This is a genomic window from Polynucleobacter sp., assembly GCF_040400325.1.
Taxonomy (GTDB): Bacteria; Pseudomonadota; Gammaproteobacteria; order Burkholderiales; family Burkholderiaceae; genus Polynucleobacter.
The window spans coordinates 74,773-131,924 of the sequence record NZ_JBBAQK010000003.1 but is presented as its reverse complement, the minus strand read 5'-3'; the positions used below and the strand labels follow the sequence as shown (position 1 = coordinate 131,924).

The 57,152-nt window shown below is 42.6% G+C and carries 61 protein-coding genes (1 of these 61 running past the window's edge); 50 read left to right on the top strand and 11 right to left on the bottom strand.

Features of this window, described 5'->3' with window-relative positions; translation table 11 throughout:
- The 11 genes from ABWP14_RS04390 to ABWP14_RS04340 form a co-directional block, all read left to right on the top strand.
- A protein-coding gene (locus ABWP14_RS04390; protein ID WP_353201771.1) for a 3-hydroxyacyl-CoA dehydrogenase NAD-binding domain-containing protein crosses the window boundary here: on the top strand, window positions 1-3 show its 3' end. Its footprint begins 2,043 nt before the window's first position; 3 of the gene's 2,046 nt are visible here — the last part of the coding sequence; the start codon falls outside the window, past its left edge; its stop codon occupies window positions 1-3.
- Window positions 4-15: 12 nt separating this feature from the next.
- Window positions 16-966: a D-2-hydroxyacid dehydrogenase family protein gene (locus tag ABWP14_RS04385; RefSeq protein WP_353201770.1), complete on the top strand. Its 951-nt coding sequence runs from the start codon at window positions 16-18 to the stop codon at window positions 964-966.
- Between the two features lie 45 nt (window positions 967-1,011).
- Window positions 1,012-2,157: an acyl-CoA dehydrogenase family protein gene (locus ABWP14_RS04380; protein WP_353201769.1), complete on the top strand. Its 1,146-nt coding sequence runs from the start codon at window positions 1,012-1,014 to the stop codon at window positions 2,155-2,157.
- Window positions 2,158-2,204: 47 nt separating this feature from the next.
- On the top strand, window positions 2,205-3,179 hold the full coding sequence (locus ABWP14_RS04375) for a Bug family tripartite tricarboxylate transporter substrate binding protein (RefSeq protein WP_353201768.1): 975 nt from the start codon (window positions 2,205-2,207) through the stop codon (window positions 3,177-3,179).
- A 3-nt stretch (window positions 3,180-3,182) separates the two neighbouring features.
- On the top strand, window positions 3,183-4,541 hold the full coding sequence (locus ABWP14_RS04370) for an MmgE/PrpD family protein (protein ID WP_353201767.1): 1,359 nt from the start codon (window positions 3,183-3,185) through the stop codon (window positions 4,539-4,541).
- A gap of 47 nt (window positions 4,542-4,588) precedes the next feature.
- Entirely contained in the window at window positions 4,589-5,374 is a 786-nt protein-coding gene (locus ABWP14_RS04365; protein ID WP_353201766.1) for a class II aldolase/adducin family protein, read from the top strand.
- Between the two features lie 250 nt (window positions 5,375-5,624).
- Window positions 5,625-6,638, top strand: a complete 1,014-nt coding sequence (locus ABWP14_RS04360; protein WP_353201765.1) for a D-2-hydroxyacid dehydrogenase — start codon at window positions 5,625-5,627, stop codon at window positions 6,636-6,638.
- Between the two features lie 42 nt (window positions 6,639-6,680).
- Window positions 6,681-7,871 carry a CaiB/BaiF CoA transferase family protein gene (locus ABWP14_RS04355; protein ID WP_353201764.1) on the top strand — a complete coding sequence of 397 codons (1,191 nt, stop codon included), beginning with the start codon at window positions 6,681-6,683 and terminating at the stop codon, window positions 7,869-7,871.
- Window positions 7,871-8,686 (top strand): enoyl-CoA hydratase, encoded by an 816-nt coding sequence (locus ABWP14_RS04350; RefSeq protein ID WP_353201763.1) that lies wholly within the window; start codon window positions 7,871-7,873, stop codon window positions 8,684-8,686. The genes ABWP14_RS04355 and ABWP14_RS04350 overlap by 1 nt, the downstream gene beginning before the upstream one ends.
- A gap of 19 nt (window positions 8,687-8,705) precedes the next feature.
- Complete coding sequence (locus ABWP14_RS04345; RefSeq protein ID WP_353201762.1) at window positions 8,706-9,692, top strand: zinc-binding dehydrogenase; 987 nt, start codon at window positions 8,706-8,708, stop codon at window positions 9,690-9,692.
- Entirely contained in the window at window positions 9,692-10,657 is a 966-nt protein-coding gene (locus ABWP14_RS04340) for a Bug family tripartite tricarboxylate transporter substrate binding protein (RefSeq protein WP_353201761.1), read from the top strand. Before ABWP14_RS04345 ends, ABWP14_RS04340 begins: the two co-directional genes overlap by 1 nt.
- A 45-nt stretch (window positions 10,658-10,702) precedes the next feature.
- Here ABWP14_RS04340 and ABWP14_RS04335 read toward each other — a convergent pair whose 3' ends face one another.
- On the bottom strand, window positions 10,703-11,050 hold the full coding sequence (locus tag ABWP14_RS04335) for an HNH endonuclease (protein ID WP_353201760.1): 348 nt from the start codon (window positions 11,048-11,050) through the stop codon (window positions 10,703-10,705).
- A 93-nt stretch (window positions 11,051-11,143) separates the two neighbouring features.
- On the opposite strand from ABWP14_RS04335, the gene ABWP14_RS04330 reads away from it, so the two are divergent.
- From ABWP14_RS04330 to ABWP14_RS04315, 4 genes are all read left to right on the top strand, one after another.
- Entirely contained in the window at window positions 11,144-11,542 is a 399-nt protein-coding gene (locus ABWP14_RS04330; RefSeq protein ID WP_353201759.1) for a thiol-disulfide oxidoreductase DCC family protein, read from the top strand.
- A 54-nt stretch (window positions 11,543-11,596) separates the two neighbouring features.
- Window positions 11,597-12,028 (top strand): DUF2452 domain-containing protein, encoded by a 432-nt coding sequence (locus tag ABWP14_RS04325; protein ID WP_353201758.1) that lies wholly within the window; start codon window positions 11,597-11,599, stop codon window positions 12,026-12,028.
- On the top strand, window positions 12,025-12,531 hold the full coding sequence (locus ABWP14_RS04320) for an HPP family protein (protein WP_353201757.1): 507 nt from the start codon (window positions 12,025-12,027) through the stop codon (window positions 12,529-12,531). The genes ABWP14_RS04325 and ABWP14_RS04320 overlap by 4 nt, the downstream gene beginning before the upstream one ends.
- Window positions 12,532-12,673: 142 nt before the next feature.
- A complete protein-coding gene (locus ABWP14_RS04315) occupies window positions 12,674-13,369 on the top strand; it encodes a nitroreductase (RefSeq protein ID WP_353201756.1) in 696 nt (231 codons plus the stop codon).
- Between the two features lie 16 nt (window positions 13,370-13,385).
- Here ABWP14_RS04315 and ABWP14_RS04310 read toward each other — a convergent pair whose 3' ends face one another.
- From ABWP14_RS04310 to ABWP14_RS04295, 4 genes are read right to left on the bottom strand one after another with little or no spacing between them, the layout of a single operon-like run.
- The gene (locus ABWP14_RS04310) at window positions 13,386-14,624 is read right to left on the bottom strand and encodes a CaiB/BaiF CoA transferase family protein (RefSeq protein ID WP_353201755.1); all 1,239 of its coding nucleotides are present in this window, start codon (window positions 14,622-14,624) and stop codon (window positions 13,386-13,388) included.
- A gap of 2 nt (window positions 14,625-14,626) precedes the next feature.
- Window positions 14,627-15,601, bottom strand: a complete 975-nt coding sequence (locus ABWP14_RS04305; RefSeq protein ID WP_353201754.1) for a Bug family tripartite tricarboxylate transporter substrate binding protein — start codon at window positions 15,599-15,601, stop codon at window positions 14,627-14,629.
- Between the two features lie 17 nt (window positions 15,602-15,618).
- Complete coding sequence (locus tag ABWP14_RS04300) at window positions 15,619-16,062, bottom strand: MaoC family dehydratase (protein WP_353201753.1); 444 nt, start codon at window positions 16,060-16,062, stop codon at window positions 15,619-15,621.
- Window positions 16,063-16,102: 40 nt separating this feature from the next.
- On the bottom strand, window positions 16,103-16,576 hold the full coding sequence (locus tag ABWP14_RS04295; RefSeq protein ID WP_353201752.1) for a MaoC family dehydratase: 474 nt from the start codon (window positions 16,574-16,576) through the stop codon (window positions 16,103-16,105).
- Between the two features lie 188 nt (window positions 16,577-16,764).
- Here ABWP14_RS04295 and ABWP14_RS04290 point away from each other — a divergent pair, with 188 nt between their 5' ends.
- The 15 genes from ABWP14_RS04290 to tcuA all read left to right on the top strand — a co-directional run bounded on the left by ABWP14_RS04290 (window position 16,765) and on the right by tcuA (window position 32,107).
- On the top strand, window positions 16,765-17,655 hold the full coding sequence (locus ABWP14_RS04290; RefSeq protein ID WP_353201751.1) for a TauD/TfdA dioxygenase family protein: 891 nt from the start codon (window positions 16,765-16,767) through the stop codon (window positions 17,653-17,655).
- A 31-nt stretch (window positions 17,656-17,686) separates the two neighbouring features.
- A complete protein-coding gene (locus ABWP14_RS04285; protein WP_353201750.1) occupies window positions 17,687-18,649 on the top strand; it encodes a tripartite tricarboxylate transporter substrate binding protein in 963 nt (320 codons plus the stop codon).
- Between the two features lie 99 nt (window positions 18,650-18,748).
- On the top strand, window positions 18,749-19,627 hold the full coding sequence (locus ABWP14_RS04280) for an NAD(P)-dependent oxidoreductase (RefSeq protein ID WP_353201749.1): 879 nt from the start codon (window positions 18,749-18,751) through the stop codon (window positions 19,625-19,627).
- A gap of 21 nt (window positions 19,628-19,648) precedes the next feature.
- Window positions 19,649-20,533 carry a LysR family transcriptional regulator gene (locus ABWP14_RS04275; RefSeq protein ID WP_353201748.1) on the top strand — a complete coding sequence of 295 codons (885 nt, stop codon included), beginning with the start codon at window positions 19,649-19,651 and terminating at the stop codon, window positions 20,531-20,533.
- Window positions 20,534-20,676: 143 nt separating this feature from the next.
- A complete protein-coding gene (locus ABWP14_RS04270; RefSeq protein ID WP_353201747.1) occupies window positions 20,677-21,564 on the top strand; it encodes an NAD(P)-dependent oxidoreductase in 888 nt (295 codons plus the stop codon).
- 21 nt (window positions 21,565-21,585) lie between these two features.
- Window positions 21,586-22,167: an amino acid synthesis family protein gene (locus ABWP14_RS04265; protein WP_028819061.1), complete on the top strand. Its 582-nt coding sequence runs from the start codon at window positions 21,586-21,588 to the stop codon at window positions 22,165-22,167.
- Window positions 22,168-22,203: 36 nt separating this feature from the next.
- The gene (locus ABWP14_RS04260) at window positions 22,204-23,154 is read left to right on the top strand and encodes a tripartite tricarboxylate transporter substrate binding protein (protein ID WP_353201746.1); all 951 of its coding nucleotides are present in this window, start codon (window positions 22,204-22,206) and stop codon (window positions 23,152-23,154) included.
- 2 nt (window positions 23,155-23,156) lie between these two features.
- Window positions 23,157-24,323 (top strand): lactonase family protein, encoded by a 1,167-nt coding sequence (locus ABWP14_RS04255; protein ID WP_353201745.1) that lies wholly within the window; start codon window positions 23,157-23,159, stop codon window positions 24,321-24,323.
- A 22-nt stretch (window positions 24,324-24,345) separates the two neighbouring features.
- Window positions 24,346-25,305 (top strand): 2-hydroxyacid dehydrogenase, encoded by a 960-nt coding sequence (locus ABWP14_RS04250; protein ID WP_353201744.1) that lies wholly within the window; start codon window positions 24,346-24,348, stop codon window positions 25,303-25,305.
- A gap of 16 nt (window positions 25,306-25,321) precedes the next feature.
- On the top strand, window positions 25,322-25,984 hold the full coding sequence (locus ABWP14_RS04245) for an RraA family protein (protein WP_353201743.1): 663 nt from the start codon (window positions 25,322-25,324) through the stop codon (window positions 25,982-25,984).
- 167 nt (window positions 25,985-26,151) lie between these two features.
- On the top strand, window positions 26,152-27,111 hold the full coding sequence (locus tag ABWP14_RS04240) for a Bug family tripartite tricarboxylate transporter substrate binding protein (RefSeq protein WP_353201742.1): 960 nt from the start codon (window positions 26,152-26,154) through the stop codon (window positions 27,109-27,111).
- A gap of 6 nt (window positions 27,112-27,117) precedes the next feature.
- Window positions 27,118-28,320, top strand: coding sequence for a 2-methylaconitate cis-trans isomerase PrpF family protein (locus ABWP14_RS04235; protein WP_353201741.1), 1,203 nt, complete (start codon window positions 27,118-27,120; stop codon window positions 28,318-28,320).
- A 5-nt stretch (window positions 28,321-28,325) separates the two neighbouring features.
- Entirely contained in the window at window positions 28,326-29,117 is a 792-nt protein-coding gene (locus ABWP14_RS04230; RefSeq protein WP_353201740.1) for a phosphosulfolactate synthase, read from the top strand.
- 62 nt (window positions 29,118-29,179) lie between these two features.
- Window positions 29,180-30,595 (top strand): MmgE/PrpD family protein, encoded by a 1,416-nt coding sequence (locus ABWP14_RS04225; RefSeq protein ID WP_353201739.1) that lies wholly within the window; start codon window positions 29,180-29,182, stop codon window positions 30,593-30,595.
- Between the two features lie 15 nt (window positions 30,596-30,610).
- Window positions 30,611-32,107 (top strand): FAD-dependent tricarballylate dehydrogenase TcuA, encoded by a 1,497-nt coding sequence (gene tcuA / locus ABWP14_RS04220; protein ID WP_353201738.1) that lies wholly within the window; start codon window positions 30,611-30,613, stop codon window positions 32,105-32,107.
- A gap of 6 nt (window positions 32,108-32,113) precedes the next feature.
- Here the strand turns inward: tcuA and ABWP14_RS04215 are convergent, their stop codons facing one another.
- Window positions 32,114-33,004: a TrmB family transcriptional regulator gene (locus tag ABWP14_RS04215; RefSeq protein WP_353201737.1), complete on the bottom strand. Its 891-nt coding sequence runs from the start codon at window positions 33,002-33,004 to the stop codon at window positions 32,114-32,116.
- A 265-nt stretch (window positions 33,005-33,269) separates the two neighbouring features.
- Here ABWP14_RS04215 and ABWP14_RS04210 point away from each other — a divergent pair, with 265 nt between their 5' ends.
- The 7 genes from ABWP14_RS04210 (at window position 33,270) to ABWP14_RS04180 (ending at window position 40,752) form a co-directional block, all read left to right on the top strand.
- Window positions 33,270-34,694, top strand: coding sequence for an amidase (locus ABWP14_RS04210; RefSeq protein WP_353201736.1), 1,425 nt, complete (start codon window positions 33,270-33,272; stop codon window positions 34,692-34,694).
- Window positions 34,695-34,752: 58 nt separating this feature from the next.
- Window positions 34,753-35,721, top strand: coding sequence for a Bug family tripartite tricarboxylate transporter substrate binding protein (locus tag ABWP14_RS04205; protein ID WP_353201735.1), 969 nt, complete (start codon window positions 34,753-34,755; stop codon window positions 35,719-35,721).
- Window positions 35,722-35,744: 23 nt separating this feature from the next.
- Window positions 35,745-36,476, top strand: coding sequence for an SDR family NAD(P)-dependent oxidoreductase (locus ABWP14_RS04200; protein ID WP_353201734.1), 732 nt, complete (start codon window positions 35,745-35,747; stop codon window positions 36,474-36,476).
- A gap of 142 nt (window positions 36,477-36,618) precedes the next feature.
- Window positions 36,619-37,497: an enoyl-CoA hydratase-related protein gene (locus tag ABWP14_RS04195; protein ID WP_353201733.1), complete on the top strand. Its 879-nt coding sequence runs from the start codon at window positions 36,619-36,621 to the stop codon at window positions 37,495-37,497.
- A gap of 11 nt (window positions 37,498-37,508) precedes the next feature.
- Window positions 37,509-38,735 carry a CaiB/BaiF CoA transferase family protein gene (locus tag ABWP14_RS04190; protein ID WP_353201732.1) on the top strand — a complete coding sequence of 409 codons (1,227 nt, stop codon included), beginning with the start codon at window positions 37,509-37,511 and terminating at the stop codon, window positions 38,733-38,735.
- Window positions 38,736-38,765: 30 nt separating this feature from the next.
- Window positions 38,766-39,764: a Bug family tripartite tricarboxylate transporter substrate binding protein gene (locus tag ABWP14_RS04185; protein ID WP_353201731.1), complete on the top strand. Its 999-nt coding sequence runs from the start codon at window positions 38,766-38,768 to the stop codon at window positions 39,762-39,764.
- 1 nt (window position 39,765) lies between these two features.
- Complete coding sequence (locus ABWP14_RS04180; RefSeq protein WP_353201730.1) at window positions 39,766-40,752, top strand: tripartite tricarboxylate transporter substrate binding protein; 987 nt, start codon at window positions 39,766-39,768, stop codon at window positions 40,750-40,752.
- Window positions 40,753-40,831: 79 nt separating this feature from the next.
- Here the strand turns inward: ABWP14_RS04180 and ABWP14_RS04175 are convergent, their stop codons facing one another.
- From ABWP14_RS04175 to ABWP14_RS04165, 3 genes are all read right to left on the bottom strand, one after another.
- Window positions 40,832-41,467, bottom strand: a complete 636-nt coding sequence (locus tag ABWP14_RS04175) for an NAD(P)H-dependent oxidoreductase (RefSeq protein ID WP_353201729.1) — start codon at window positions 41,465-41,467, stop codon at window positions 40,832-40,834.
- 116 nt (window positions 41,468-41,583) lie between these two features.
- Window positions 41,584-42,426, bottom strand: a complete 843-nt coding sequence (locus ABWP14_RS04170; RefSeq protein ID WP_353201728.1) for a DUF6671 family protein — start codon at window positions 42,424-42,426, stop codon at window positions 41,584-41,586.
- 73 nt (window positions 42,427-42,499) lie between these two features.
- A complete protein-coding gene (locus ABWP14_RS04165) occupies window positions 42,500-43,387 on the bottom strand; it encodes a LysR family transcriptional regulator (protein WP_353201727.1) in 888 nt (295 codons plus the stop codon).
- Window positions 43,388-43,525: 138 nt separating this feature from the next.
- Here ABWP14_RS04165 and ABWP14_RS04160 point away from each other — a divergent pair, with 138 nt between their 5' ends.
- Window positions 43,526-44,230: a TerC family protein gene (locus ABWP14_RS04160; protein WP_353201726.1), complete on the top strand. Its 705-nt coding sequence runs from the start codon at window positions 43,526-43,528 to the stop codon at window positions 44,228-44,230.
- Window positions 44,231-44,400: 170 nt separating this feature from the next.
- Here the strand turns inward: ABWP14_RS04160 and ABWP14_RS04155 are convergent, their stop codons facing one another.
- Window positions 44,401-45,087: a histidine phosphatase family protein gene (locus ABWP14_RS04155; RefSeq protein ID WP_353201725.1), complete on the bottom strand. Its 687-nt coding sequence runs from the start codon at window positions 45,085-45,087 to the stop codon at window positions 44,401-44,403.
- A gap of 45 nt (window positions 45,088-45,132) precedes the next feature.
- On the opposite strand from ABWP14_RS04155, the gene ABWP14_RS04150 reads away from it, so the two are divergent.
- The 8 genes from ABWP14_RS04150 (at window position 45,133) to ABWP14_RS04115 (ending at window position 50,610) form a co-directional block, all read left to right on the top strand.
- Entirely contained in the window at window positions 45,133-45,666 is a 534-nt protein-coding gene (locus tag ABWP14_RS04150; RefSeq protein WP_353201724.1) for a superoxide dismutase family protein, read from the top strand.
- Between the two features lie 19 nt (window positions 45,667-45,685).
- Window positions 45,686-45,859: a hypothetical protein gene (locus ABWP14_RS04145; RefSeq protein WP_353201723.1), complete on the top strand. Its 174-nt coding sequence runs from the start codon at window positions 45,686-45,688 to the stop codon at window positions 45,857-45,859.
- A 39-nt stretch (window positions 45,860-45,898) separates the two neighbouring features.
- Entirely contained in the window at window positions 45,899-46,327 is a 429-nt protein-coding gene (locus tag ABWP14_RS04140; RefSeq protein ID WP_353201722.1) for a DUF2244 domain-containing protein, read from the top strand.
- A 45-nt stretch (window positions 46,328-46,372) separates the two neighbouring features.
- Window positions 46,373-46,969: a glutathione S-transferase gene (locus tag ABWP14_RS04135; RefSeq protein WP_353201721.1), complete on the top strand. Its 597-nt coding sequence runs from the start codon at window positions 46,373-46,375 to the stop codon at window positions 46,967-46,969.
- A 151-nt stretch (window positions 46,970-47,120) separates the two neighbouring features.
- Window positions 47,121-48,458: an NAD(P)/FAD-dependent oxidoreductase gene (locus ABWP14_RS04130; protein ID WP_353201720.1), complete on the top strand. Its 1,338-nt coding sequence runs from the start codon at window positions 47,121-47,123 to the stop codon at window positions 48,456-48,458.
- A 63-nt stretch (window positions 48,459-48,521) separates the two neighbouring features.
- Window positions 48,522-49,121, top strand: coding sequence for an alternative oxidase (locus ABWP14_RS04125; RefSeq protein WP_353201719.1), 600 nt, complete (start codon window positions 48,522-48,524; stop codon window positions 49,119-49,121).
- A gap of 536 nt (window positions 49,122-49,657) precedes the next feature.
- Window positions 49,658-50,200, top strand: coding sequence for a TIGR00645 family protein (locus ABWP14_RS04120; RefSeq protein WP_353201718.1), 543 nt, complete (start codon window positions 49,658-49,660; stop codon window positions 50,198-50,200).
- 65 nt (window positions 50,201-50,265) lie between these two features.
- Window positions 50,266-50,610 (top strand): YkgJ family cysteine cluster protein, encoded by a 345-nt coding sequence (locus tag ABWP14_RS04115; protein WP_353201717.1) that lies wholly within the window; start codon window positions 50,266-50,268, stop codon window positions 50,608-50,610.
- Here ABWP14_RS04115 and ABWP14_RS04110 read toward each other — a convergent pair whose 3' ends face one another.
- Window positions 50,611-52,383 carry an ABC transporter transmembrane domain-containing protein gene (locus ABWP14_RS04110; protein WP_353201716.1) on the bottom strand — a complete coding sequence of 591 codons (1,773 nt, stop codon included), beginning with the start codon at window positions 52,381-52,383 and terminating at the stop codon, window positions 50,611-50,613.
- A gap of 373 nt (window positions 52,384-52,756) precedes the next feature.
- Between ABWP14_RS04110 and ABWP14_RS04105 the strand changes: the two genes are divergently transcribed.
- The 4 genes from ABWP14_RS04105 to bchB all read left to right on the top strand — a co-directional run bounded on the left by ABWP14_RS04105 (window position 52,757) and on the right by bchB (window position 57,139).
- Entirely contained in the window at window positions 52,757-53,731 is a 975-nt protein-coding gene (locus tag ABWP14_RS04105; RefSeq protein WP_353201715.1) for an NAD-dependent epimerase/dehydratase family protein, read from the top strand.
- Window positions 53,732-53,857: 126 nt separating this feature from the next.
- Window positions 53,858-54,061, top strand: coding sequence for a hypothetical protein (locus ABWP14_RS04100; protein ID WP_353201714.1), 204 nt, complete (start codon window positions 53,858-53,860; stop codon window positions 54,059-54,061).
- Between the two features lie 229 nt (window positions 54,062-54,290).
- Window positions 54,291-55,574 carry a ferredoxin:protochlorophyllide reductase (ATP-dependent) subunit N gene (locus ABWP14_RS04095; protein WP_353201713.1) on the top strand — a complete coding sequence of 428 codons (1,284 nt, stop codon included), beginning with the start codon at window positions 54,291-54,293 and terminating at the stop codon, window positions 55,572-55,574.
- A complete protein-coding gene (gene bchB / locus ABWP14_RS04090; protein WP_353201712.1) occupies window positions 55,571-57,139 on the top strand; it encodes a ferredoxin:protochlorophyllide reductase (ATP-dependent) subunit B in 1,569 nt (522 codons plus the stop codon). Before ABWP14_RS04095 ends, bchB begins: the two co-directional genes overlap by 4 nt.
- Window positions 57,140-57,152: the final 13 nt, after the last annotated feature.

Here is a 57,152-nt window from a genome sequence, read left to right as displayed (position 1 = left end):
TAAAGAAAGAACATTATGCATATTGTGATTTCTGATGATTATCAAGACTGTATCCGTCAGCTTGCGTGCTTTGAGAAGTTGAAAGGTCACACTGTCAAGATTTATAACGATACTGTTAGCACGACTGAAGCCCTTGTGGAGCGCTATCAAGATGCAGATGCGATCGTACTGATTCGAGAAAGAACCGTGATTACTAAAGAGTTATTGGAACGTCTGCCAAAACTTAAAGTCATTTCACAAACTGGAAAAATGGCCTCTCATGTTGATCTTGAGGCTTGCAAGGCCAGGGGTATTATCGTAATGGATGGTAGAGGTTCGGGGGCAGCGACTGCTGAACTGAATATGCTTTTGATCTTAGCTGCACTTCGAAGATTGGTTGAAGAGGTGACTAGATTAAAGAATGGTCAATGGCAAGGCTATTTGGGCGAGCAGTTATCAGGAAAAGTATTAGGTGTTTATGGATTTGGCAGGATAGGTAAACAAGTTTGTCATTTAGGAAAAGCCTTTGGTGCTAAACCTTTGGTTTGGGGTCGTGAGAGTAGTCTAAAAAAGGCGCAAGAGGATGGCTTTGCGGTTGCAAATTCTAAAGAAGCATTCTTTAGTAATAGCGATATCGTCTGTTTGCAACTCAGGCTGAATGAAGAAACGCGTCATATTGTTACGGCTCAAGATTTAGCCTTAATGAAACCTACTGCATTGCTAGTTAATGCTAGCCGCGCTGAGTTAATTGAGTTTGGAGCTCTAGAGGCAGGTCTTATAAAGGGGCGGCCAGCCTATGCGGCAGTAGATACCTATGAATCTGAACCTGTGCTGGGTGCCGATCATCCTTTACTGCATTTGCCAAACTGCCTATGTACACCGCATATTGGGTTTGTGGAAAGAGATAACTATGAGGCGTATTTTGGAATCGCCTTTGACAACATTAATGCTTATGCTGCTGGTTCACCACAAAATGGTGTCAGCTAATAGATGATTAAGCTGCATACCTCAAGAAATGGAAGAAAGTAAATCATGAATTTTCATTTAAATAGTGAACAAAAGGCATTTGCAGAGGCTGTAGCCAAGTTTGCGGAAAAAGAGTTAGCCCCTGGCGCACTAGAGCGTGCGCACAGCCCAAAATACCCTTGGGCCATTGCTCAAAAAATTAGCTCACAGGGTTTGCTAGGCATTACTTTTCCAGAAAAAGATGGTGGCATGGGTGGAACTTTGATGGATGCTGTTATTGCAATTCAGGAAGTCGCTCTGCATTGCCCAAAATCAGCTGATGTAGTTCAGGCTGGAAACTTTGGAGCCATTCGAACCTTTGTTGAATATGCAAACGAGGCACAAAAAGAACAATATCTACCGGATTTATTAGCGGGTAAGAAGATCCTGGGCTTGGGTATGAGCGAGCCTGGTGCTGGATCTGCGGTGACGGAGTTAGCTACTTCCGCAAAAAAAGTAGATGGTGGTTATTTAATTAATGGTTCAAAAGTGTTTTCAACTCATAGCCCAGAGGCCGGTGTCTTTTTAGTGTATGTCCGTTTTGGTCCAGGACTAGAAGGGATTGGCTCTGTTTTGGTTGATCGAGATGCGCCCGGCTTAACAGTTGGACAACCGAATAGTTTTATGAGCGGTGAAGAGTGGTCACAGTTGTATTTTGAGGATTGCTTTATTTCTGATAGTGGGCTTTTACTTGGGCCAGGCGGATTTAAAAAACAAATTAGTGGGTTTAATGTTGAGCGAATTGGTAATTCATCACGAGCACTTGCCTTGGGCCGCTATGCATTTAATAAGGCTAAGGAATATGCTTCAGTTCGAGAGCAGTTTGGCAAACAAATTTGTGAATTTCAGGGAATTCAATGGAAATTTGCAGATATGGCTGTCAAACTTGATGCAGCACAGTTGATGTTATATCGTGCTGCAGTTAATGCCGAAGCTGGGTTACCATCGTCTTATGAAACCACTGCTGCCAAGCTAGTTTGTAACAATACAGGGTTTGAGGTGGCTAATGAGGCTATGCAAATTATGGGCGCTACTGGATATAGCCAAGAGACCTTGGTCGAGTATTGCGTTAGGCGGACACGTGGCTGGATGATCGCTGGCGGCTCGATTGAAATTTTGAAGAATAGAATTGCTGAAGAGGTATTTGACAGACGCTTTAATCAGCGGTCATAGTGAGTAGCGGTGATTGATTCAATATAAAAAAATAAAGAGGCAGACATATGAGCTATATCAAACAAATAGCAGTACTCTTAGGTTGCGCTTTGGTTTTAGTATCCCAAGCATTTTCTCAGGGAGTGGGAAACTACCCAGATAAGCCCATTAAGATCATCGTGTCATTTACCGCTGGGGGGACTACGGATATCTTGGCGCGGGAAGTTGGTAATCAAATGAGCATTCGCTGGAAGGTGCCTGTGCTTGTGGAAAATAAACCTGGAGCTGCTGGTAATTTAGGTACAGAAATTGTTGGCCGCGCTGCTCCAGATGGTTATACCTTGCTTGCTAGTTCAATTGGACCAATCTCGATAAACCCAACGCTATTCGGAAATTTACCCGTTAATCCTCAGAAAGCTTTGCAACCAGTAGCACTTTTAGGTGATGTTCCCAATATCCTGGTAGTACCAGCAACTAGCGGTATCAAGAATTGGAAAGAATTTACGGCCTATTTAAAGGCAAATCCTAATGCAATTAATTACGGCTCTACTGGAATTGGTACTACTGCCCATTTAATTAGTTATTTGTTTTCTCAAAAATTAAGTGTGGAGGCATTACATATTCCTTATAAGGGTGCTGAAGCAACACGTGATTTAGTAGCCGGTCGTTTACAGTTTATGTTTGCAACTGCACCATCTGTAGTGCCTTTGATTAAGGCAGGCCAGTTGAATGCTATTGCGGTTTCCTCCAAGAAGAGAATTAGCGCTCTTCCTGATTTACCTACCTTAAATGAGCTTGGGTTAGATATTGCTACCGGTGCCTGGTTTGGTTTCTTTGCCCCAGCAGGGACTAATCCAGCCATCGTTAAGAAGTTGAATGAAACAACCTTGAGTATTTTAGAGGAGCCTGCAATTAAGCAGAAGCTGCTTGGATTAGGCGCTGATCCTGTACCAATGAGTGTTCAGGAATTTACCAAGTTTGTACAAAATGACCATGCATTATGGGCGCCGATTGTCAAAGCGTCTGGGGCAAAACCTGAGTAAATCATGACCCTTTTAGAAGAATTTGGGCAGTTCATAGAAGGTAGTTACCAAACTACCTTCTCTCAGGAAACGATTCACAGTGCTCGCCGTGCTTTATTGGATTGGCATGGTGCATTAATTGCTGGTGCAGATACTGATGCGGCTTCACGATTAAGGGATGCTTACAGCGAAGAGTTCGGTGTAGGCAAATGTTCAGTTGCTGGAAGTCAGAAGAAGGTCTTTGCGAGAGCTGCTGCTTTTATGAACGGCACTATCTCGCACATTGCTGAGTTTGATGACATTTTTAGGGATGGTGCGTACCATCCTGCTTGCCCAACGATTTCTGCTGCGTTTGCGCTAGCAGAGTCTCGTAATGATTCTGTAGACAATTTACTGCATGCCATCATTATTGGCTACGAGGTATCTACTCGTATTAGTAAGGTCATACAGCCAAGTCATTATCGATACTTTCATACAACAGGAACTGTTGGGGTATTTGGTGCAGCCGCTGCCTGCGCCTATCTTTTAAGGCTGAATGCTTCCCAAGCTTGCAATGCATTAGCTACTGCAGGTACTTTTGCTAGCGGACTGCAGCAGGCATTTCGTTCTGATTCGATGACTAAGCCGATGCATCCAGGGCATGCTGCAGAGCTTGGTTTAAATGCCGCACTGACTGCATATGCTGGCATGACAGGCACTCCTGATTTATTAGAGGGGGATGCGGGATTTGGCGCGGCCCTTTGTGAAAATCCTCGATGGAATGAGTTATTCCTTGGTTTGGGCTCAAGTTGGAATATCGAGCACATAACATTTAAGAATCATGGTTGCTGCGGACATAACTTCCCAGCAATTGATGCAGTATCTTATTTGCTCAATGAGCACGCCATTGATCCAGAGCAAATTAAAAAAATTCGTGTTGGTGGCTATAAGGCAACTGCAGAGGTATGCCACTATATACATCCTCAGACGCCGTTTGAAGCAAAGTTCAGTTTGACTTATACGGTGTCTGCCAGAATTATCCTGGGGCGAGTGCGAGAGCGAGCATTTCTGGAGAAAGCCTTGGCCAACCATCAGATTTACTCCATGGAAGAAAAGATTGAGTTAGTGATTGATCCAGAATGTGCTGCTAAATTTCCATTGCATAGATCAGCAAAGGTAGAGATAGAGATGAATGACGGCACAATTTATCAGCAGCATCAACTAACTCGTCATGGCGATCCAGATGAGCCATTAAGTGATCAAGAATTGGTCGATAAATTTCATGAGTTGGCAGAACCAAGGGTTGGTCTTCAGATCGCTCAGACCCTCTCAGGTGGGGTATTAGGGGCCCAAGGTTTAGCAGTTCGAGATTTGGCTAAATTATGGTCAAAAATGAGTTATTAAGTCTTTCAATCATTAAAATACCATTAGTACATCATTAGGTAGAAATCATGAATTTAGGTCGTTTGCAACTACCCTCTCTAAAGAATCAAGTCACTCCAGAAGAGTGGAAGGCTCGCGTCGATTTAGCGGCATGCTATCGCTTGATAGCCCATTATGGAATGTCAGACATGATGGCAAATCACATTACGATTCGCGTCCCAGGTGAAGAGGACGCATTCCTAACGAATCCCTACGGAATGATGTATGAAGAAATGACAGCTTCTTGCTTTCTCAAAATTAGTCATGATGGCGAAGTTTTGTTCAAGCCGGATTTTGGGGACTTGAATTATGGCTTCAATAAGCCGGGATACATACTGCATAGCGCTGTTCATAAAGCGCGTCCTGAAGTGGATTGTGTTATTCATACGCATACACCGGCTGGTATGGCGATTTCATCCCTGAAGTGTGGTTTGCTGCCGATTAATCAAACTTCAATGCGCTTTTTAAAGATTAGCTACCACGACTATATGGGGGTAGTGCTCGATATGACAGAGCAAGAAGTGTTATTACGTGATTTAGGAAATGCTGAAGCAATGATTTTACGAAATCACGGCTTACTAACTGTTGGTAGAACTGTGGGTGAAGCATTTAATTGGATGCATCGCCTTGAAATATCTTGTCGAGCTCAACTAGCAGCGATGGCTTGTAATACCCCCCTGCAAGAAGTGCCAGCCGCCGTATTGGAAGAAACCTATATGAACTATCAGCCTCAAACTCGTCGTCCGTATGGTTTGATGGAGTGGCCGGGCTTGTTAAGGTTTGTAGAGCGGATGGATCCGAGCTTTAAAGACTAACTTGAGAATTATGAATTTGAGGTAGCATGGTTTGTTGAGGGCTAAGGATTTAGCCCATGGTAGATAGCAGTCAGTAAGTAAAAAATAAAAATACAAAATCATTATCGCTAAACATTGGAGACATCAATGCGGAATATCTTTTTTCAGAGAGGAGTCTTTGCGCTTCTCTTACTCTCTTGCTCATTATGGGTAAGGGTATAAACTTATCCAAGCAAGACTATTACCTTGATTTCAAATCCTGCGCGACTGTATGACTTCCCGAAACTTTAAAACACCTCTGCGGGTTCTACTTAGCCCAAAATCATTCATTGATTTGCAAAATCTCATCAATAGGGAATCTGATTTAGCTATTGAGTTGCTCAATAGCGAAGAGCAAAAACCAGGCGTTCAATTTGATGCTGCTTTGATATCAAGAGATGTAACTGCTACCTCTACAAAGCAAAAAATCATCCCATCAACCCAGTTTTTTTATGATTTACTCTTAAATGCTTCGGATTTGAAGTGGGTGCAGTTACATTCTGCAGGAGCTGATCGTCAAATCTATCTTGATCTGATGAAACAAGGTGTGACCATCTCGGGTTCATCGGGCGTTAATGCTCCGATTGTGATGCAAACTGCGATTACCGGCATTCTTATGTTGGCACGACATTTCCCAAAAATGTTACAAGCCCAAGCTGAACGTCGTTGGGCTTCCTTAATTAATTACCCATTACCGCCAGATTTAAGTGGTCAGACAGCTGTCATCGTGGGTAGGGGTCCAATAGGGAGTGGTATTGCTAAAGTATTAGAGGTGTTTGGTGTAAAAACGATCTTGCTTGGTTTTAATGATGCTCTCAAACAACAAAAACATTCTGCTTCTAATGTGATTCACATTTCACAAATGAAACAGGTTCTGCCGCAGGCGCAGTGGCTCATTCTGGCTTGCCCTTTAAGTAAGGAAACCCGAAATCTAATTGATCAATCCGTTATTGATTTATTGCCAGATGGTGCTCGTATAGTGAATATTGCTCGTGGAGAAATTATTTGCGAGCCTGAATTAATTACCGCATTACAAAGTAAGAAATTAGCTGGCGCATATTTAGACGTATTTGCTTCCGAGCCTTTAGATGCTAACTCTCCGTTGTGGAGCATCGAAAATGTCATCGTTACTCCTCATTCAGCTGGGCACTCAGCAGGAAACGAGGCAAGAGTTTTAGAATTGTTTGTTGAAAATCTCCGTTTGTTTGCCAGCGGACAAGTCTTAAAGAATCAAATAGCAGCTTAATGTCATTCCCCATCAATTTTCTTTCATAATCGAGTAATTTTTATGCCTCACATGCCAGCTTCTTCTGCTTTATCCCGTTTTCGCGTGATTGATTTGACCCAGGTACGCGCTGGTCCTACAGCTTGTCGTCAATTAGCAGATTGGGGCGCCGATGTTATTCAAGTGCAAATGCCAGAACATATGCGGGGTGATGACACACTAGGTGGTCAAGATGGTTCCGATTACCAGTACACCCACCGTAATAAACGTTCTATTACGCTCAATCTGAAAGAGCCTGAAGGCATTGCTATTTTGAAGCGCTTAATTGCTAGTGCTGATGTAGTGGTAGAAAACTTTCGTCCAGATGTGAAGTCGCGTTTAGGCATTGATTACGATACGCTTAGCAAGGATCATCCAGGTTTGGTATATGCCAGTATTTCAGGTTTTGGTCAAAGTGGTCCACTAGCACAGCGACCTGGCTTTGATCAAATTGCACAGGGCATGAGCGGCTTGATGTCAGTCACTGGTAAGACGGGCGATGGCCCGATGCGAGTAGGTATTCCAATTGCGGATTTATGTGCAGGCGTCTTTGCTGCACAGGGTGTTTTAGTTGCTTTATTAGAGCGCGAGACATCTGGCAAGGGACAGTGGTTACATACCTCATTATTAGAATCCATGGTGTACATGATGGATTTTCAAAACTCTCGCTGGTTAATTGATGGTGATATTCCAACTCAGGCTGGTAACTACCATCCCACTAGCATTCCAACTGGAGTGTATAAAGCCAAAGATGGTTATATGAATATTGCCGTATTTGGTTCAAAGATTTGGGAACGTTTTTGCGATATTCTCGGAGCCCCTGAATGGGTGACTGATGAACGCTATAAAGATAAGCAAGGCAGGTCCATTCATCGCGACTCTATTAATGCTGAAATTAATTGTCGCCTAGCCGCTCAGGATTGTGCGTATTGGGTTGAGCGTTTTAATGAGGGGGGAGTAGCTTGCGGTCTCATTAATGATGTAAAAAGTGTTTTTGAAGAGCCGCAAGTTCAGCATCTGGGAATTGTGAAAGATGTCGTATCGATTCATCATGGTCCGCAAAAGATGGTTGGCCAACCAGTCCAACTCCAGCGTACCCCCAGTACGATAGTCCGGTCTGCCCCTAAGCGGGGTGAGCATAGCGAAGAAATTTTGAAAGAAATTGGCTTAGAAGCTAGCGAGCTCGTCAGCTTGAAATCAAAAGGAGTCTATTAATGAGCGATATTCTTTATAAATCGATTACTGAACGGGTAAAAGTTTGGTTAGACGAGGATGGCAGCACTTTACAAATTCAATTTAATAATCCAGAGCGTCACAATGCGCTCTCAGCAGATATGTGGGAGGCAGTAGTACCTCTATTACATACTGCCGAGGAGGATGATCGTATTCGCTTAGTGGTTTTCACGGGCGCAGGTGAGAAAGCCTTCGTTTCAGGTGCCGATATTACCCAATTTGAAGATATGCGAGCCGCTCAAGAAGCGGTAGCGCGCTATGAGTTGATGGCCGAACAAGCCCTTATGGGAATTTATCACTTCAGCAAGCCCACCTTGGCGTGTATTCGGGGTTATTGCATTGGTGGTGGTGTCAATGTGGCAATGAGTTGTGATATTCGAATTGCGAGTAGCGATTCAGTCTTTGCTATTCCAGCTGCGCGTTTAGGTCTTGGATATCGTTATTCTGCTTTGAAAAATTTAGTCGATTTGGTAGGTACTGCTATGGCAAAAGATCTTTTCTTTACCGCTCGGCGGATCGATGCCCAGGAAGCCCGTGAGATTGGTTTAATTACCCGCGTCTCTGAGCCCGGAGACTTAATGGCTTTACAAGCTGAATATAAACAGGCTTTGGCTGCCAATGCCCCGATTACGGTACGCGCTGGTAAATTAATCATTGCTGAAATTCTGAAGGCTTCACCTGAGGTTGATCATGATCAATGCCGTCAATTAATTCGTGACTGCTTTGATAGCGAAGACTATTCGGAAGGGCGTCGTGCATTTATGGAAAAACGCAAGCCCGTGTTCCGCGGTAAATAACAATATTAGAAAGTAAAAGATGAAGTCATATTGGATGCAAAGTGATGGTGTAAATGCCGATATCAATCTCCGCGAGATTGAGCGACCAGTGCCCGGCTCAGATCAGCTATTAATTCGAGTGAAGGCAGCTGGTTTAAATCGCGGGGAATTTATTCTGAGTCATGGCCTTCATAAGGCGGGGGCTGCTAAGCAAATTGGTATGGAAGCTGCAGGCGAGGTAGTGAGTTGTGGGCCTAGTGTCACTGGGTTTAAGCCAGGTGATCGAGTGATGGGACGCTGTCCAGGAGCATTTGCTGAATACGCTTTAATGTCCGAGCCAGAAACAATGATGATGCCTTCATCCTTAGATTGGAATCAAGCTGCCGGAGTACCGCTAACGTCGTTAGTGGTATTTGATATGCTGGTAGTGCAAGGCCAACTAAAACCTGGCGAATGGGTTTTTATTACCGGAGTCACTTCAGGTGTTGGCGTCTCAGCTTTATCTATGGCAAAAGCATTGGGTGCAAAAGTGATTGGTACTTCTGGATCCCAAGAAAAGTTAGATCAGCTTAACGCTTTAGGTTTAGATCTCGGAATTTGCACAAGAGCACCCAATTTTTATGACGCTGTGATGAAGGCGACTGCTGGCAAGGGAGTAGATTTAGTAGTGAACACCGTTGGTGGTTCAGTTTTTGCCGAATGTATTCGGGCAATGGCTTTTGAGGGTCGCTTAGCTACTGTAGGCTATGTAGATGGCGTATTAAAAACAGAGATGGATATTGAGGTCCTGCACGCTAAACGTTTGAAGTTATTTGGTGTATCGAATAAGTTACGTACAGCAGAGCAACGGTCAGCAGCAATGCCTGATTTTAAAAAGCTGATTCTTCCACTAATTGAATCTGGCAAGATTGTGCCCATGATTTATCGAACACTCTCCTTTGATAAATTACTGGAAGCGAAATTGATGATGGATACAAACCAGCATCTTGGAAAAATTATCTTGGCGGGAACGCAGGAGGAAAGCTAATGTCTCAATTGAAACTATTACTACTTGTCATATTAGGGATAACTTCTTTCAATATTCAAGCGCAAGCCTATCCTAATAAACCGATTAAATTAATTGTGGGTTTTGCACCAGGCGGTGCGGCAGATTATGTTGCTCGTAATATCAGCGTCCCACTGGGTCAGGCCTTAGGTCAATCTATCGTGATTGAAAATAAGCCAGGCGCTGGCTCAAGTATTGCCGCTGAGCAAGTGACTAAGTCTGCTCCCGATGGATACACCATCCTCATTGCCAGCCCGAGTAGTATTTCTGTGAATCCAGCCCTGAATCCCAAGTTGGGCTACAAGCCAAGCGATCTGCAGCCGATCAGTAAAATTACGAGCTCACCAGTGGTGATTGCCGTTAATCCTGCTACTGGAATTAATTCTGTCAAAGAGTTAATTGCTAAGGCGAAGCAAGATCCAGGCGGTCTTAATTACGCTACCTCTGGAAATGGTTCCGCTCCTCACTTAGCCGCTGCATTATTTAGTCAGATTGCGGATATCAAAATGACACACATTCCTTTTCGTGGAGGGTCCTTAGCAATTCAATCGGTTATCGCTGGTGATACGCAATTGACATTTGGCACTCCTCCTTCAGTTTTGCCAATGATTCAAGCGGGGCGTTTAAAGGGGTTAGCGATTTCTGCAAAAGAGCGTTCACCACTTGCCTCAAGTCTTCCTGGGATGAGAGAGGCAGGTCTTCCAGATTACGCAATTGAGTTTTGGTATGGCCTATTTGTGCCGGCAGGTACACCTCCAGCCATTGTGCAAAAGTTGTATGAGGCTACTCAAGAGGCTTTAAAGCAACCCAATGTTAAAGCCTCGCTAGCACGAGAGGGGACTGATGTTTCACTCTCTACTTCACCAGCACAGTTTGCAAAATTTTTGTCTGAAGATGAAAAATTTTGGGTAAAGTTGGTTAAGAGTGCAGATGTCACTGTAGATTAAAAATATTCAATAGAGACATGATTAAGATCAGAAGTACTCTTTCGCTTAAGCACTTTTTAAGCGAGTGCTTTTGCGGGTTTTTTCATAAAAGCTATCAGGCTTAGTTTTTACCCATTGAATAAACTTTTGCATATCAGGATGACCTCTGAGAATGGCGGCATGATTGAATTGATTTGCCAATTCTGTTTCCGTAAATAATGCATGAATTTGCTTATGGCAAATGCGATGTAAGTACTCAGTAGCTTTGCCTCCTTTGGACTTTGGTACTAAGTGATGCGCATCTTTTTGTGAGCTAGGAATAGCTCTCTCACATATCGGGCATAGCAAAACAGGATCCTGCTTTGTTAAAACAGGCTCAAGAGAGATCAATTTTTGCCTAATTTTGCCGATCATTTAAAGATTTCCAGTATTAATTCCTTGCGATATCCATATTCTTAGATATATAGGACCTCAGCTAGTTTATTGAATAAGTCTTAAAATTACTTAATGGACCAGAATCTTCAAAAATTAACCCTTTTTTATGATGGCGCCTGCCCTTTATGTCAGGCAGAGATTCTGTTTTTGTCAGGTCGTAATCAGGCAGACTTATTAGGTTTTGTGGATATCAATTCCACAGCTTACGATCCGCTGAAAGTTGGGGTGTCCTGCGAAGAAGCTTTAGCAGCAATGTATGGGCAATACGCAGATGGCACCCTGATTAATGGTGTAACAGTTTTCCCTGAGGCGTATCGTAGGGCGGATCTACCAACATTGGCTTGGATCTTTTCTAGAAAATCAATGCAGCCTATTTTAAAGATGGGCTACCGGTTTTTTGCAAACAATCGGCATGCAATTTCTAGAGTATTTGGACCAGGAGCTTTATGGCTGGTTAAGACTAAGGTTTAATAGCTTCAGGCTTAGAAAAAGATTACGTTATTTATTGAGGAATTTGGAGTCAAGATGAGAATAGAAGATACTGATCCAGCAAGACATGCCGGTATTGAATACCCGATGGAGGTTGGTGCGCCAGTTTTTGCTCCTATTAAGGTAGTTGAAGAAAAAGATAAGGCAGTCAATGTCGCTAGACAGAATGCCAAACTAGAATACGACCGCATCATGGAGCAAGCTGAAGTTCTCATGAAGCAAGCAAGAGCTTTACAAGCTCGATTAGATGCTACTGAAATGGTTCATTGCGCTAAATTTGGTTTTAACCCTATTCATGGAAAAATTTATCACCTCTATTACGATGAGCGTAATCAGACAAATCTACTGATTCAAAATGGCCCCAAAGATTGGAGTTGCGGTATTCCAGATGGATGGAATTATTTAATGGCCGTCAAAAAATTAGGCGATAGTACTTGGGCAATCATAGATGAAGATCAGGTCGTTTGAAAATTCTAATTCTGCGTTTGTTATGGGTTTTACTGGGATCTTCAGTAGCCATTAGTTTGGCTTTATGGGCAACGAACGTTTTATCTCCACTGATGTTGGCATCCTTAGGTGGAACTGCTCTATTTTTATTTGTGATGACTACGGCACCAGCTGCACAACCAAGAGCAGTCTTTGGTGCCCACTTAATTAGTGCCCTTATTGGAATCATTGCCTACCAATTATTCGGAGATGCTTTTTGGGTTTATGTGCTTGCGGTAGTGGTGACGATTGCTGTCTTATTAATAGTGCGATGTGTCCATCCCCCTGCTGGAGCAAACCCGCTGATCATGATCCATGGACATGCTGACTTTATCCATTTGGGAATATCGGTCTTATCTGGCGTCACCATTATTTTTGTCGTTGCTTATATTTGGAGTCGACTAGGAGTGGGCTCTGTAAAATATCCCGTCTCTTGGACTCAACCTTCACCCCCATCCTTTGATGGGAGTATTTGGGAAAAATAAATAAATAAGGTGCGGGGGGGGTGGATGGTTTTTTGCTACCCTTGGACATTGTCTTAAGGGCAACTTTTTTAACATATCTCTATATATCTACAGTAGAGTATTCTCTTTTGGAAGCTCGGTATTTGACTATAAGGTTTTGATGATGAGTAATACAAAAGTAGATGAAGTAATTAACGCGCGAATGTCTATAAGGGCGTTCACCCAGGAATTGCCCTCACGCGAATTAATTGATCATATCCTTCAGGTGGCCAGTAGAGCGCCATCCGGAACCAATACCCAGCCTTGGAAGGTGTATGCCCTAGAGGGAAAAATTCGAGATGAACTTTGCGAAAGAGTATGTCAAGCCTATGAAGCTGTTTCAAATAATCCAGCTTTAGCAGATGAATATAAAGAGACCTACAGTTATTACCCAGAAAAATGGTTTAGTCCCTATATCGAGCGTCGTCGTGAAAATGGCTGGAGTCTTTACGGCTTATTGGGTATAGAGAAGGGCGAAAAAGACAAGATGTTTTTGCAGCATCAACGTAATTTTCGATTTTTTGATGCGCCAGTAGGACTCTTTTTTACTATTCATAAAGACTTGGGTACCGGATCAATTCTCGACTATGGGATGTTCCTGCAAAGCGTCATGATCTCGGCGCAAAGTCATGGCTTAGCAACTTGCCCCCAGGCTGCATGGAATAAATTTAGCAAGATCATTACCCCAGTCATTGGAGCTGGTGAGGATGAGATGCTGGTCTGCGGTATGGCTATTGGTTATGCAGACAAATCCCACAAAGTAAACACCTTCCAGACCCCCCGTGCACCAGTTGAGGAATTTACGACCTGGGTGAAATAGTCTTGGGATTATCCACCTAGACTATTTTTTCTTTCTTCAGTTGCTCTATTGACTCTACTGAATAACCTAAAAGTTGATTCAGAATTTCAAAGTTTGAGTCTCCCAGTTTTGGGGGAGGGCGCTTATATTCTGGTGGAGTGCTCTGGAGCCTAAGAGGGCTTGCAATGGTGGAAATGATCGAACCATCATCATAAGGAGTATCTACCTTGACCCCTCTGTGAATGACATGTGGATCTTCAAATACTTGCTGATAATTATTAATGGGTCCGCAAGGAACATCATATTGTTCCAGTATGGTGATCCACTCATTCATGCCTTTTTCAAGCATCGTTTTGGCAAGTTGTGGGATCAACTCTGAGCGCCCAGTAATTCGTCCTGTTACCTTTTCCCACTTTGGATCTTTTGCTAAGTCGGGGCGATTGATAGCTTCGCAATATCGTTGCCACTGAGTGTCGTTGCCAACAGCAATCACGATCTCCCCATCTTTAACGGCAAACACTTGATAGGGAACAAGGCTTGCGTGTGCATTACCATAACGAAAAGGTACTTTGCCATCAGCAAAGAAACCTGTGATTTGATTGCCGCCTAGAGCAATGATGCCATCTAGTAATGCCATATCAATATACTGGCCAAGCCCCGTTTTATCGCGACTATTGAGGGCGGCAAGAATGGCAATGGTGCTATACATACCAGTAATGACGTCGGCAATTGCTATACCCACTTTTTGCGGCCCACCACTAGGCTCGGCATCGGCCTCACCAGTAATACTCATCATTCCACCAATTGCTTGGAATACAAAGTCGTATCCAGGCTTATGAGCGTTAGGACCATCTTGACCATAACCGGTAATAGAGCAATAGACTAATTTAGGATTGATTACTTTTAGACTTTCATAGTCTAGGCCATAACGTTTTAGATCGCCGAGTTTATAGTTTTCAATAACAACATCACTAATCTTGACCAACTCTTTAATAATTTTTTTTCCTTGAGGGGATGAGATGTTAAGGGTGAGCGATTTTTTCCCACGATTTGCAGCGGCAAAATAACTTGATATCTTTCCTTCCATATTGATCCATGGAGGCCCCCAGGCTCTCGTATCATCTCCGTTCCCAGGACGCTCTACTTTAATTACTTCAGCACCTAAGTCAGCTAGATTTTGTGTGCACCACGGACCCGCTAAGATTCTAGAAAGATCTAGAACTCTAATGTGGGATAAAGCCCCCGAATTTTTACTGCTTGATTTCTGAAGGGTCACGATTAATCAATTTTAATATTTGCATCTGAGATCACCTTAGCCCATTTGCTTATTTCAGTATCGACATATTTAGCATACTCAGCTTGAGACATATTGCCAGCATCAGCGCCCTGTTCAGAAAATTGATTTTTGACTTGAGGGCTCTGTAGAGTTGCTAGAACATCACCAGAAATTTTCTTCAATAATTCTGGGGACATTTGGGGTGGAGCATACATTCCAAACCAGGCGAGAGCTTCAAATCCTTTAAGTCCTGATTCGCTAATGGTGGGAACATGAGGTAATGCTGAACTTCGAGTTAAAGAAGTTACTCCAAGAGCGCGAAGCTTTCCAGCTTTGATATGACTCAGAACCCCAGGAATAGAGTCAAACATGACTGAGATTTGATTGCCTAAAAGATCATTTAGGGCAGGGGCGGCACCCTTATATGGCACATGCACCATGTCTATTTTTGCCATTGATTTGAATAACTCCCCTGATAGATGATTTGCACCCCCGGTACCAGATGAACCAAACATCACCTTACCGGGATTGGCTTTGGCAAAAGTTATTAACTCTTGGATACTATTTACTGGAAAAGCTGGGTTAACCACTAATACATTAGGCACGCCTGCAACCAGACTAATAGGGGTAAAGTCTGTACGAGTGTTGTACTTTAAGTTTTTATAGAGACTTGGGTTGATGACATGATGTGTGGCTGTAACCATTAGGGTGTAACCATCAGGCGGCATATTTGTTAACTGCTCTGAAAAAATCGTGCCACTAGCTCCTGGTTTATTGTCCACTACAACCGACTGCCCCCATTTTTTTGTGAGTTCATTGGCTAGCACGCGGGCAAGAATATCGGTAGTGCCTCCTGGCGGAAATGGAACCACAATCTTCACTGGGCCGATGGGATAATTCTGTGCATATGCTCCGCTTGTGAAAAGTATCAATAGAACAACAAGCATTTTTTGTAGAAAGTAAGAAAATATTTTCATTGATTACCCCTTAGTTTTCACTGAACCATCATTGGAAACTCAACAAGAGCTTCACCTACAGCAACTACTTCATTTCTTTGATTATTAACACTAACCTCCAATGAGACCCAATGACCTTTTTGGGTTGACTTTAAAGAGGTGATGATGGCGCTTGGGGTAATCGTATCCCCAGGTTTTACTGGTGACGCCCAGCGAGTTTCCAGTCTTCTGTGAATCCCTCCAAGAGGGTATAGCCAATCGGTCAGCATTTTGGAAATGACTCCAAAATTATTCATACCATGCATGATGATTCCTCCAAACTGGGTTTTTCCAAAACTGTTTTTCATATATTCATCATCAAGATGAAGGGGATTAAAGTCTAGAGAGGCTTCACAGAACTCTCGGATAGACTCTCGAGTTGGATGAAAGGATGTCCCAGTAATTTTTTGCCCAATACTAAATTGTTCAAATGCAGTGCTCATGATATTAGTCTCTAATTTAATTTATAAGGTGAATGAGTAGTTAGGCAGGGCGTATAGTCCAGCCTCGACCAGAGCAAATAACTTCATTATTTTGGTTAAAGAAAACGTTGTCATGAATGACGAACAGGCGATCTTTTTTAATAAATTTATCTAGTGCCCTTGCCTCTAGTCTAATGACATCACCAGGCCTTGCAGGAAGGTTATAACTCCAAGACTGTCTCGCATTAATTGTTCCAGGGCTACGCATCCAGTCATCTACTGGAGTGCACGAAAACATGAGCAGAATATGAATTGCTGGCGGAGCGATGATTTCCTTATAAGGAGTTGTCTTGGCATAGTCCTCGTCAAAATAGATAGGGTGCATATCGCCCAATACTTTACAAAGTTTTTGAATTGCTTCAAGCGTTAATGTATAAGGAATTGTTTTTCTGGGTTGACCTGGAATAATGTCATCCCAGATTTTCCTTACCTCAGCATGTTTCCAAAAATCAGTCTCAAAATCAGTAGTAGTCATGAGTTAATTAACCAATAGTTTCTTTAAAAAAATCTAGGATAACCCAAGCGCTTATCACCATAAATTTTGGAGAGGTAAATGATGTTCTTGTTTAAATTGAGGGTATATTTTAAGGGTTACTACTGATATGGCAGCCACTAAAAATAGTTATGCTGAACAATGTCTAAATTAGGAAGTTGGAGACATCTATGAGTTTAGTAATTGCACCCGAGAATCCCTCAAGACCCTCATTTGTGGGTGTGGTCAGCGGAATATCTTTAAATAAGCCTTTAGAGCAGGGGGCTATTGAGGCAATTGATCGCGGAATGGACCAATTTGCTGTATTGGTTTTTAGGGACCAACCTTTAAGTCAGGATGAGCAAATCAATCTTTCACTTCAATTTGGTCCACTTGATTCTGGGTTGCGAAAGGCGACTGGTGCACCCACGCGTTTCAAGCATGATCAACTAATAGATATAGGTAATGTAGCTTTAGATGGGTCGATAGCAAATAAAGATAATAAAAAATTAATTGGTGTATTAGCTAATCAGTTATGGCATAGCGATAGCACTTTTCAGCATCTCCCAGTTAAATATTCCATGTTGTCGGCTGTTGTGGTGCCGGAGGAGGGTGGACAAACGCAGTGGACAGATTTAAGGGCCGCCTGGGATGCCCTACCTGAATCTACCAAGCATTATGTAGAGGATAAAACAGGCTGGCATTCCGCATTTCACTCAAGGATGATGTTGGGTGACAATGATTATTCTCAGGAACAGCTAGAAAAATTTCCTCAAGTAGAGCGTCCTTTGGTACATATTCATCCAGGCTCTGGTAGAAAAGTAATTTTTCCAAGTGTCCACATCACTCAAGTCAGTGATTTAACGGTTCCTGAGGGTAGATTACTAGTTGCCGAATTATTGGAGCATGCAACTCAAGCTCAATTTATATATTCTCATATTTGGCGTCCTGGAGATTACGTAATGTGGGATAACCGCTCGACTTTGCATCGCGGAACTCGTTACGACCTTTCTCAAAGAAGAGACTTACGTAGAACAACTACATTAGAGCGTGACTTTGAGTTAGTTGAAATTGCCGTCTAATTTTTCACCAAATCTTTCTAAGGGTTATCAGATGCATAAGTTACTTGGTAAAGTATTGATTACTATTTCATTGCTGTACACGGGTGTAGCAATGTCTCAGGCTTACCCTACAAGGCCAGTAAAGCTAATTGTTCCTTTTGCAGCTGGTTCTGCATCCGATACCATCGCTCGATCAGTTGCAGATAAATTAACGCTCTCAATGGGACAGCCATTTATTGTTGAAAATAGAGCTGGTGCTGGGGGCACTATTGCGAACGATTTTGTTGCTAAAGCTCCACCAGATGGTTACACCTTATTAATATCAACAGCTGCTTTACCGGTTGGAGCTACCGCCTACTCAAATCTACGCTACGACACTGGTGCGTTTTCATCAGTAACGGTATTTACTCAATCACCCCTCGCATTAGCTGTCAATCCTAGTTTCCCTGCAAAAAATGTTAGCGAATTTATTGAGTACGCAAAGATGAATCCTGAAAAGGTTAACTTTGGTTCTTTAGGGATTGGAACTTCACATCATGTGACTGCAGAGAAATTAAAATTGGATGCAGGAATCAATATGGTTCACGTTCCCTATAAAGGCTCAGGCCCAGCTCATCTTGATCTCATGGGAGGTCAAATTCAAGTGATGTTTGATAACTTAGTTGCGTTGATGCCCCATTTTAAGAGTGGTAAATTGCGTCCTGTGGCCGTCACTACTATGAAGCGCCATCCTCAGTTACCTGATGTACCCACCTTATCAGAAACTGGTGTGAAAGGATTTGAGGCGGTAGCTTGGTTTGGGATGGTAGCTCCTCCAGGAACTCCAAAAGAAATCATTAACAAATTAAATGCTGAAGTCGTTAAAGCCCTCAACACGCCAGAACTTTATCAGCGCCTAACGGATGGTGGCTCAGAGGTGATTGGCAACTCCCCCGAGGAGGCTGACAGATTTTTGAAGGCTGAAATTATTAAATGGGGCAAGGTTGTAAAAGCAGCCAAGATTACCGCAGAGTAATCTTTAAATATCACTCCCTGTTGTAATTGTTGATATCAGGAGCTTATTGAGTTCAGTTACTATAGCTAATTATCATTGGTATTGAATAAGGAAAACAACTTGGACTCAAATCAGAAACCTTCCATCGGATTTATTGGACTTGGAATTATGGGGGCGAGCATGGCAGGACATTTGCTTACTGCGGGTTATCCTGTCAATGTATACAACAGCTCTAAAGAGAAAACCAATGCTTTAGTAGAGAAGGGTGCAAAGTGGTGTGACACAGTAGGTGATCTAGCTGCGAGCTCTCATGTCATTATTACGATGGTGGGATATCCGTCTGATGTGGAAGAGATTTATTTTGGCGCAGGCAAGATCTTAGATAAAGCAAAAAATGCTTATTTAATAGATATGACAACTTCAAGCCCTTCACTTGCAGTACGCATTGCGCAAGAGGCTGAAAAAAGAGGCTGTCATTCATTGGATGCTCCAGTATCTGGTGGAGATATTGGCGCTCGTAACGCTAAGCTTTCAATCATGGTTGGCGGTAAACAGGCTGATTTTGATGCAGTGGTACCCATTCTGAAAATGATGGGAACTAATATCGTCTTGCAGGGTGGACCAGGTGCTGGTCAACATACCAAAATGTGTAACCAGATTGTGGTTGCAGGCACCATTATGGGTGTGAGTGAAGGATTGGCTTATGCCAAGCAAGCAGGTCTTGACGCAAGCAAAGTGATGGAGTCTATTGGTGGTGGTGCAGCATCAGGTTTTCAGTTGCTTAATTCAGGGGCAAAAATGATTGCTGATGATTTTGCCCCCGGCTTTTATGTTGAACATTTCCTAAAGGACTTGGGTATCGCTTTGGATGAAGCAGATAAGAATAAATTAGATATGCCCGCATTATCCCTGGCCAAACGTTTGTATAGTGAATTGGTTGCCAAAGGATACGGACGTAATGGCACTCAAGTGCTCTACACCAAATATATTCATCAATAAGGATATGCCGATAAGGCTGCTATGAAGTTTCGTTTGCGTCAGATGGAAGTTTTTAGGTCAGTCATGCTGACTGGAACCATTAGTGGAGCTGCGAAAATGCTATTTATTTCTCAGCCAGCAGTTAGTCGATTCATTTCCCAGACAGAAGAGTCTCTAGGCTATAAATTATTTAATCGCGTTAAGGGAAAGTTGGTTCCGACCCCCGAGGGCGAGGCTTTATATAACGAGGTTGAGGACTTTTATCAACACGCACAGCGCGTAGATGATTTTGCATCTGATCTTTTACATGGTCCTGCCGGTGTTCTCAATATTTCCTCTAGCCCCTGTTTGAGTTATTCGGTGATGCCAGAAGCAATAACCCGTTTTACAAGACGCTATCCCGGAATTCAGGTGAACTATCACACCACTATGCTCAATAGCATGGCTCAAGAAATTTTAAGTAACAAAGTTGATTTGGCTGTTTCAGTACTTCCTTTGGAGCATATTAATTTAGAGGTACAAGCATTTCGGACTGGCAGAATGGTTTGCGTGATTCCAGATCTACATCCGCTTGCACCCAAACAAAAAATTTCATTGGAAGATTTATCCCAATACGAACTCATTTCTCACCATCCATCGATCCAGTTTGGAAAATTAGTACGTACAGCATTCGAGTCTGCAGGCTTAGTCTTTAATTCACGTATCCATATTCACCAAACTGAGGTGGCTTGTTCCCTGGTTCGGGCAGGCATGGGGGTGGCGATCGTTGATGAGTTTACGGTTTCCAACGGCGCCTGGGTTGGCTTGCAAGTTAGGCCACTAGAGCAAGATATTTTGCTTAAACCCTCTATTGCGCGTTCGGTTTTTGATCGTCAGGGAACCCATGCTGAAAAATTCATTGAGATACTACTTTCCCCAATCCCATAACTTAAAGTTATGGGTTGCTAAATAAAAAGCATACCAAACTGCTAATTTAAGCTAAATTCATTAACACTAATGGTATGTACGGGTTAGCTTTCCAACTCGCTTCAAGTATTGTTTTCAAAAATATAAGAATGGTTGGAGGAGACATGAAGATTGGCCTGATTGGCGTTGGCAATATTGGATTTCATTTTGCTAATCGCCTGATTGCAGCAGGATACGAGCTCTACATCTATGACAAGAGTCAGAAGGCATTAGAGCGGCTTTCTCAATCAGGTGCAAAGATTTGTGCCTCTGCTAAGGATTTAGCATCTAAGGTGGAAACAGTATTGCTTTGCCTGCCAATGCCTCAAATAGTTGCGGATGTCGCTGCAGATGTCGCTCAGGGGAGTCAGGTAAAAATCGTGGTGGATTTATCAACCACTGGCCCATCCGTTACAAAGCAAGTGGCTGCTATGTTGGAGCAGAAGAATATCCCAATGATTGGCTCGCCGGTGAGTGGTGGCATTGTCGCTGCAGAAAAAGGCACCTTAGCCGTGATGGCTTCCGGTCCAAAAGATATCTTTGAAAAGATCAAGCCGATCCTATTAGCTCTAGGAAAGAATATTTTCTATCTTGGTGCTGATCCGACATTAGGTCAGACAGTAAAAATTATTAACAACACCTTATATGCCACTAGCATGATTGCAAGTTGTGAGGCTTTGGTTTATGGAGTGAAGGCTGGTTTAGATGCAAAGACAATGCTTGATGTCATCAATGTGTCTAGCGGTCGTTCCTTCGCAACGCTGGAGCGAATTCCACAGTGCGTCTTAGATCGCAGTTTCCCAGTACGCTTTACTACAGAGCTATTACATAAAGATGTGAAGATGTGTATCGATGAGGCAGAAAAGTTAGGTGTGCCGATGCAAGTCAATCCTGCAGCCCGTCAATTCTTGGCATTTGCTTTATCACAGGGTGATGGAGATAAAGACAATGTATTTCCAATCCACCATATTGAAGAATGGGCCGGAGTTCAGTTTGGTGAGAAGCTAATTTAATTTCATTTATAGGAGACAAAGATGTCATTAATTCAGATTAGAAAAAAATTACTTTCGATTGAAACCGTATATCACGAGAGAGGTCCTGTAGCTAAGGTGCCCTTAAAGATTGGTGTGATTGCTTGCGTGATTAAAAATCCTTATGCAGGTCGTTATGTTGAAGATCTCTCGGGCTTAGTAAAAGATGCTCGCGAAATGGCAAATGAAATGGTTATCGAGTTGATTGATGCCTTGGGCGGTAAAGACAAGATTGAAACTTATGGAAAAGGGGCAATCGTTGGTCTTGATGGAGAATTAGAGCATGGTGCTATTTGGCATGAGGCTGGTGGTTGGGCAATGCGAGCAGTATTAACCAATGCGAAGTCGATTGTTCCTGCTTCAAAAGTAGTTGCAGCCGCAGGATATCGTTTGCAAATTCCACTCCACCATATTGAGGCCTGCTATATACGTAGTCACTTTAATACGATTGACGTTGGCATGGTGGACTCACCACGTCCAGACGAATTAGTCTATACCTTAGCAATGTCTACTGGTTCAAGGGTGCACGAGCGTTTAGGTGGTCTACGCGTCGAGCAAATTTCTGTTGGTGATGGTCAGCGCTAATTTAGCGTTATGTCAGAAAAGAGAAGGAGTCATTTCATGAATAAATTAATCGCGATTTTCGTTTCAAGTCTTTGGATTGGTGGTGCCTTTGCCCAAAGTGATTGGCCACAAAAACCAATTACTTTAGTAGTACCCCTATCGCCAGGTGGAAGTACTGATATTACGGCACGTTTGATTGCACAAAAACTCAAGGCGCAATTAGGTCAAAATGTGGTGGTGGATAATAAGCCTGGTGCTGGAGGTAATATAGGAGCTCAGTTTGTTGTTAATGCACCCTCAGATGGGTATACCTTGTTGATGGCGACCAGTACCTTAGCAACCAATATGTCTTTATTTAAAAATCTTACTTTTAGTTTGCAAAAAGATTTAGTTCCTGTCTCACAAATTGCATTAATACCTAATGTTTTGATGGTCAGTCCGGAGATGCCAGCCAAAGATTTAAATGAATTTATTAAATTAGCACAACAAAAAGAGCTGTTTTATGGTTCTGCAGGAAATGGTACCTCACAGCATCTTTCTGGCGCATTGTTTAATAGCATGATCAAAGGGAAGATGACCCACGTACCTTATAAGGGCGGGGCACCAGCCAATGCAGATTTGTTAGCTGGTCAGATTCAGTTGGTGTTCTCCCCCCTAGTCGAAGTATTGCCCTTTATCGATAGTGATAAGTTACGTCCATTGGGTGTTACAACTAAGACCAGGTCGTCACGCATTCCCAACGTTCCTGCGATTGATGAGGTGCTGCCTGGTTATGAGGTGGTTCTCTGGAATGGTATTTTGGCTCCAGCAAAAACCCCTGAGGTAATTATTAATAAGCTAGCGGCAGCCATCAAGAAAGTTATAAATGATCCCGAAGTTCAAAAAACATTTGCCGAGCAAGGTTCAAAAGGTGTTGGTAGTACTCCGGCTGAATTTAGAGATCTCATTGCAGTAGAGATTCCAAAGTGGGCTCGTTTGGTGCAGATTTCTGGTGCAAAGGTTGAATAATCATGAAAATTAAATACGTAGTCGCGCCGCTGTCTCTCATTTCCGTCTTAACTTTATCGGCTTGTGCCGGAATTGGAGGTTCTGATTCTTCTAAATTTCTTTCCATTCAGGATGGCAGGGCGTTATTAGTGGATGGAGTTGGTAAGGTTGGCAAGGTTCCAGATACTCTTGCCTTAGTAGAGTTAAAGGATGATAAATTAAGACTTCACTTTGATTTGGTGATGCCTACTTCTTTGGTGGGCCCACCAGCTTCGATTGCGATATTGCCTGATAAAAAATACGCTTTAGTCACGGCTGCAACAAAGTTAGATCCAAACGATCCTAATAAAGTAATTCCATCAGATATCATTTCTCTAGTGGCATTAGGCAGTGGCAAGGATCCATTAAAAGTAGTGGACACGATTTCTTTGGGTGCAGGGCCTTCGGGTCTAGCAGTGAATCGAGCTGGTGATCTTGCATTGGTTCCAAATCGCGCAGGTGGCACAGTATCTATTGTAGAAATCAAAGGCCAAAAGCTCACTGAGAAACAAAAAATTACTATTGGTGATAAAACTGGACCAAGTCAGATTGTGATTACGCCTGACGGTCGTCGTGCCTTGTTAACGCGTGATGGAGATAACCAAATTTCTATTCTCGATATTAACGGCAGCAATATCACACTCAATAAGAAAACGATCTTTGCTGGACTGAAGCCCTATAGTATTGATATCGACTCTAGCGGAAAGTATGCAGTAGTAGGCAATCTTGGCGGAGGCCAAGGCGATGCTGACACCATGAGCTTGATCGATTTAAGTATGGATCCTCCAAGGGTGGTAGATACAGTGACGGTAGGTCAAACTCCTGAGGGTGTTTCCTTCTCTCCGAATGGCAAGCTGATTGGCGTAACCGTCATTAATGGTAGTAACAAACCTAGAGCCTCCTCTTATTATGGTGAGGCTGTTTATAAGCTATTTGCTATAGACAATGGAAAGTTAGAGTATCTGTCAGAGGTGAAGGGCGGTCATTGGTTGCAGGGTCAAGCATTTACCCCCGATGGTCGCAATGTATTAGTGCAAGATGCCCATAACCAGGAGATTCGTCTTTACAGGATTGATGGTAAAAAAGTCAGCGATACTGGTGAAAGACTGAAGATGAAAGCGGCTCCTGCTACGATTAGATACTGGAACTAGAGATTGACTTAGCGGAGAAGGAATGAAGCCTTTAGCATTAGCGTTGGTGTACATCACAGAAGAGCATCGTGAGTTGGTATCTCAGCATTTTGAATTGATTTACGCTCCAAATGAAGATTTAGGCAAAGATCGTAGAAATGGTGCAGCCCAAATTGCATCTCGAGGCAAAGATATCCGTGTCGTATTAACGAATGGCACGAATGGTCTGCTTGAGAGCGAGATTGATGCTATGCCTAACTTGGAAATTATTTGTACTTTGGGCGTAGGTCATGAAAATGTCCCTATTGAGCATGCTAAATCCAAAGGGATACGAGTAGCTAATGCAGCAGGGACTAATGATGACTGCGTAGCGGATCATGCTATAGGAATTTTGTTAGCAGCTATTCGTAAAATTCCGATGATGAATGCTGGCGTTAGGCAGGGTATGTGGCGAGATGATATTCCAAGGCCACCCCATGTTTCTTATAAAAAACTTGGTCTAGTTGGCATGGGTGCGATAGCTAAAAAGATCGCCAAGCGGGCCAAGGCATTCGAGATGGAAATTGGCTATTTCAGTCGAACTCGTCGCGATGAAACAGGTTATCAATATTTTGACAGCCTGAAGAGTTTGGCGCAGTGGTGTGATTTTTTAGTAGTGGCTGCACCTGGTGGTAAAGAAACCTTTCATATGATTAATGATGAGATACTTGCAGCCCTAGGACCTAAGGGTGTAGTAGTCAATATTTCGCGTGGCAGTTTGGTCGATACTCAAGCCCTAGCAAGAGCATTAGCAGGAAATGTGATTGGTGCAGCAGCGCTCGATGTATATGAGAGTGAACCAAAACCACCTAAAGAACTCCTGGAGTTTGAAAATGCAATCTTGACACCTCACATTGCTGGAATTTCACCTGAAGCAATTCATGCCTCGGTGCAGCGCTTTATCGATAATGTCAATTTACACTTAGCTGGTAAACCACTGCTTACTCCAGTGGATGGAATTTAATTTTTAAGGAATCGATATGTGGAATGGAATTGAAATCAATGATCGCGTAGCTCCTTCAGTTGAGGGTATCAAAGCACTGGCAGAGTTTCCAACATCGATTGTGGGTGATGTGACTGGTCGACTGAACGGCACCAATGGGCTTTATCCAGTCAATAAGTCCCCAGTCACCGCTTGTGGCAATGCAGTTACCGTCAAAGTGCGCTCTGGAGACAATCTGATGATTCATCTTGCGCTCAGAATGCTTAAGCCTGGAGATGTCTTGGTAGTTGATGGCGAAGGTGATCTGACGCGCGCACTCTTTGGTGAAATTATGATGAGTGTTGCAAAGTCAAGGGGTGCAGTCGCTGCCGTAATCGATGGCGCCATACGCGATGTCAATGCCTTTGAAAAAGCCCAGTTTCCTTGTTGGGCACGAGGAATCAATTTACGAGGTCCCTATAAAGATGGCCCAGGAGCTGTAAACGTGCCAGTTTCAATTGGCGGATTGATTATTAATCCAGGTGATATTGTTTTGGGTGACTCAGATGGTGTTGTAGCTTTCTCACCAAAAGTGGCGCTAGAGGTAGCGCAACTCGGCAAAGAAAAGGTGGCGCAAGAGGTAGCGACCTTAAAGTCAATCAAAGATGGTTCTTATAACGATTCATGGATTGATACAGTTCTCAAAGCTAAGGGCTGCTGATCCCCCTTTTTTTGTTGATTTGCAGCTCCAGGGCTAAGGTCGTGCTTTTTTCTTGATTGGGATAAACACTAGGAAATTTGGTCTTTTGTTGACAAGTTTCCATTTAGGAGTAAAACTAGCTACTACTAAATTTTAGTGACCCATTTTTTAGGAAAAAGGTACGCCGCATGAAATTCCTGACTCGATTACTGGTAATTGCTTTTGCATTCGGTGCAAACGGCGTATATGCGCAAGCATGGCCTGCCAAACAAATCACCATTGTTGTGCCTTTTGCTCCGGGCGGTAATATTGATATTGTAGGCAGGACCATAGGCAAGGAGCTTGCTCTAATACTGAAGCAACCTATTATTATTGAAAATAAGCCTGGTGCAGGTGGCATGGTAGGGGCAACTTACGTTGCAAAAAGTAAGCCTGATGGATATACCTTCTTGGTAAGTAGTAATGGTTTAGTCACCACTACCTTAGTTCGTAATGACCAACAACATAAAGATGAGGATTTAGTTCCAGTTAGTCTGCTAACGATTGCCCCATCAGTCATTATTGCCAATAACAATAATCCCGCTTCAAACTTAAAAGAATTTATTACTAATCTAAAGGCAAGCAAAGACAATCGCGTAGTATTTGCTACACCTGGGGTTGGAACAACACCGCACTTTGTCTCAGGATTACTGAAGATAGCTGCTGATGTTGATATTGAGCCCATTCCATATAAGAGTGGTAATGACACTGTGACTGCTTTAATAGGAGGGCAGGTGCAGCTTGCTTCTGAGTCTACTCAGGTAGTTAGCTCTAAAATTAAGGCGGGAATGGTGAAGGCATTAGCCGTGACTTATGATCAACGTTCTTCAAGTCTGCCAGATGTGCCCACTACTAAAGAATTAGGTTACCCCAGTATTTTCATTACCCATTTTGTGGGAATGATGGCGCCCGCAGGTACGCCAACGGATATTCTCGAAAAAATGAATCAAGCCAATCAAAAAGCTTTGCAGTCCCCTGAAGTCAAAACTATATTTAATAATGCAGGAACTCTTGTAGTTGGCGGTTCTAGGGCTAGTTTTGCTGAGTATATGCAAAAAGAACGAGAGCGCCTAAGGGTAGTTGCGCTAGATGCCAAGATGATTCAATAGTATGTCATGACAGATTCATTTTTGGCAGTAACGGCGGTAGATTCTCCGGAGCTCATTCCTGTGAGAGCAACCTTAATGCGTGGCGGCTCAAGTAAAGGACTTTATTTCTTGGGTTCAGATCTGCCTGCTGAAAAGTCTATGCGCGATGCCGTTCTTTTAGCAAGCTATGGGTCTCCTGATGCACGGCAGGTAGATGGGCTTGGAGGTGCAGACCCTCTAACCAGTAAAGCTGCAATTGTTGACGTATCCGAGCGTGACGATGCCGATGTTGAATATACTTTTTGTCAGGTGGGCATTGAAGATGCTGCCGTCTCTACTGGCGGAAATTGCGGCAATATGCTTTCTGGAGTTGGGGCGTTTGCGATTTTGCGTAGTTTAGTAAAAGGGGTCGACCCAATAACCACAGTTCGGATTTTTACTACGAATACTCAACAAGTTGTTATCGCATCCATACCCACTCAAAAGGGTATGCCCATCTGGGATGGTGATTGTTCCATTGCTGGGGTCCCGGATACGGGCGCTACCATCCGTTTAGATTTTGGTGACTGTAGTGGAGCAGTTTCTGGAAAGTTGCTACCAACAGGAAGGTCGATTGATATGGTGCAAATCAATCATAAAGAGATTCCACTGTCATTAATCGATGCAGCTACCCCTTTTGTGTTTGTTCGGGCTAGCGATATTGGCGTTACCGGATATGAGACGCCAGATCAAATGCGCAACAATTCTTCTCTCATGGCTACTTTGGAGCAAGTGAGATCATGGGCAGCCGTTCAGCTGGGAATAGTTAGCAATCCAGAGGAGGCTTTAGCAAAATCCCCTAATGTTCCTCGTGTCATGATGATTGCACCTGCGGCCGATTATGAAACACCCCGAGGAAAGCTTGTTTCAAAAGCGGATGCAGATGTTTGTGTACGACAATTGAGTATGCAAAAACCTCATAAAGCCTTGGCAGTAACGGGTGCTGCTTGCGCGGCTGTAGCAAGTGCTGTACCTGGGTCACTTCTTCAGCAACTAGTTGGGGGTGTGAAGGATGTGGTGAGACTTGGTCACCCTAGTGGCGTATTAAGAGTTGCCGCTCAGTCTAAATTAGTGGATGGGCAATTGACGATTCAAAGTGCTCAAATAGAGCGTACCTGCCGTTTATTGATGGATGGATTTGTGTATGTGCGTAAAAGCAAAATCCAAACTCTTTTACAGGGATTGAAATAACAATCATGACTACAGCTCCAAGTTCACTGGCTCTGCCTTTACAAAGTAAACCCCGAAAAACAGGCCGCACATCGATTATCGATTATGGTCCCGACAATATGGGATGGACTGGTGAAAACGGAGTTGCTGACTTATTAGCTTGTGCGGGAAATTACATTGATTTCGCAAAAATTTATGCGTTCAATAGCTTACTCATCCCCTCTGCGACATTAAAAAGAATCATTTCCCTATATAACAATGCAGATATTGTTTGTTATTCAGGTGGAATTCTTTTTGAATATGCTCATCTCAAGCATGATGTAGCCGGAATGTTAAAGTTTTTGACCGATTTGGGGTTTAAAGCGATGGAAATATCAGAAAACTATATTTCCTTAACGGCTGATGAGCGTAACCGATATTTTGATGAGTGCCAAAAAGCAGGCATTGCAGTTATTTATGAATTTGGTCGAAAAAATCCTGAAACCGAAATTAGCCTAGAAGAGTTGGAAGTTTTAATAAAGACAGTTTTAAATCAAGGAATTGAACACATCATCCTTGAGGAGTCTGAAATTACGATGACCGCTAAGAAGAATCCAAATGTCTTAAAAGAGCTTGCTAAAAAGGAGTGGTTCAAAGAAATTTTTGTTGAGGCTGATCCTTTTAGATTCCCTCAGAATCATTTGGGCCTATTTCAAGACTTTGGTTCTCAGGTGAACCTAGCCAATATTGCCCCAGGTCAAGCGCTTCGCTTAGAGGGTTATCGGCAGGGGATTGGCAGGGCTGTTGACTACTCCATTTTTAAACAATTTGGTATCTAAGTCAGCGATGGTTTATAGTAGTAGCAGTTACAACAACCTATATTGATTTCTTGGAGCATGTCATGACAATGAACACAGATACAGCCGCCGCTTTGGAGGGTTTAACTTTAAGATTCGCCGAGTTAGTCCATGCCCTGAAATATGAGGCCATCCCTGAAGAGGTGACTAAGAAAGCAAAATTCATCATTCGTGATGGCTTAGGTAATCAGATTGCTGCTTCAGCGATTAGTGAGCCAGCTCGTAAAGTGATTGAAATAGTCAAGGAGTGGGGCGGTAAGCCTGAAAGCACTGTAGTCGGATACGGCTTTAAAGTTCCCGCGCCTATGGCGGCGATGTGTAATGCCATGATGGGTCACGGAGTGGAGCTAGACGATGCTCATGGATCCGGTTTGATCAAGGCTGGCTCAGTGATGGTTCCCTCACTAATGGCTTTAGCAGAGGCGAATAATAAAAGTGGTAAAGAGGTTGTCACTGCATTAATTGCTGGATACGAAGTGGCGATACGAATTGCAAAAGCAATTAATCCTGGACATAGACAGCGTGGCTTTCATACCACTGGAACGGTCTCTGCTATTGGTGTTGCAGCAGCCGGTGCGAAGCTTTTAGGATGTGATGTCAATGCTATTGCTTCTGCAATTGGCTTAGCAGCAATGCAGTCAGCCGGTATTCAATCTTACTTGGATGATCCCTGCATGGCTAAACCGTTTAGCCCAGGCAAGTCGGCATTGAACGGCACTATGGCTGCGGTCATGGTTAGCCGTGGATTTACAGGACCCAAAAAGGCGCTAGAGGGCCGTGAAGGATTTTTTAATGCGTATTGCGATGATATTCGTGTAAGTGATTTACTTGATGGTCTTGGTCAAAAATTTGCCATTATGGAAGTGGGCTTTAAACCACATGCAGCTTGTAGATATGCACATGGACCAATTGATTTGGCGCAACAATTTTTTCATGAAGATAATATTCGTCTTCAAGACGTTGATTCCATCAGAGTCAATATGTGTGAGCTTTCTATTCGCCAGGCTTCTAAACCAAAACCACCAAATTTGAATGCTGCTATGGGTAGCACTCAGTTTAGCGTTGCCTTAGCCTTAGAGATTGGACGAAATGGATTGCGCGAGTATTGGGATGGATTTAACAATCAAAAAATTCATGATGCTTCTTCTACGCAAACTACCCTAATCTGTGAGCCAGCATATGGTGTTACGGGAAGACAGGCAGCAGTTGAGTTGACTCTTAAAAATGGAAAAGTTTTACGGCGTGAACAACCCGAACCAAAAGGTGAGCCAGCCAATCCACTAACAGAACAAGAGCTTTCTGATAAATTTACTGGCTTGGTAAAGATGGTGAAGGGTGCGCAAAATTTAGGCCCCGCGCTCTCTGAAAAATTAATGAATTTAGAAAATCAAGCTTCAGTTAGCGAAATTATTACGAGCCTAAAAGCGCAAGATGAGACGCCTGTATTGGCAGAGGCTTGATCGAGAGCTATGACCATGGAAAGTCAATTTGGTAATCCTGATGTGATTGTTGTAGGGGCTGGTAATGCAGCTGCTTGTGCTGCTTTGGCTGCGCGTGAGCATGGGGCTTCAGTCATCATGCTAGAAGCTGCTCCTGTGGAGGAAGCTGGTGGCAATAGTCGTTATACAGCTGGTGCAATGCGAGTCGTTTTTAATGGCCCTGAAGATTTAAAGCAAATCATTCCTGATTTAACGGAAGCAGAAATTGCAAGTGCAGATTTTGGGTCCTATACCGTAGATCAGTTTTACGATGATATGGGGCGATTAACTGAGTACAAGACTGATCCAGATTTAGCTGAAATTCTGATTACAAAAAGTTTAGAGACTCTGATTTGGATGCGGAAAAAAGGCGTTAAGTTTCAGGCAAGTTTTGGTAGGCAAGCCCACAAGATAGATGGAAAGTTTAAATTTTTTGGTGGGTTAGCTTGCGAAACTTGGGGTGGAGGAGAAGGCATAGTAGAGCTAGAACATAAAGCCGCAATCAGAGACGGCATCAAAATATTTTATGAAACACCAGTCATTGAATTGCTTGAAGGTGATGATGGGATTATTGGTGTTAAGGTTCGCATTGGAAATAAGAAGGTTGATATTCATAGTAAGGCAGTGATCTTAGCTTCGGGTGGATTTGAGAGCAATGCTGAAATGCGGGCGAGATATTTAGGTCCTAACTGGGATTTAGCAAAAGTAAGAGGAACTCGTTTTAACACTGGTGGCGGCCTTAATATGGCCCTCAAAGTGGGTGCGATGGCGTATGGACAATGGTCTGGATGCCACTCTGTCTCTTGGGATATGAACGCACCCCCATTTGGTGATCTCGTTGTTGGTGATAGTTACCAAAAACATAGTTATCCATATGGAATCATGATTAATGCACGAGGTGAGCGCTTTGTTGATGAAGGTGCTGATATTCGAAACTATACGTATGCAAAATACGGTAAGGTAGTTTTAGAGCAGCCAAGTATGTTTGCATGGCAGGTATTTGACGCAAAAATTAGCCCTAAGCTTCGAGATGAATACAGGATTCGTCAGGTTACTAAAGTTCAAGCGAATACTATCGAAGAGTTGGCAGAGAAGTTAGAAGGTGTTGACCCTAAAGCATTTGTAGAGACTGTTAAAGAATTTAATGATTCAGTCATGACTGATGTACCGTTAAATTTAGCAGTTAAAGATGGTCGTGGCACCAAAGGTCTCGAGATCCCAAAATCAAACTGGGCAAATACGCTTGATACACCACCGTACGAAGCCTATGGTGTAACTTGTGGCGTCACTTTTACATTTGGTGGCGTGAAGATTAGTAATCATGGCCAAGTCGAGAATGAGGCAGGAAAGCCCATTCCCGGTTTATATGCAGCTGGAGAGATGGTAGGAGGATTGTTCTATTACAACTATCCAGGTGGTACGGGACTTACTTCCGGCGCCGTTTTTGGAAAGCTAGCAGGAGATTCTGCTGGGAAAGCTGTTACTCAGAAATAAACTGGGTTACTTTGACTTCGTTTTGACTGGTACTTTTTTTGCCTGAATCCGTTCTTTGAGTTCGGTTACTTGTTCTTTTGGCAGGTATTTTTTACGAAGTTCAAATAAGCCAGGATTGAATTTTTCTTCTAGCAGAGCGCTAAAGTGCTTAAAAATTTCTGCCAAGTAAATCTCATGGCGAATTAAGCTATCAGCCAGATTGACTATAGGCTGACTTTGTGTGAACGCACCGGTGCTTTCTTTCATATTCACGATTAAAGCTTCTTTGAAATCAATCGATAGAGTAATCAGATATCTTCCAAGCCCTACAACAGTGCCATCTCCTTCATGGGGAAATACACTGCAATTTTTTGAAAAGTTGAATTGCTTAATTTGATTTGAGTCACCAAACAAAATGAACAGCAGTGATACACCCCGCTTTGAGGCAAGCTTTAATTCTTCAAGATGAGGAAGCAGTTCTTCAAAGTGTGCTTTTATCCAAATATGCGATTTGGCTTCAAGAATAAGTTGGCTTATTTTTAAGCGAGCCTCATCAGAGTTATCAATGTTCCAAACATAATGAGTTTTTTCTTCGGGTTGGAGCTTTTCGAGCCCAACTTCAAGGGCTAGGCAGCGATCCTGTACGGCTTTAGAAATTCTACTAAAAAGGGTGGCCGGGCTCACAGGAACAAAGCGAACAGGATCTAGGCTCACCCTTTGCACGGCCTGTTTCTTTTCAAGACTATCTAGAGCGCTGTATACGTTTGGGCGGGGAAGAGCATTATTTTTACTAATCTCATAAGCAGTTACTGGGGAGCTCTGTAATAGGGAAATATAGATCTTGGCCTCGTAATCTGTGAAACCAAGTTCTTGAAGCTCTTTAGAATATTTTGTAACTGTTTTGGTAGATAAGTGCATCCCATAATTTTATATCGGAAGTTCTGTTTTCGTAATGGCTTTTATAGAAAAGGACCGCCTTTAGTAAGATATTTTGGGTCACCTTCCAATGTATTTTATTTCTGAATAATGGGTTAAACCCCAATCCATTTATTGGATGTGAGATAGCGGTCTTAGCCCATCAGCTGTCAGTTAAAGATATATGTTGTATTGCACCATTACTTAGCTAAAGTTCTCACCTATACTAGAAATACTACTAAAAAATATACAAGAGACAGATTCAAAAATGCTAAACGAAGATTTATGCTTTTTATCAGCAACCGAGCAGTCAAAACTGATTCGCTCAAAAAAAATTTCAGTGCAAGAGCTGATTCGTGCGCATCTAGATCAAATCGAGCGTTACAACCCAGTCTTAAATGCAATTGTGACTTTAACTGCAGACTCTGCCATGGCTGAGGCATATGTTGCAGATCAACAGCTCGAGAAAAATGCCGAAGTAGGAATACTGCATGGACTACCCGTTGCGCACAAAGACTTGTTTTTAACGAAGGGCGTTCGAACCACTTTCGGATCTCTGGCATTTGAAGATTTTGTTCCAGATGTTGATTCCTTGCCAGTTGAGCGCTTAAAGAAGGCTGGAGGTATCAGCCTAGGGAAGACCAATACCCCAGAATTTGGTGCTGGTAGTCAAACCTTTAATGCAGTCTTTGGCTCGACGCCTAATCCCTATGATCTCACTAAGACTTGTGGAGGATCCTCTGGTGGAGGTGCGGTTGCTTTAGCTAGCGGCATGATCTCCATTGCTGATGGAACAGATTTAGGGGGATCTTTACGTAACCCTGCTAGTTTTTGTAATCTAGTTGGCATACGACCTTCAGCGGGCAGGGTGCCATCATGGCCAGAGTCATTGGGTTGGTACACCATGAGTGTCCCTGGTCCTATGGCGCGTACTGTGCAAGATGTTGCTTTAGCAATGGCTGCAATGTCAGGTCCAGATGATCGCTCGCCGATCTCTTTGGAATCGCCTGGCGAGATATTTTTAAATCCCTTAATAAGATCATTTAAAGGCTGCAAGATTGCCTTTAGTGCAAATTTAGGTGGTTTACCTGTAGAGCCAGAAGTGGCCGCAGTAGTTGAATCTACCAGGGCTGTGTTTCAAGATTTGGGTTGTGAGGTGATTAATGATGAGCCGAATATTTCTGAGGCCGATGAAATCTTCATGCTGTGGCGTGCTTGGCGAACTGAGTTACGCATAACGCCACTATTAAAGGAACATCGTACTCAATTTAAAGATACAGTGATCTGGAATGCCGAGCAAGGCCTTCCTATTACGGGACCTCAATTGGCTAGGGCTGAAGCCAAGCGAACTGAGCTCTATCACCGTGTACGTGAGTTCTTTAAGAAATATGAGTTTTTAGTATTGCCCGTATCTCAGGTGGCTCCATTTTCAATAGATCTGGAGTTTCCACAAGAGATTAATGGAGTCAAAATGGATACCTATATTGATTGGCAAAAATCGGCCTATCACATTAGTGCACTAGGCAATCCTGCAATCTCGGTGCCAGCAGGTTTTACCAGTAACAACTTACCAGTAGGTATTCAGATTGTTGGACGTCACCGAGATGATTTTGGTATTTTACAACTGGCACACGCTTTTGAGCAAAAAACGCTATTTGCACAGAGGAAACCCCCTATATGCAAGCCCTTATAAGTCCATTCAAAATAGTCCCTAAGTACATTAGTTCGCCATCAATTAAAGGAGAGTAAACATGCGCCATATTTCAACATACGCTGCACTATTGTTAGGCTGTCTAACGTTTTTTTCTGGTATTGCTACCGCAGCACCATATCCCGAAAAGCCCATTCGCTTAGTTGTTCCATACCCTCCAGGCGGAACTACTGATGTACTGGCCAGAATTATTGTTCAGGGCTTAACGGAAAAATTAGGCGTTCCTGTCGTTGTTGAAAATAAGCCAGGCGGCGGAAATAATATTGGCACTGAGTTTGTGATTAAATCACCGGCCGATGGCTACACCATGCACTTAACTAATCCAGCTAATGGCATTAACGCTACCCTGTATAAAAACTTAACATATAACTTTATCAACGATACAACCCCGGTAGCGGGTATTGTTCGCACACCCAATGTGATGGTGGTTACGAATGGTATGCCAGTGAAGACGGTTGCAGAATTTATTGAGTATTGCAAGACTAATCCCTCCAAGGTGAATATGGCATCCTCTGGTAGTGGAACCTCAGTCCATTTATCGGGCGAGCTATTTAAATCGATGACGGGCTGCAAGATGACCCATATTCCTTATAAGGGTGCAGGTCCTGCCTTAACTGATCTGATGGGTGGACAGGTGCAAGTCCTGTTTGATAATTTACCTTCATCCGCTGGATTTATTAAAGACGGCAGAATTCGGGCGCTGGCAGTAACGTCAGTTGCGGCTGAACCTTCATTCCCCAATTTGCCAACGGTGGGAGAGACTGTGCCTGGTTACGAGGCAACTGCTTGGTTTGGCCTTTCAATGCCAAAAGGGTCCCCACGCGAGGCTATTGTTAAAGTCAATACTGCGATGAATCAACTCTTAGCAGACCCGAAGGTATTGAAACGTTTAGCAGATTTGGGTGGCGTCCCGATTCCCGGAACACCAGAAGATTTTGGAAAAGTCATCGCCAATGAAACTCAAAAATGGGAAAAAGTGGTGAAGGCTTCTGGCGCTACAGTAGATTAATGGTATTGATAAAAGGCTAGCTGATGGATATCCAAAAGAAGGTATTGATTACTGGCGCGAGTCGTGGAATCGGTAGGGCTATTGCTACACGATTAACTCACGATGGTTATCAAGTCATTAATTTGGATAAGCTAGCCCCACCGAGCTTGTTGAAAGATGAAGCATTTCACTGTATTGATATTACGGATAGTGATGCTGTAAAAAAGTTAATTCAAGAAATCGCAAGTCGTACCGAGATAGTAAGACTAGTAAACAATGCAGGAATTATTAAACCAGACACCCTGGAGGATGTTAATGATCAAGATTTTGATGCGGTATGCGCATTAAATCTCAAGGCGCCAATGGTGCTAACGCAATGCTTATTGCCATATATGCGTAAAGCTCATTTTGGAAGAATTGTTAATATTGCCAGTCGAGCAGCTTTAGGGAAGGAAGAGCGGACTGCATATTCTGCGACTAAAGCAGGACTGCAGGGCATGACAAGAACCTGGGCTCTTGAACTAGCGCAATTTGGGATAACCGTTAATGCAATTGGACCAGGGCCTATTGCAACAGAATTATTTACTTCTGGTAATCCTCCAGGCGCGCCCAAGACTATCAAGATTGTTGAAAGTATCCCTGTTAAGAGAATGGGGCAGCCTGAGGACATCGCTCATGCGGCAGCGTATTTGATGGATGAACGTGCCAGCTTTGTAACAGGACAAACACTGTATGTATGCGGTGGCATGACAGTTGGCTTAAGTAATGCCAGCTAGCTCATCTGAGGGATCTTCAGATCTAACTTGTCCGTATATTTAATTTGTTTAATACATGTTTTTTTTTGGGTATTATTTACTCAGTGAATAAATATCTTTATATTTATCTAAGAAAACAAATCACAAATTTAACGGAGATAAGATGAGCATCAAACCAGAAAAACCGTATAAGGACATTCTTTTTGAAGTCAAGGATCAAGTTGCTTGGATTACGATTAATCGTCCACGAGTATTGAATGCTTTTAGAGAGCAAACACTGGATGAAATGATTGATGCAGTAAAACTGACAAGAGAAGACCCTTCTATTGCTTGCGTTGTCTTTACTGGTGCTGGAGATAAAGCTTTCTCTGCTGGCGGTGACTTCTATGCAATGAAACGCCTTACTTTTACAAATGCTTCCATGTGGAATGATCGGATGTTAGGTTTGGCTATGGCCATTCGTGGTATTCCGATTCCAGCAATTGCAATGGTGAATGGTTGGTGTGTTGGCGGAGGTCATGAGCTCGCTTTGTGGTGTGATTTGGTGATTGGTTCAGAAAAATCTGTCTTTGGCCAAACGGGTGCAAAAGTAGGGGCTTGCCCAACAGTGGGCGCGACTCAATATTTGCCACGCATTGTTGGCGAGCGGATTGCACGCGAGATGATTTTCTTGGCAAAGCGGTTTGATGCAAAAGACGCTGAAAGAATTGGCCTGATTAATAAGTGTGTACCAGAGGCAGACTTATTAAAAGAAACATTAGCTTGGTGCGAAAACATCAAGAGTAATAGTTCACAAACGATTCGCATGACCAAGAAGAGTTTGAACTTTGAATCTGATCAGCTATACGCATCATGGCAGCATGGCATGGAGCTACTTGCGTACGTTTGGGGCTCTGAGGAGAGTTTGGAAGGAATGAATGCCTTCCTTGAAGGCCGCAAACCAGACTTCCAGCAATTTAGATTAAAGAACAAAGCAGCCCTGGATGATTACTTAGATGGATTTCATAAGAATCTGAACGCACCGCCTGATATGCGAGATTAGTGATCGGTCTTATGAGTTTAGATAATCAAGCTGAGTCTGCAATTCAAGAGGGCGCTCTGGCGGGACTAAAGGTGCTTGATCTGAGTCGTGTCTTGGCGGGCCCTTGGTGTGGCCAACTGTTAGGTGATTTGGGCGCTGAAGTGATTAAGGTCGAATCACCTTCTGGCGGGGATGACACTCGTGCCTGGGGTCCACCGTTCTTGGAGGGTGAGTCTGCTTACTTTTTGGGATGCAATCGAAATAAACAAGGTGTGGCGATTGATTTTTCTGGCTCAGAGGGTAAAGCCTTGCTGGCGAAATTAATTCCTCAGTTTGATGTTTTGATTGAAAACTTTAAAAGTGGAACTCTAGATAAGTGGGGATTTAATGCTGCTTGGTTTGAGAAACATGCGCCCACTTTAGTTCGTTGCTCTATCACGGGCTATGGAAGTGCTGGCACACAATCAGGGTTGCCAGGGTACGATTTTATTTTGCAAGCCGAATCTGGCTTAATGAGTATTGCGGGGCCTAGTAATGGTGAGCCTACAAAATATGGAGTTGCGATTGTTGATTTAGCTACCGGCATGATGGCGGCTAATGCGATACAAGCTGCCTTATTGGCGCGTTACAGAACAGGAAAAGGTCAGGCAGTTGAGGTTTCCTTATTTGATACCTCTATTGCTTTATTGGCAAACGTTGGCAATAGTCATTTGGCTACTGGAAAAGATTCAGGACGTTATGGCAATGGTCATCCCACCATTGCCCCTTACACTACTTATCACTGCCATGATGGCATGGTGGCCCTGGCTGTAGGTAACGATAAACAATTTGCGAAATTAGCTCAATTACTGGGGCACAGTGAGTGGATAGACGATGATCGTCTGAAAACAAATTCAGCACGCGTACAAAATAGAGATTTGATTGATGGATTACTGACAGAAAAACTCAAAAAATATTCTAGCGACGAGTTAATTGATCTTTGTAGGGCTAACGGGATTCCTATTGGTAGAGTCAATACCGTAAAACAGGCCCTTGCTTTAGAGCAGACTATTGCAAAAAATATGGTGCTTGAGATGAAACATTCTAAAGCGGGTATATTTAGATCATTAGCTTCACCCCTCACAATGCATGGCACAGTCAACACTAAAAATAATGCTCCTCCGATACTGGGCGAGCATACTGATTCTGTACTGAGGCAATATCTTGGATTAAGCGATAGTGATTTAAGTGATTTAAAAAATAAAAAAGTGATTCATTAAGTCCCAAACACTGGGATCGGAGGAAATAATATGAAATCTGTTATTAGTAGAAGATTGGCATCTTTGTTTTTAGGCCTAGCCTCACTGGGAATTTTTCAGACGGCAGCAATGGCGCAAGCAGATGCTTACCCCAATAAACCAATTAAACTGATTATTACTTGGCCAGTGGGTGGTTTTGCAGATACGCTTGGACGAACAGTAGCAAATCAGCTTGGCCCAATCCTAGGTCAACAAATTGTGGTGGAGAACCGAGGCGGCGCTAATGGAATGATTGGTGCGGATGCGGTTGCTAAGGCTGCTCCTGATGGATACACCTTAATGTTTCAGTCGGTAACATCGCATGCTATTAATCCCACGATGTATAGCAAAACACCTTACTCAACTGAGAAAGATATTGTTCCTCTAGCTGTTATTGCTCAAGTACCAATGCTATTAGTTGCTAATCCTAATTTAGCGGCTAAAAATATTGCTGAACTCATTGCATTAGCTAAAAAAGAGCCCGATACCCTTGCTTATGCAAGCTTTGGAAATGGTAGCGCTAGCCATTTGGCGGGTGCACTGTTGACCAACCAAGCCGGTATCAAAATGATGCACATTCCTTATAAGGGTGGCGGTCCAGCAATTACAGATACCTTGGGTGGTCAAGTTCCCATGAGTTTTTCTGCCTTTGGTGTGGCTTTGCCTCATGTTAAAAGCGGTAAGCTTATTGCATTGGGCACTACAGGGCCAACTAGAGCAAAACTGTTACCCGATGTGCCTACGATTGAAGAATCTGGTAACTTAAAGGGATATGAAATGTCGATCGTCTATGCGGTATGGGCGCCGGCAGGCATGCCAGCACCGATTGTTAGTAAATTAACTAAGGCCCTTGAGCAAGTAGTAGCTTCCAGTGCTTTTAAAGAGAAGGTAACTAATGATGGTGGCGAAGTGATGAATTTATCTACACCAGCTGAAAGCAATGCCTATTTTCAAAAAGAGATGCAGCGTTTAAGTAAGATTGTTAAAGATGGCAATATAAAGGCAGACTAATATGAATAATCTATTTCAAAAAGTAGTGGTTGCTGGTTTAATCCAATTTTGTGCGATCGGTTTAGTCAATGCACAAAATAAAGAAATCGCTTCTTATCCCAATAAGCCAATTCGGATTATTAATCCTTTGGCAACAGGGGGTGCCGTTGATACGATGGCACGTATGCTGGCACCTAGCCTACAAGAAATTTTGGGTCAACCGATTGTGATCGAGAGCAAGCCGGGGGCTGGGGGCACGATTGGCAGTAATTTTGTAGCCAAGTCAGCACCTGATGGATACACCATTTTGATGGTGTATGACACCTTTGCTGTTAACCCGCACGTCTATAAAAACTTACCATTTGATTCATTTAAAGACTTGGCGCCAGTAACCGAATTAGTCAAAATTCCTTTGGTAGTAGTTGCAGGCAATAAATTACCAGCTAATAATTTGCGCGAGCTGACTGACTTATCAAAATCTAAGACTAATGGGATTAATTTCTCTAGTGGAGGCGCTGGAAGTTCTGGGCATCTTGCTGCTGAACTGCTCAAAACTAATCTAGGCATAGATATGACGCATGTGCCATATAAAGGGGGTGGTCCAGCAATGACTGCAACTATTGGTGGTGAGACGGATATTACGATTTTAGGGGCAGTTATTACCGTTCCTCAAATTAAGGGTGGAAATCTGAAAGCTTTAGCAGTGCTTGGAAAAAAACGGACTCCTGCTTTGCCACAAGTTGCTACAGCAAGTGAGCAGGGCCTCACCAATTTTGATGTGAGTTCATGGGTTGGGGTTTTGGTTCCAGCCGGAACACCTGCACCGATTGTTGACAAGATTAATAACGCCTTTGCGCAAGCCCTTAAAAATCCTGCCGTACAGTCGCGGATGGCAGAGCAGGGCAACGAAATTGTTGCCAGTTCTCCGGCTCAATTTGGGGTATTTTTAAATCAAGAGTCTGCTAAGTGGGCTAGGGTCATTAAAGAGAATAATATCCAGCTAGAGTGAGCAGTAAAGTGGCTCGATGATGAAAGTTTTATATTCAATAGTCGAGCTGCATTGCTGAGTCCTTCTAGTCAGGAATGACTTACTCAATCCTGATCACAAACTGATCTTTAGGCCTTCTGACTTTTTTCAAATTAACAAGCCAGTCCTCATCAGTCTTTCTGTAGCCTATTGGCATGATGACAACACTACGTAGACCTCTTTTTTTGAGATTCAGAATGTCATCAAGTGCAGCCGGATCAAATCCCTCCATTGGAGTGGAGTCGACTTGTTCGTAAGCGGCAGCAATGAGAGCGGTTCCTAAGCCGATATAGGCCTGTTTTGCTGCATGTGTGAAATTGACCTCAGGGTCTCTTGTGGGGTAATTCTTGAGTAAGTTTTGGCGATAGGCAGTTCCAGACTCACTCTTAAGGTTCCGAATTTCTTCAGTCATATCAAATGCAGCATTAATACGCTCTGCAGTATAGGTATCCCAAACAGCAAAAACCAACAAATAAGAACAATCTGTAATTTGAGATTGATTTGAGGCAATAGTACAGATTTTTTCCCGTACGGCTTTATTACTTACCACTATTACTTCATAAGGTTGTAGTCCGCTTGAGCTTGCCGATAATCGAATCGCATCTAAGATCTGTTCAAGCTTTTCTTTTGGGACCACCTTGCTGGCATCCATCTTTTTTGTAGCATAACGCCACTGTAATTTCTCAATGAGACTCATTCATCATCCTTTGGTAGTTAATTGCTGTAGTGATGCCCCTAATTTTAGATGAAACTGAAATCAAGAGCTGATTAGGGCAGTGTTAAATCTAAGTCGCCTACGAACTTTTATTGACATCAAGGATTACAGTGATGGCATTTTGAGGGATCTGCAAATTTCAGGACCTTCATGCCCTCGGTCTCTTTATGGGTACATTTCAAACAAGCCCAAATTTTGGCAATCTCTTCATTAGTGGGTAATCCACAGGCATTACAGGGAAGCCCACGCTTGATATCATTAACCCAAAATCCAGGTGCGTGGCATTGAGGACATAAAGAAGCCATCTTATTGGCTAGATTGATCGTAGCCTTATGAATATTTTCCATTCTGGTCGGATTTGCAAATGCACGCAAGTCGTTTTCCACATAAACGATACCTTTTGCAGACAGTGATTTCGCCCACTTAAAAGCATCCCTTAGATTAGCAAGATCTTGAATGCCTTTTCTAGATTGTGGGTGGTATTCATCTGTTGGTTTAAGAACTAAATAATGGGAGGGAAATAGCGCAGAGTCAGCAAACTTTTGAAGTTCCTCCCAATGACTGAGATAGGCGTTATTATTTTGTGCTGGTGCTCCAGAAAAACCAGTGATTTCTACTTGATGTTGGTGATCAATGAGGACAAGCAACTCATTATTCCAAGGCATGATCCCAGCGTATGGATCATTTATAAAAGCACCCTCATTTGCAATGCCAATATCTAAACCTAATAGCTCCATACCCAAAACAGCCTTTTTACGGGCCGCATCTAACTGGCTACCGTATCGAGGGGTTTCTTGCGTGAATGTTCCCAGGAGATCAGTGTCATAAGCATCGGTATGCTCAATAACACAGCCTATTTGTGGCTCTAACACTGATGTAATGACTTTCTCTTTTTGATGCTTGGTAAGAAGCCCAATAGTACGGTTAGAAAAAATATTCATAAAAGTATATTCAAAATCAGTGTTCGTTATGAAATCAATGTATTTGGGAGTAAAAGATATCTTTCAGGCTGATCTATGAGTGATTCATATGGCTTTTAAAAATGACCTCGACAAGAGGATGATGAATTTTTTTCTCAGATCGAATTCCATAAAAGTATTCATAAATGTGATCGCAGGTTCCCAGAAATTCAATTCCGTAAGTTTCTTTTAGATCCTTTTGGATTAATTTACCAGCTGGAAAGACGCCAAGTCCGCTGGCTGCAAAAGTTTTTAGAAGTGCACTATCTTCAAACTCCCCCACAATATTAGGGATAACATTATTTTTAATGAACCATTGATCAATCGATGTGCGCACGGTTGAGTGCGATGTGGGCAAAAGAACGGGCAGATGATTCAGGCACTCAGGAAAATTCTTTTTATTATCCTTGATTAATTCTTTTGGGCTATACCAAGCAATAGTAGTCTTGGTGAGTTCTTCGCAGTAGAGTTGGAGGTTCTTATTATTCGGTGCTGGACGGTCTGCTAACACAATATCGAGCTTGTGTAATGCTAGTTTTCCTAAAAGTTCTTCGAATTGACCTTCATGGGCAATTAATTGCACACCTTTATGTTTCAAGATAGGCTCGAGTAGTTGCTTGGTAACCAGCTTAGGTAAACCATCAGAAACCCCCACAGTGATTTTGCTTGTGGGCGATTTGGCCGCATCTCTCACAAGTTCGGGTAATTTCTCACCAAGAGAAAAAATCTCATCAGCTATCTTAAGGGCTGCAAAACCCGATTCTGTTAGTGCAATACCCCGTCCAGCTGGCTTAAATAGCAGAAAACCGAGGGATTTTTCTAGTTCGTGAACCTGGGCGCTAATGGTCTGAATCGCCATATCTAGGCGTTCTGCCGCCTTAGACATGCTGCCTTCTTTAGCAACAACCCAAAAATAATAGAGGTGGCGGTAGTTATATTTCATATAGATGCTTGGCTTATTCAGGTTTTTACGAAATTATTATCAATATATATCTGCTTTTAGCTAAATACAAATCACCTTACATTAACCCTATAAAAATCCATGAAATTTTTGGATTGACCATGAATAAAGGAAGTGAAGTTGGAACTGTTTAGCTCAGAGTTTTTCTCAGCACTACTTGCGATTATTGTGATCGACTTGGTATTGGCTGGAGATAATGCGATTGTCATTGCAATGGCAGCCAGAAGTTTGCCGCCCCATTTGCAAAAGAAAGCCATTATTTGGGGTGCGGTTGGTGCGATCGCCGTGAGAAGTGCGATGACTCTGGTAGTAGTTTATTTATTAAATATCCCCGGTCTAATGTTAGTTGGCGGTTTACTATTGGTGTGGATTGCATATCGATTGCTTAAGCCAGAGGAAGATGCTGGAACAAGCGAAGAACATGCCTCAACAAATTTCTGGGGAGCTATGCGCACGATTGTGATTGCAGATGCAGTAATGGGTTTAGATAATGTATTGGCAGTAGCAGGCGCTTCGAATGGTAGCTATGTCCTGGTCGTATTAGGCCTCTTAATTAGTATTCCTATTGTGATTTGGGGCTCAACGCAAATCTTAAAATTAGTTGAGTGCTATCCGGCCATTACTTTCCTCGGTGCTGCAGTATTGGCTTGGACTGCTGGCAAGATGATCACATCAGAGCCAATGGTTAAAACTTGGCTTGAGGCTCGTAACGGAGCATTGGAATACATCATTCAACTAGGAGTGATTGCGGGTGTTCTCTTAGCTGGCTTTATTAAAAGTAGGCTTTCACTTCCAAATAGAGATCATCTAACGGACAATTATTAATGACCAGTTTGTAAAATCAAGTATTAGAGTGCTCAACCCCAGCTCTTGGGGTTAGGTTTGCCACAGCATTAGTGGCAGTTGTAATCGATTAATTTTTACCTGTAGTTCTCTCTTTTGCCCTCCTCGTGAGGGCATTTTTTTTGGATGATTTATTCAGATAATAATTTTTCTTAGATCCTGGGGTTAGGGTAGTGTTGATGTGAAACGTATTGACCATTTTGATTCACCTTGACTAGCACCATATCACCAACACTCACAGCTTTACCGGTAAAAGCTTGAATGTTGACATGATGTGTAACGAGAATGAGGGGTGTTTTTGATCCTGAAGCTAGTTTATTTTTGATGAGCTTTTCTAGATTTCTAGTTTGCTGTTTTTCAAGACTCATGTTGTCAAAAAAAGATCCTAATTCGGGAGCGCCAGTGACTGAACCCAAATTGAGCAAGCTCGCAGTATCAAGACATCTGCACCAGGGGCTACTCAAAACTCTTGCCGAAGTGATGCCTTGGTTTTTTAACCATTGGCCTATAAGCCCAGATTCTTTTTCCCCAAGCTCTCCTAAATTGCGTTGAGTAGAACATTGATTTAGTTGATAGCCGGGAGGATCTCCAATGCCAGGAGCATCCGCGTGCCGCATCATGAGAACGTGCTGGCCATCAGTCAAATCCTTTGCCAGATCGGCGAATACAGTGGTGGTCGTCAGGGTGCTAAAAAGACCTACTAATAGTAGGGTAATTATTTTGAGTAATTTCATAATCGGATTCAGTTGGTTAGGTGAAGTGTATTGAAGATCGCCTAAGTTTGCCAAGCCTAATTTGGTATTGCGGGCTCTTAAGCGAAAGATCTTAATTTGTGCCAAACTGAATTGGCTAGATTTCTAGATTAATTAACTCAGGAGCGCTAAATGAATATTGGTCGAAAGCAATTATTGATCGGACTATCCGCAGTAAGCATACTGTCTCTAGTGGCATGTCAGTCAATGGAGCAGGGCACAGGCCAAAAAGCGAGCGCCACTTTAGATTCAAGATCAGGATCACAAACAAAAGGAGAGGTTGCTTTTGTTTGGCAAGGGCGCGACGTATTGGTTAATGGAAAATTTTCTGGCTTGAAGCCTAACTCCGAGCATGGGTTTCATGTTCATGAAAAAGGTGACTGCTCTGCTCCAGACGCTACTAGTGCGGGCGGCCACTTTAATCCCGATACAAAAGATCACGGTATGCCAAATAGTAGTATGAGCCATGCTGGAGACATGCCAAACATCAAATCAGATGCGAGCGGTAATGCGACCTACACAGCTAAATTACATGGTTTTGCTGTGAACAATGGGCCAAAAGGAATAGTGGGACGATCTGTAGTGGTTCACCGAGATCCAGATGATTACAAGTCTCAGCCAGCAGGTAACTCAGGACCACGTATTGCATGTGGATTAATTAAGTAATTTTAGGATTGAATATTGAATGAATTCACCAGATAAACGTTGCTGTGGGTCTGGCGTTTGTATTATTGATGACGCTGGACAATGTTGGTGTGGTCAGGTTTGGGATGGCGAAAAGATGTCCGCCCCTAGCTTGACTGTCCAGTCATCTATTAATGTAATTCCAGAGCCTGAGCTTAAAAAGCTAGAGTCTTAGTTTAATGAAGATCTAGCATTAGTGATGTGAAATGACCCCATGAAATCTTGGCAAATGAGAAGAAACTGCGCGCTGGCACCAAAGCAGCTCTTGAAGTTTTACATTGCGCTTGTGTGTTTATCGATTACAGTAGCAAGCGGTTTTTTATTGGCTGGGATATGGGTCGTCCCCATCTTTACTGCTTTAGAATTAACAGCGGTCACCCTTGGTTTTTTAATCTATTGCAGGCATGCGCTTGATTATGAAGCGATTGAGATTAATGGGCGGCGACTGATTGTTCGAAAATTTATAGGGTATAAAGAATCTGTATATGAATTTAATACGCAATGGGCTCAAATTGAAGCTCCGATTGCCGGGCAAAAAGTATTCTTTATTAGTCAATCCAATCAGAGGGTTGAGCTAGGTCAGTTTTTGAGGTTAGAGCAACAGCTACCGCTAATTTCCTCAGTGCGAACCTATTTGGGTTGATATCGCCAGTGCGTTGACTCTATTAGGCATTATCTGATCCCCATTTTGTATTCTTACCGTAGATGTCCTTATGCCATGAGAGCTCGTATGACCTTGAAATACTCGGGTATACAAGTTGAGCATAGAGAGATTGACTTACGAAATAAGCCGCAATCTCTATTGATGGCATCACCTAAAGGAACTGTTCCGGTGTTGTGTCTGGAAGAACTTATCCTAGAGCAAAGTATCGATATTATTCGCTGGTCATTAGCGCAGTCCGATCCAGATGGCTGGGGTTTAGTTGATGAGTCCCTAGCTCAACATTGGATTGAGAAAAATGATGGTCCATTTAAGACTTTGCTGGATCAATACAAGTATCCCAATCGATATCTGGACCTCAATCAAGAAATACTTCTAAATGAGGCAAGAGAACTGATGCTAGAGCCGCTAGAGCTTTCTTTACAGTCAAGTCAATATTTATTGGGAAACAAGATGTCTTGGGTGGATGTAGCCATATTTCCTTTTATTAGGCAGTTTTCTATGGTCAATCCTCAAAGGTTTCAGGGATTACCGTTTGACTCTACAAAAAAATGGCTCAAGCAGCATCTTGATTCTGAGTTATTTCAGTCGGTAATGCATCAATACCCAATTTGGTTAGATTAGTTTAGAAAAGCTAGTCCTAGAACCAGAAGAGTGGGAAAGAGAAATTAAGGAGTGAAGTATCTGAGGCTGACAAGCCCCATACATTGAGCTTTAGGTGAATCTTGTTGCTGAACTTGTATTATGTTGAGTCAATATACATAAAGATAAATTTATGACTCAAGAGCATCGAATCGTAATTGTTGGAGGCGGTGCTGGTGGTCTAGAGCTCGCTACTAAACTCGGTGATCGCTTTGGCTCCCGAAAGAGGGGCTCTAAAAAAGTATCGGTTATCTTAGTTGATAAGAACCGCACCCATTTATGGAAGCCCAAATTACACGAGGCAGCTGCAGGCTCAATGGATCTTGCTGATCAGGAGCTTGACTATATTGCACAAGCACACTGGCATCATTTTAGTTTTCGACTGGGTGAGCTGACAGGTATAGACAGGGATACCCGTCAAATTCAGGTGGCTCCTTTTTACGATGACTCAGATGAATTAGTTACTCCGCAGCAAACTATTCATTACGACACTTTAATTATTTCTATTGGCAGCTTAACGAATGATTTTGGCACCCCAGGTGTTGAACAATATGCGCAAAGGCTAGAGTCCCTTGCGGATGCAAAACACTTTCATTTGCGCTTGATTAATGCTTGTTTAAGGGCCCAGGTTCAAACTCAGCCTTTAGCGCCCCATCAATTACAGGTTGTCATCATTGGAGCTGGAGCTACCGGAGTGGAGTTGGCCGCAGAATTGCATCGCACTACGCGTGCCATTATTTCTTTCGGAATGGATAGGGTTGATCCTGAGAAAGATTTAAAAGTTATTTTGATTGAGGCCGCCCCTAAAATATTGCCTGCACTCTCTACTAGAATCTCCACTGCCGCAGAGAAACTACTTATGGACCTTGGTGTTGAGGTCATGACCAGTGCTAAGGTACAAAAAATACAAGCCAATCGAGTATTTTTAGATAACGGTGTAGAAATTCCTGCTGAATTAATTGTTTGGGCGGCTGGCGTCAAGGCGCCAGACTTTCTCAGTGGGATTGGCGGATTAGAGACTAACCATGTTAATCAATTGTTGGTATTACCAAATTTACAAAGTACTCTCGATCCTCGGATTTTTGCAATGGGAGATTGTGCTGCTTGCCCCTGGCCAGAAGCTAATAATGGCAAAGGGGGCATAGTTCCCCCGAGGGCTCAAGCAGCCCATCAACAGGCCTCCCATTTATTTTCTCAAATCAACCAGATTATTGAAGGTAAAACACTGAAGCCTTATCAATACCGTGATTTTGGATCCCTAGTATCTTTGGGTGAATACAATAGCGTCGGTAGCATGATGGGAGGCTTGATTGGCGGTAGTCTGATGGTGGAAGGACTGTTTGCAAAGCTGATGTACATCAGCCTCTATAAACTGCATCAACTGGCTCTTCATGGCTGGGTTAAGGTATTTCTTGATACCGTCAGTCGTTTAATTCATCGCAGAACGCATTCTATTGTGAAGCTCCATTGAGCTCAGCAAATACTGTCCTAAGCGAGTAAAATTAGACACTCATTAAAAATCGAGGGTTATTAAATGAGTCATTACAAACCCATTAACTTCTCCGACCGAGTAGCACTTTTCTTTACAAAAAGTATGCGCTTTTTTGCTGATACTTTTTTCCGAAAAAGGTATGGTCATCGCGCAGTAGTGCTTGAAACTGTTGCAGGTGTTCCCGGTATGGTTTCGGGAATGTGGACGCATCTAACGAGTTTGCGAAAGATGCAAACGGGTTATGGTCCTAAGATCCGCACTTTATTGGCTGAGGCAGAAAATGAAAGAATGCACTTAATGACTTTCATTGACATTGCTAAGCCAAATGCATTTGAGCGTTTTCTAGTTCTGATTGCGCAGGCCATATTCTGGAATATGTTTTTTGTGATCTACGTTTTTTTCCCTCGTACAACCCACCGAATTGTTGGATATTTTGAAGAAGAGGCAGTCTATTCCTATACAGAATATTTACGAGAGATTGATAATGGAACCTTACCCAATATCGCTGCGCCAAAGATTGCGATTGATTATTGGAACCTATCCCCGGATGCCACATTACGTGATGTCGTGATCGCTGTTCGGGAGGATGAGGCTAAACATCGTGATGTCAATCATCAGTTTGCTGCTGAATACGACCGTTAGTATTGGAAGTATTAGAAATCGATATTCTTCTTAGCTGTTAGCGGGTAATTTATTTGTACTTTAAAAGATGAGGGTCGGAGACAATTAGTGAAATGAATATCACACTGAACTCAATGATGAGCTCCAGTTTTTCACAAGTCATCTATTTAATAAATTTGTTCTTTGAGAATATTAAAAATGCAACAGAAACGATTCCTACAGAAAAGAGTAGAAAAGACCCTGTTTTCACAAAAACAATAAAGCCTAGTAGTACTAAGCCAAATGCGAATAATCCCAATTTATCCCTAGACATTTAGTAATCTCCTAAAAAATTGAATTTTTTCCACATCATTTAAATCATAACTCAGACCTTCATTTTTACTTCATGAGTTTTGTGTTTAATTCAATAAATCCCCCCTTGCTTTAGTAGTTTTTTTGAGAGGTTAGTGAAATATCGAATGTTTGAGTGCTGGAAACAGGCTACTGGATTAATCCCCCTAGATGTTCTGTGGCTTTTCTGACATAAAAAATGCCATAAAGTTCGTTAATATTGAAATATGAATGAAAACAAAGAAACCTACCTAGAAAAAAAATTGCGCCCATTACCGCGCTGGATATTTATGTCCCGTTGGTTGCAAGCGCCCTTATACATTGGTCTCATTGTTGCCCAGGGTGTCTACGTTTGGCAGTTCTGGGTTGAGCTTTACCATCTGATTACCATGATGGCTGATAAGAGTATGACTGAAACGGCATTAATGCTCGTTGTCTTGGGTTTAATAGATGTAGTGATGATCTCTAACTTGCTAGTGATGGTCATTGTGGGTGGCTGGGAGACCTTTGTTTCACGTTTGGAATTACAAAATCATCCTGATCAGCCTGAGTGGTTGTCGCATGTCAATGCTGGTGTTCTCAAGGTGAAGCTAGCAACGGCTATCATCGGTATTTCATCAATTCACTTGCTAAAGACCTTTATTAATGCTGCATCCTATGATGAGAAGGTATTAATGTGGCAGACCCTCATTCATGTTACCTTTGTGTTGTCCGCTATTGCGATTGCCTATACTGAAAAAATAGTCACCTCAGCTCACAAACAACATTGAGCATGAGGGCAAGCAGACCCTCTTGGCAGTATAAAAATGTTTTCAATGAGTGCATCAAAAGCTGAATGACATCAAACCCTTGTTTTGAATGCGGCCAGTGCTGCCAACATTTTCGGGTGAGTTTTTATCACGGAGAAATAAAGGGTAATGGCACAGGCATTGTCCCAGCAGAATTCACTACCAAGATATCACCACATCTTGCTTGCATGAAAGGCACGGAGAAGGGTGGGGCGCCTTGTACAGCCTTGAAGCATAGTAAAGAGGAGGGATATCGTTGTTCTATTTACGAACATCGCCCAAGCCCTTGTCGAGAATTTAATATTATCAATGACGATGGAACAATCAATGTTGATTGTCAGAGACTTCAAGAAGTCGCTAAGCAAAAAAACTTAATTAATTTCTATTCTTAGTTACTGATCCGTAAATTGAAGTTTGGCCAAGCGAGCGTAAAGACCACTGCGTAGAATTAAATCGGCATGGGTACCAGTTTCGATGATCTGCCCATTTTCTAGCACCAGAATTTTATCGGCCTGTTTTACTGTCGATAGTCGATGGGCAATTACAATCGTGGTCCGGTGATCCATGGCAGCCTCAAGGGCGCGCTGAACATGTAATTCAGACTCAGCATCTAATGCACTAGTCGCTTCATCCAGTAGCAATAAAGCCGGATTTTTTAACAAGACCCTTGCAATTGCAATCCGCTGCTTTTGTCCCCCGGATAAACGGATACCTCGATCACCTAAGAAACTTTGGTAACCCTCTGGCAGCTTAGAAATAAATTCATCTGCTATGGCAAGACGTGCTGCAGATAGCACTTCCTCATCGGTCGCATCTGATCTACCAAAACGAATATTTTCCATTGCATTATCTGAAAAAATGACAATATCTTGCGGTACAACACCAATCATTTTTCTTAGTGCCTCAAGTTGAAGGTCTTGAATATTGATGTCATTAAAAAGGATTTCACCGCTAATAGGATCATAGAAGCGCTGCAATAGTTGAAAGAGCGTAGTCTTACCAGCGCCTGAGGGGCCTACAATCGCCACTCTTTCGCCAGGTTTAATCTCTAGAGATACATTTGATAAAACACTATTTTGATTGGATGGATAGTGAAAGCACAGATTTTGTATTTGAACTCCAATGCCAGCAGTATTCACTTTAAGGATCGATTTGACGATTGCCAAATCTTGAATAGAGGATTTGACACTTAAGAGCTCGAGCAGGCGATCGCTTGCACCAATCGCTCTTTGAGTATCACCTATCACTTCAGAAATGCCAGCTATAGCACCTGCAACAATTACGGCATACAAAATAAATTGAGACAGTTCTCCGGCAGTAATCTGATTGTCCATGACTCTATAAGCACCAAGCCAGAGAACCAAAATAATACTAGTGAAGCCAAATAAAATAGCAACGAAGGTGAGCAAGGATCTTGCTCGTGTCCGATTAATGGCAGCATCAAGAGCAATGTGAATCGATTGATTAAATCGATTGATTTCTATTTTTTCATTTGTGAATGATTGAATCGTAGGGATCGCATTCAATTTCTCTCCTGCTAAAGCAGAGGCATCGGCAATCTTATCTTGTGAATTTCGGGAGAGTTTTCTGACTCGTCTGCCCATGACCATGGTAGGAACAATAGTGATCAGTAGTGTGGCAAAAATGAGCACTGATAAATTTGGACTAGTGATGAACATCATGACTAAACCACCCATCAGCAACAGAATATTTCTGATTGCCATTGAGACGCTAGTACCAATTAATGTTTGAATCAAAACCGTATCTGTATTGAGGCGTGATAATATCTCGCCGCTGTGAGTAGATTCAAAGAACTCAGGGCTTTGTTTAATAACGTGGCTATAGACGCTTGAGCGAATGTCGGTCGTAATTTTTTCACCTAACCATGAGACCATATAAAAACGAAGAGACGTTCCTAAGGCAACTAAGCAAGCAACAATAAATAAAGTTAAAAAAGTCGTATTAATTTGGTTGCCACTATTAGTGTTAAACCCCAAATCGATGATTTGTCTAAAAGAGAGCGGGACGGCTAATGTTGCGCTTGCAGCGAGCACTAAGCTAAAGATTGCCAATACAAATTGCTTTTTATATGGCTTTAAAAAAGGAAGAAGCGCTGCTAAGGTACGAAACCCACGGGGATTAGTCTTGTTGCTCTGCTTAGTCATTGATGAATCCCTAATAATTATCTATGATAGTTCACTTCAATTAGATTTGTATTTTTAGCGATATCAGGAACATGACAGACCAAAGCATTACGAGAAATAAAGAACCTATATATAAGAGAAGTCCCTGGCTACCTCGCGGTGAAGTACGTAAGCTGATTTTTCTTGGGCTGATTATATTGGGGGGCTATGGGTCTACTCAACATTGGTCTTTTATTCCCTTGCTACTGATTTCGATTATTGCGCTCTCGCCAAAGGTGTTATTAGCTACAGCTTATTACTATGGAAGATCAGCGCTCTTTCTTGGTCAGTGGTTTAGTAAATGAGCAGTCAATATTTTGTTTAGGCTACATTCCTTGGCTATTTATTTCAGTCTATGAAGATCTTTTTGACCGGGGCCAGTGGTTTTGTAGGAAGTCATTTGATCCAGTCTTTGAGTGCGGCAGGACATGAGATCCTATGTCACTTGCGATCCACAGATTCGTTCCACATAAAACCCCATCAGAATCTTGAAATTTGGTCAGGCGATCTGAACGATATATCAAGTCTATCGAAGAGACTTCAGGGCTTTGATGTTGTTATTCATTGTGCGGCAGAGATGAAGCTCTGGGATTCAGAAAAAGCTTTATATGAGACCAATGTTCTCATGACAAAAAATATTTTAGAGTCAGCAAAGCGCTCCGGCATTCAGCAGTTTATTTTTATGAGCGATGCCTCGATTGCTAAAAATCCATCGAGTCAAAATGTGAATGTTTCAGAGTGTAGACCCTTGCCAGCTTTACAAGATTTTCCCTATAGTTATAGCAAGTATCAGGCAGAACAATTAGTTCTTGAGGCTGGGGATGAAATGTTCCGAACCATTAGTCTTAGGCCGGCATCTATTTGGGGTAGGGGTGACTTAGTAGATCGACGTTTAGGTGAGGCATCCAACCTGAATAAATTTGGCTGGTTTGATGAAGGCAACTACCTTTTTTCAACCTGCTATATTAATAATCTTTGCGAAGCGGTCAATAAAGCTTTGCTATCAAAATCTACCCAAGAAAGTTTTTTTATCAGTGATGGCCAGGCGATTCAATTTAGAAAATGGATGACCATGAGACTCAGTACAGGTCATTACAAGATACCAAGCTTATCAATCCCTCGTTCCTTTGCTCGGCCTTTGGCTCGTTTTACGGAAAATGGTTGGAAATACTTGCCACTTTGTGGAGAGCCTCCCTTGATAAGAGAGATGGTCCATTTGATGGCCTATCCTTTTTCTATCTCTATTCAGAAGGCCAAAGATCAATTAGCCTATGAGCCACTCTATAGCCTGGAAGATGGCATGCTTGAAATAGAGAAAATGGCCAATTGATGAAGGGTTTACCCTAGCCGTCTTGACTGGACCTATTCCGAGGTTTAAAGTTTTTATAAATAAGTTAGCAATGAATAATTGATCTTCATATATATAAAAGAGATAAACCTTGAAAGGATGGAGAGTATGTTTAAGTTTCATGATCTGAGAGATCGGATTTCTAAAATTGCAGGAATTTGCGGGATGGTGATCAGTATTACCGTTGCCTTTTACCTGATTTTTCCATTGGGTCAGACCCAATCTAAATTTGCCATGTTATTGGTTTCATTCGGGATTGCAATTGCGCTGAGCTTTATCACGTTTAAGGCATTACTAAAGTCGCAGCGATAGACTAAAGCTTTGAACAAATAAAAGCCCCACTCTTTATAAGGATTTAGGCTTAATTGATGGGTGTAAACACTTATATCTAAAACCCTTTAAGAGGCTTTTACTAAGGCATCTATTGATTAGCGTTTTACTGTATGACTCCTTTTTTGCTTGACCCCCTTTCTCAAATTGATTTAAAGACGCACTATTTCAATTTTCCATTCATTTCTTATAGCAAAGTCTGAGGTAAGAATTGAATTCTGTATCCCAAGAAGTAAAGATCGATTTCCAGCCCCTAAAGGAGCGTGGTCAACGAGAGGTTTTCTGTGGCCTAACTGGAATTATCTGGTTGCATCGCAAAATTCAAGATGCTTTTTTTCTAGTGGTCGGCTCTCGTACTTGCGCTCATTTGATTCAATCTGCCGCTGGGGTAATGATTTTTGCAGAGCCCCGTTTTGCAACAGCCATCATTGACGATCGTGATTTAGCTGGTCTTGCGGATGCGAATGATGAGTTAGATAAGGTGGTAAAGCAACTACTGGATCGTCGTCCTGATATCAAACTCTTATTCTTAGTGGGTTCTTGTCCTTCAGAGGTGATTAAGTTAGATTTGTCTAGGGCAGCACAACGCTTGGGTAAAACATTTGCACCTAACGTCCGCATTCTTAATTATTCAGGCAGCGGTATTGAAACAACCTTTACCCAAGGTGAGGATGCTTGTTTAGCTGCACTCGCACAAGACTTACCCAAGTCTACTGAATCTGACGAAGTGGAATTATTAGTGGTTGGCTGTTTGGCTGATGTTGTCGAAGATCAATTTAGTCGCATCTTTAAAGATCTAGGCCTAAAGTCCTTTGCTTTTTTCCCACCGCGTGAATCTATCCAGAGAATTGTTGTAGGGCCAAAGACAAAATATTTATTGGCTCAACCATTTCTGACTGATACCGCTAGATTCTTGGAGAACATGGGTGCCCAAAGAGTTGCCGCACCTTTTCCGCTAGGCGTAGAAGGTACAGAAAAATGGTTCTTAGCCGCAGCTAAAGAATTGGGTGTACCTACCGATGTCTTTGAAAAAGTGATTGCTCCACAAAGAGATCGCGCCAATAAGTCTCTTGAATCACATCGTGAAATATTAAAAGGCAAATCCATTTTCTTTTTCCCTGATTCTCAGCTAGAAATACCATTAGCCCGTTATTTAAATAGAGAGCTTGGTATGAACCTGATGGAAGTGGGCGTGCCTTATTTGCATCGTCAGCATATGGCAGAAGAGTTAGCGATGTTAGATCCTAAAACTCAATTGTCTGAGGGTCAAAATGTAGAGAATCAATTAGATCGTTGTCGCGCTCAACAACCAGACATGGTTGTTTGTGGACTTGGTTTAGCAAATCCATTGGAAGCGGAGGGCTTTACTACAAAGTGGTCGATTGAACTCGTATTCACTCCTATCCAAGGATTTAATCAAGCGGCCGATCTGGCAGAATTATTTGCGCGCCCCTTGACTAGAAAAAGTAAGCTCATGATGGTAGAGGAAGTATGAAGTTAACGCTCTGGACCTATGAAGGCCCACCCCACGTTGGTGCAATGAGAATTGCTACAGCAATGGAGAAGGTGCATTACGTACTTCACGCTCCGCAAGGAGATACTTATGCAGATCTCCTTTTCACCATGATTGAGCGGATGAAAAAGAGGCCGCCTGTAACCTATACCACTTTTCAAGCTCGTGATTTAGGTGGAGATACTGCAGAATTATTTAAAGATGCTGCTAGATCGGCTTATGCTCGTTTTAAACCCGATTTATTAATGGTGGGCGCCTCTTGTACTGCAGAACTCATTCAGGATGATCCAGGTGGATTAGCTGCTGCTCTAGATTTGCCGGTACCAATTTTGCCTCTTGAATTACCGGCATATCAAAAGAAAGAAAATTGGGGTGCTGCAGAAACTTTTTATCAGATGGTACGTTTACTAGGTCAGCAATTTATTTTGGCACCAGGTCAAACACGCCCAGCAAGAAAGGCAGATGCAAAACCAACTTGTAATATTTTAGGTCCTACTGCTTTAGGATTTCGCCACCGTGATGATGTTGAAGAAATTTCACGTTTATTGCGCGAATTAGGAATTGAAGTGAATGTGATTGCACCACTGGGCGCTAATCCAGGAGATATTGCGCGTTTGCATGAAGCAGACTTTAACGTCAATTTGTATCCTGAGACCGCCAATACTGCAGCCACTTGGATGACTAGGAGTTTTGGTCAGCCTTCTACAAAAGCGATTCCGATTGGATTTAAAGGTACTCAAGCTTTTATTACTGAAGTCTGTCAATTAGCAGGCATTGAATGTGATGTCCAAAAATTTAGTCAATCCTCTAAAGCACGTTGGTATGCCTTATCGGTGGACTCAACTTATTTAACTAACAAAAGAGTCTTTATTTTTGGTGACGCTACCCACGCTATCGCAGCAGCTAAAGTAGCGGCTCATGAAATGGGCTTCAAAGTAGTTGGACTGGGAACCTATAGCCGCGAATTGGCTCGTGAAGTACGTGAGACTGCTGAGCAATTAGGGCTTGAAGCAATGATTACTGATGATTATCTAGAGGTTGAAGCAAAGATCGCAGAACTTCAGCCTGAATTGATCCTGGGTACGCAGATGGAGCGTCATATTGCTAAACGTTTACAGATTCCGTGTGCAGTGATTTCATCGCCAGTACACGTTCAAGACTTTCCTGCGCGCTATTCCCCACAAATGGGTTTTGAGGGTGCCTGTGTTTTATTTGACTCCTGGGTACATCCATTAATGATGGGCCTAGAAGAGCATTTGATTGGGATGTTTAGAGGTGATTTTGAGTTTCATGAGGGAGCTATGCCATCGCATCTTGGACATGCTTCAGCTCCCATTAAGGTTGATACAGAAAAGCTTCCCGCTAATATAAAACCGACTAATGGGTCCCTTTCATGGGAAACTGACGCAGAGAAAGAACTTAATAAAATTCCGTTTTTTGTCAGAGGTAAAGCTAAGCGAAATACGGAGCGTTACGCAGTGGAGCAGGGTCTCTTAAGTATCACGTTGGAAACTTTGTATGATGCAAAGGCGCACTTTAAAAGTTAAATCATGACATTAG

Coding starts and splice junctions, on each gene's coding strand:
- ABWP14_RS04385 (WP_353201770.1), top strand. CDS start 16: ATGCATATTGTGATTTCTGATGATTATCAAGACTGTATCCGTCAGCTT.
- ABWP14_RS04380 (WP_353201769.1), top strand. CDS start 1,012: ATGAATTTTCATTTAAATAGTGAACAAAAGGCATTTGCAGAGGCTGTA.
- ABWP14_RS04375 (WP_353201768.1), top strand. CDS start 2,205: ATGAGCTATATCAAACAAATAGCAGTACTCTTAGGTTGCGCTTTGGTT.
- ABWP14_RS04370 (WP_353201767.1), top strand. CDS start 3,183: ATGACCCTTTTAGAAGAATTTGGGCAGTTCATAGAAGGTAGTTACCAA.
- ABWP14_RS04365 (WP_353201766.1), top strand. CDS start 4,589: ATGAATTTAGGTCGTTTGCAACTACCCTCTCTAAAGAATCAAGTCACT.
- ABWP14_RS04360 (WP_353201765.1), top strand. CDS start 5,625: ATGACTTCCCGAAACTTTAAAACACCTCTGCGGGTTCTACTTAGCCCA.
- ABWP14_RS04355 (WP_353201764.1), top strand. CDS start 6,681: ATGCCTCACATGCCAGCTTCTTCTGCTTTATCCCGTTTTCGCGTGATT.
- ABWP14_RS04350 (WP_353201763.1), top strand. CDS start 7,871: ATGAGCGATATTCTTTATAAATCGATTACTGAACGGGTAAAAGTTTGG.
- ABWP14_RS04345 (WP_353201762.1), top strand. CDS start 8,706: ATGAAGTCATATTGGATGCAAAGTGATGGTGTAAATGCCGATATCAAT.
- ABWP14_RS04340 (WP_353201761.1), top strand. CDS start 9,692: ATGTCTCAATTGAAACTATTACTACTTGTCATATTAGGGATAACTTCT.
- ABWP14_RS04335 (WP_353201760.1), bottom strand. CDS start 11,050: ATGATCGGCAAAATTAGGCAAAAATTGATCTCTCTTGAGCCTGTTTTA.
- ABWP14_RS04330 (WP_353201759.1), top strand. CDS start 11,144: ATGGACCAGAATCTTCAAAAATTAACCCTTTTTTATGATGGCGCCTGC.
- ABWP14_RS04325 (WP_353201758.1), top strand. CDS start 11,597: ATGAGAATAGAAGATACTGATCCAGCAAGACATGCCGGTATTGAATAC.
- ABWP14_RS04315 (WP_353201756.1), top strand. CDS start 12,674: ATGAGTAATACAAAAGTAGATGAAGTAATTAACGCGCGAATGTCTATA.
- ABWP14_RS04305 (WP_353201754.1), bottom strand. CDS start 15,601: ATGAAAATATTTTCTTACTTTCTACAAAAAATGCTTGTTGTTCTATTG.
- ABWP14_RS04300 (WP_353201753.1), bottom strand. CDS start 16,062: ATGAGCACTGCATTTGAACAATTTAGTATTGGGCAAAAAATTACTGGG.
- ABWP14_RS04295 (WP_353201752.1), bottom strand. CDS start 16,576: ATGACTACTACTGATTTTGAGACTGATTTTTGGAAACATGCTGAGGTA.
- ABWP14_RS04290 (WP_353201751.1), top strand. CDS start 16,765: ATGAGTTTAGTAATTGCACCCGAGAATCCCTCAAGACCCTCATTTGTG.
- ABWP14_RS04285 (WP_353201750.1), top strand. CDS start 17,687: ATGCATAAGTTACTTGGTAAAGTATTGATTACTATTTCATTGCTGTAC.
- ABWP14_RS04275 (WP_353201748.1), top strand. CDS start 19,649: ATGAAGTTTCGTTTGCGTCAGATGGAAGTTTTTAGGTCAGTCATGCTG.
- ABWP14_RS04270 (WP_353201747.1), top strand. CDS start 20,677: ATGAAGATTGGCCTGATTGGCGTTGGCAATATTGGATTTCATTTTGCT.
- ABWP14_RS04265 (WP_028819061.1), top strand. CDS start 21,586: ATGTCATTAATTCAGATTAGAAAAAAATTACTTTCGATTGAAACCGTA.
- ABWP14_RS04260 (WP_353201746.1), top strand. CDS start 22,204: ATGAATAAATTAATCGCGATTTTCGTTTCAAGTCTTTGGATTGGTGGT.
- ABWP14_RS04255 (WP_353201745.1), top strand. CDS start 23,157: ATGAAAATTAAATACGTAGTCGCGCCGCTGTCTCTCATTTCCGTCTTA.
- ABWP14_RS04250 (WP_353201744.1), top strand. CDS start 24,346: ATGAAGCCTTTAGCATTAGCGTTGGTGTACATCACAGAAGAGCATCGT.
- ABWP14_RS04245 (WP_353201743.1), top strand. CDS start 25,322: ATGTGGAATGGAATTGAAATCAATGATCGCGTAGCTCCTTCAGTTGAG.
- ABWP14_RS04240 (WP_353201742.1), top strand. CDS start 26,152: ATGAAATTCCTGACTCGATTACTGGTAATTGCTTTTGCATTCGGTGCA.
- ABWP14_RS04235 (WP_353201741.1), top strand. CDS start 27,118: ATGACAGATTCATTTTTGGCAGTAACGGCGGTAGATTCTCCGGAGCTC.
- ABWP14_RS04230 (WP_353201740.1), top strand. CDS start 28,326: ATGACTACAGCTCCAAGTTCACTGGCTCTGCCTTTACAAAGTAAACCC.
- ABWP14_RS04225 (WP_353201739.1), top strand. CDS start 29,180: ATGACAATGAACACAGATACAGCCGCCGCTTTGGAGGGTTTAACTTTA.
- tcuA (WP_353201738.1), top strand. CDS start 30,611: ATGGAAAGTCAATTTGGTAATCCTGATGTGATTGTTGTAGGGGCTGGT.
- ABWP14_RS04215 (WP_353201737.1), bottom strand. CDS start 33,004: ATGCACTTATCTACCAAAACAGTTACAAAATATTCTAAAGAGCTTCAA.
- ABWP14_RS04210 (WP_353201736.1), top strand. CDS start 33,270: ATGCTAAACGAAGATTTATGCTTTTTATCAGCAACCGAGCAGTCAAAA.
- ABWP14_RS04205 (WP_353201735.1), top strand. CDS start 34,753: ATGCGCCATATTTCAACATACGCTGCACTATTGTTAGGCTGTCTAACG.
- ABWP14_RS04200 (WP_353201734.1), top strand. CDS start 35,745: ATGGATATCCAAAAGAAGGTATTGATTACTGGCGCGAGTCGTGGAATC.
- ABWP14_RS04195 (WP_353201733.1), top strand. CDS start 36,619: ATGAGCATCAAACCAGAAAAACCGTATAAGGACATTCTTTTTGAAGTC.
- ABWP14_RS04190 (WP_353201732.1), top strand. CDS start 37,509: ATGAGTTTAGATAATCAAGCTGAGTCTGCAATTCAAGAGGGCGCTCTG.
- ABWP14_RS04185 (WP_353201731.1), top strand. CDS start 38,766: ATGAAATCTGTTATTAGTAGAAGATTGGCATCTTTGTTTTTAGGCCTA.
- ABWP14_RS04180 (WP_353201730.1), top strand. CDS start 39,766: ATGAATAATCTATTTCAAAAAGTAGTGGTTGCTGGTTTAATCCAATTT.
- ABWP14_RS04175 (WP_353201729.1), bottom strand. CDS start 41,467: ATGAGTCTCATTGAGAAATTACAGTGGCGTTATGCTACAAAAAAGATG.
- ABWP14_RS04170 (WP_353201728.1), bottom strand. CDS start 42,426: ATGAATATTTTTTCTAACCGTACTATTGGGCTTCTTACCAAGCATCAA.
- ABWP14_RS04165 (WP_353201727.1), bottom strand. CDS start 43,387: ATGAAATATAACTACCGCCACCTCTATTATTTTTGGGTTGTTGCTAAA.
- ABWP14_RS04150 (WP_353201724.1), top strand. CDS start 45,133: ATGAATATTGGTCGAAAGCAATTATTGATCGGACTATCCGCAGTAAGC.
- ABWP14_RS04145 (WP_353201723.1), top strand. CDS start 45,686: ATGAATTCACCAGATAAACGTTGCTGTGGGTCTGGCGTTTGTATTATT.
- ABWP14_RS04140 (WP_353201722.1), top strand. CDS start 45,899: ATGAAATCTTGGCAAATGAGAAGAAACTGCGCGCTGGCACCAAAGCAG.
- ABWP14_RS04130 (WP_353201720.1), top strand. CDS start 47,121: ATGACTCAAGAGCATCGAATCGTAATTGTTGGAGGCGGTGCTGGTGGT.
- ABWP14_RS04125 (WP_353201719.1), top strand. CDS start 48,522: ATGAGTCATTACAAACCCATTAACTTCTCCGACCGAGTAGCACTTTTC.
- ABWP14_RS04120 (WP_353201718.1), top strand. CDS start 49,658: ATGAATGAAAACAAAGAAACCTACCTAGAAAAAAAATTGCGCCCATTA.
- ABWP14_RS04115 (WP_353201717.1), top strand. CDS start 50,266: ATGACATCAAACCCTTGTTTTGAATGCGGCCAGTGCTGCCAACATTTT.
- ABWP14_RS04110 (WP_353201716.1), bottom strand. CDS start 52,383: ATGACTAAGCAGAGCAACAAGACTAATCCCCGTGGGTTTCGTACCTTA.
- ABWP14_RS04105 (WP_353201715.1), top strand. CDS start 52,757: ATGAAGATCTTTTTGACCGGGGCCAGTGGTTTTGTAGGAAGTCATTTG.
- ABWP14_RS04100 (WP_353201714.1), top strand. CDS start 53,858: ATGTTTAAGTTTCATGATCTGAGAGATCGGATTTCTAAAATTGCAGGA.
- bchB (WP_353201712.1), top strand. CDS start 55,571: ATGAAGTTAACGCTCTGGACCTATGAAGGCCCACCCCACGTTGGTGCA.